The organism is Pantoea vagans (genome assembly GCF_001506165.1).
Classification (GTDB): Bacteria; Pseudomonadota; Gammaproteobacteria; order Enterobacterales; family Enterobacteriaceae; genus Pantoea; species Pantoea vagans_C.
Window position 1 is genome coordinate 3,506,084 of the sequence record NZ_CP011427.1, and the last position, 57,671, is coordinate 3,563,754.

Below are 57,671 nucleotides of genomic sequence, written 5' to 3' on the forward strand. Positions count from 1 at the left end.
GGCCAGCCAGTCTGGCGCGAAATTCGCGCGCGCCAGCGGGCTTCCGCGCCCTCCAGATGATCGCCCGAGATATGCAGCGTGAACTGCGGCGTCAGCGTCAGTGCGCCGCCACCCGCGGGCTGGACCACTTTTTGTGGCCAGGGCATTAATGGCAAATCGCTTGCGGGAGCGGCAAAAGCAGAAAAAGAGAGGGAGAGACAACAGGCAAGCAGCGTTCGTTGCAAAGGCATGTGAGGCTTCCTTGTAGATAAATGACGGGCCAAAAAAAAGCAAAGAACTCATTAAACCTGCTTCGCTTCGCAAATCAAGTTTGCATCGGTCGAAGTTTGGGCGGGTTAAAACTTTTGAAGTTTAGTTCGCTTCACCATTGTGCGGCTTTCAATCTTCGTTATGGCTTCTTTGCGGCAGGTCAAAAACGGTGCGATTAATTTCCGTCACAACCCCACATATAGCGATTACACTCCATAAAAATACCCACATATAGTTTTATGGAGAGATGATGGCGACGGTGGTGATTAAGCGTGACGGCTGCAGGGTGCCCTTTGAGGCACAGCGGATTGAGCTGGCCGTGCAGGCCGCAGCCCAGGCAGCGCAAATTGATGATGCGGCCTGGTGCAGTCAGGTGGCGATGCAGGTCAGTCAGCAACTGGCCGATCGCGCGGAGGTGGATATCCGCGATATTCAATGCGCGGTCGAAGAGACGCTGATGGCGGGACGCTGGCCGCAACTGGCGCGTGCCTATATCGAATACCGTCATGACCGCGATCTCGCCCGTGAACAGCGTGGCAAACTCCATCACGCTATTCGTGGTCTGGTGGAGCAGACCAATGCCGCACTGCTGAATGAAAACGCCAACAAAGACAGCAAGGTGATCCCGACTCAACGCGATCTGCTGGCAGGCATCGTCGCCAAACATTATGCCCAACAGCAACTGCTACCGCGTGACGTGGTGCTGGCGCACGAGCGCGGCGAGATCCACTATCACGATCTCGACTACTCGCCGTTTTTCCCGATGTTTAACTGCATGTTGATCGATCTTCAGGGCATGCTGAACAACGGCTTTAAAATGGGCAATGCCGAGATTGAGCCACCAAAATCAATCGCCACCGCCACCGCCGTCACGGCGCAGATCATCGCCCAGGTCGCCAGCCACATCTACGGCGGCACCACCATTAATCGCATCGATGAAGTGTTAGCGCCCTTTGTGAACCTCAGCCTGGAGAAGCACCGCGCCGTGGCACACGCGTGGCAGATCCCCGATGCCGAAGCCTACGCACGGGTGCGCACCGAGAAAGAGTGCTACGACGCCTTCCAGTCGCTGGAGTATGAAGTCAACACGCTGCACACCGCCAACGGACAGACGCCCTTTGTGACCTTCGGATTTGGTCTGGGTACTGACTGGGCCGCTCGGCTGATACAGCAATCGATTCTGCGCAATCGCATTGCCGGCCTCGGCAAAAATCACAAAACGGCAGTGTTCCCCAAACTGGTGTTCGCTATCCGCGAAGGCGTGAATCGCCGCCCTGGTGATTTCAATTACGATATCAAGCAATTAGCGCTGGAATGCGCCAGTAAGCGCATGTATCCCGACATCCTGAACTACGACAAAGTGGTCGAGATTACCGGCTCATTTAAAACACCGATGGGCTGTCGCAGTTTCCTCGGCGTGTATGAAGAGAACGGCGAGCAGATCCATGAAGGCCGCAACAACATTGGCGTGATCAGCCTCAACCTGCCGCGCATCGCGTTAGAAGCCAAAGGTAACGAGGCCCATTTCTGGTTGCTGCTCGACGAGCGGCTGGCGCTGGCCAAGCGCGCATTGATGACGCGCATCGCGCGGCTGGAGAAAACCAAAGCCCGTGTCGCCCCCATTCTCTATATGGAAGGTGCCTGCGGTGTGCGGCTCAATGCCGATGACGAAGTCGGTGAGATTTTCCGTCACGGCCGCGCTTCCATCTCCCTGGGTTATATTGGTCTGCATGAAACGCTCAACGCGTTGAGCGGCAACGAAGTGCATCCCTATGACGCGCCGCATTTGCGTGAAAAGGGCATCGCCATTGTCCAGCACCTGCGCGATGCGGTTGATGCGTGGAAAACCGAGACCGGCTACGGTTTCAGTTTGTACAGCACGCCGAGCGAGAACCTGTGCGATCGTTTCTGTCGTCTTGATGCGGCGGAATTCGGCGTAGTGCCGGGTGTCACCGATAAAGGGTATTACACCAACAGCTTCCATCTCGACGTCGAGAAGAAAGTGAACCCCTACGACAAGATCGACTTTGAGGCGCCCTATCCCGCTCTCGCCAATGGCGGCTTCATCTGCTACGGCGAATACCCCAATATTCAGCACAACCTCAAGGCGCTGGAGGACGTGTGGGATTACAGCTATCACCGCGTGCCCTATTACGGCACTAACACGCCGATTGATGAGTGTTACGAATGCGGTTTCAGCGGCGAGTTCAGCTGCACCAGCAAAGGCTTTACCTGTCCGTGTTGTGGCAACCACGATCCGGCACGCGTCTCCGTTACGCGCCGCGTCTGCGGCTATCTTGGCAGCCCGGATGCGCGCCCCTTCAACGCCGGTAAACAGGAAGAGGTGCAGCGCCGCGTTAAACATCTGGAAAGCGGACAATTAGGATGATGCATATCCATCGCTATTACGCTGTCGATATCGTTAACGGGCCGGGCACGCGCTGCACGCTGTTTGTTGCCGGCTGCGAGCATCAGTGCCGTGGCTGCTACAACCAGAGCACCTGGCGGCTCGATTCTGGTGTGCCATTTACGCTGGAGATGGAAGAGCAGCTAATTGCCGACCTCAAGGACACGCGAATTCCACGCCAGGGATTGTCGTTAAGCGGCGGCGATCCGCTGCATCCGCACAATGTGCCGCACATCCGTCGGCTGGTAAAACGGGTGCGCCGCGAATGCCCGGACAAAGATATCTGGCTGTGGACCGGCTATAAGATGGCGGAACTCAGTGCGGCCCAGCGCGAGGTGATCGCTGAAATTGACGTGTTGATCGACGGGCGTTTCATTGAAGCGGAGAGCGATGCGCGGCTGCTGTGGCGCGGCAGCCGCAATCAAAAGATCTGGTATCTACGCCAGCCACAAGGCGAGCAGACCGACGATAAACCCGCTGAACGCCACGCCCAGCAGCGCGATCCACAAGGCGCGCGCCGGGAAGGCACGATGCAGCATCAGTAGCGACGGCACACTCACGGCGGGCAAGGTCATTAACAGCGTCAGAGCCGGTGCGATACCCATACCCGCCAGCATCATGGTTTGCACAATCGGGATCTCTGCCGCCGTGGGGATGACAAATAAACAGCCCGCTATCGCCATCAACATCACCCAAAACAGCGTATTTCCCACCGCGCCATCCGCATGTGGGAACAGCCAGACGCGCGCCGCGCCCAGCAGCAGCACGGCGATGATATACAGCGGGATGGTGTTCCAGAACAATCGCCACATCACCCCCAGCCAGCGCGAGATAAACGGTGATTCATCACGGGTCACCAACACCTTTGGCGCAGCGATCATCTGTTCTGGAACGCTACGCTGCACCAGTGACGCAATGCCCAGCACCATTGCCAACCCCGCCACCAGCCGAATCGCGGCAAAGTGCCAGCCCAGCACAAATCCCATAAAAATCAGCGTGGCAGGATTAAGCAGCGGATTGGCAAGCCAGAACGCCATCGCCGCCCCGCTTGACACCTGAGACTGACGCAACCCTGCCGCGACCGGTGCCGCACAGCAGGTACACATCATCCCCGGTAAACCGAAACCCGTGCCAATCAACGTCGAACCAAAACGTGACTGGCCCATCAGGCGCAACAGCCAATGGCGCGGAATGAGCACCTGCACCAGCGAACCGAGGATCACGCCGAGCACCGCCGCTTTCCATACTGCGAGAAAATAGACCATGGCGTAATCCAGCGCCGCACGCCACGGCGAATCGGCTGCATTGGCCAGAATAGATTTTCCGATTGAATGGGTTTCGGCGGCGGTGAAGGCTTTGCCGTAATAGGGCTGCCATTTGACATACCACAGGCCAATCACCACCACCGCGAGAAACAGCAGTGGTTTCCACCATGCGAAACGTATCGCTGGCGCTGAGGGTGCAAGTTGGGTCATACAGATCTCGTATTCAACTGAATAACGGAAGCCGCACGATGATGTGCGGCGGATAAACCACAGTGTTATTCAGGTTATCGAAATCTGCCACGCTTAACTGACGTAAATTTGATCCGCCGCGGAAATTAGCGCGGGTTTGCCTCGCTGCGCTGCCAGACAATCTTTTTGCCAAAGCCCAGCGCGTTGTCGGTCATCTTGACTTCATCCAGCATGATTTCCCACAACGGTGCTGTGACTTTGCGCGCGATGGGAAAACGCTTCTGGTAAGCATGGCGCGCCTGCGCTTCGTTTTCCTCACTCAACGGCTGAATGCGACCACGATACTGCACGCCTTTGATCAACAAGACGGTTTTCGGCTGACCGTTAACCGTGCCCGCGACCTGGGGATTGGCCAGCATCAGCGCGCCATGCCGCGTGTCCGGTTCGGTCATCAACCAGAAGGCCATGCGCGTTGCGTCGAATACGTAAAAGCAGTTGGCGCACCACAAATCGTCCCCGCTAGTGGCGCACAACGACAGGGCATGCTGTTTTTTTAAATAACGAATCAGGTGGGAATGGTCAGACAAAATACAACTCCATGCGGCGCATAGCGATGCTGGGATAAGCGCGCTACACTGCCTGCCAGCAATTAATCAGGATAGTGAAATGCAACAGAGCTGGCAGCTCTATATGCTGCAAACCGCCGCCGGGATGCTTTATACCGGCATCACAACCGATGTTGATCGCCGTCTGCTACAGCACCAGTCAGGACGCGGTGCGCGCTCACTGCGCGGTAAGGGGCCGCTGACTCTGGTGTTTCACTGTGCCGCCGGGGATCGCTCCGCCGCCTCCCGCCTGGAATATCAGGTGAAGCAGTTGAGCCGCACGCAAAAGCTGCTGCTGGTGGCGCAGCAGCCTGCCTGCCTGAACGCGTGGTTCAATCGAACCGATTAAAAGGCTCGGAGAATGCGATCAGCCCTTCAGCGCCCACGAATGCGTCATCCGCGAGTTTATACACCTGAAACGCTGCTTCGCTGCCTAACCAACGACAATGCAAACCGTGTCTCGCTGCCGGTTCGAAGCCCAGCGGGTTGTAAAATTCTGGATCGCCCAGAACCACCACCGCGCTGTAGCTGAATTCATTAAGCGAATCCAATCCTTCATATACCAACTTTTTGGCAATGCCCTGTTTACGCACCGATTCATCCACCGCGAGCGGTGCTAATGCCACCCAGTTGCGATCTTCACCCTGAAGCGTGACCGGGCTGAAGGCCGCGTAGCCCAGCACCTGCCCCTCATCATCCGTGGCCACCACACCGAGCGTGAGTAAACCGTCTTCACGTAACTGTTGCACCAGTTCCGCTTCGGCTGCGGTAGCAAAACTGCGCTTTAACAGATTGTCGATGCCCGCCGCATCCACACCAATTTCAGTACGAATCAACATGAGATCCCCGCGCGCGCCTCAGCGGCCTTCGCGTCCTGTTTCATTCCTGCCTCAACGAAGGCAGCCAGCTGCTGTAACCCGGTGCGCAAAGGCGTGGGCATGGCATCCAGTTCAATAGCATCCATTAGATTCTTCACCTCCAGCCCCAGCTCCGTGTCACCTTCAATCACCAAACGGCGTTGAAAAAACAACATATCAGGGTCTGCTTTGCGTGCTGCTACCAGCAACAGATCGTTGGCTTCGCCACGAAACCAGACATCTGCCTCGGCGTCGCGCGAAACGGTCAGGCGGCCTTCTTGCAAGGTGGTGATCCAGCGCAGATTGACATCCGCAATCTCGATCCCCAGAAAGCGCCCTTCCAGAAAGTCTAACTCACCTTCAGACAAAGCATGACGAAATTGCCAGTTTAAGAGTTGTTGCAAAACCACTTTTTTTACAGGGAATGGGGTAAATGAAACAGGTAAGGCAAGGAATTCTGGGCCTTTTTCGACAATCAGGCCGCGTAAGCGCGTGAGCATAATCAACAATCCCTTCAGAAAATTTTACCTATATTGCCACATCCCTGCTGCTGCGACTCCACTGAGATCAAGGAAATCGCTGAACAACTGGTTAAATAATCTTCACTCCGCCTCATCAATACGGCTTTCACTGCCTTAAATCAACATTCCTGTTCGGTACCTTCTCTAGACTTTACCGCTTCTGAATTCGGGGAGGAAAACGTATGGAACTGCTGTGTCCAGCGGGGAATTTGCCTGCGCTGAAATCGGCGGTGGAGCATGGTGCCGATGCGGTGTATGTCGGCCTCAAAGATGATACCAATGCCCGCCACTTTGCTGGCCTCAATTTTACCGACAAGAAACTGGCCGAAGCCGCGCGCTTTCTGCATCAGAATCGCCGCAAACTGCATGTGGCCATCAACACTTTTGCGCATCCAGACGGCATCAATCGTTGGCAGACCGCCATTGATGTCGCGGCGCAAAACGGTGCCGATGCCTTGATCCTCGCCGATATCGCCACGCTGGAATATGCCGCGCAGCGTTATCCGCAGGTTGAGCGCCATCTCTCTGTACAAGCCTCAGCGACAAATTTGCAGGCCATCCACTTTTATCATCGCCACTTCGATCTGAGCCGTGTGGTGCTACCGCGCGTACTGTCGATGCATCAGGTGAGACAGCTGGCGCGCGAGACGCCGGTGCCGCTGGAGGTCTTTGCCTTCGGCAGCCTGTGCATCATGGCTGAAGGCCGCTGCTATCTCTCTTCGTGGCTGACGGGTGAGTCACCCAACAGTGCGGGGGCTTGCTCGCCCGCCAAATTTGTACGCTGGCAGCAAACGCCGCAGGGGATGGAATCTCGTCTCAATGAGGTACTGATCGACCGTTACGGCACCGATGAGAGCGCCGGTTATCCCACGCTGTGCAAAGGCCGTTATGAAGTGGATAACCAGCGCTACCACGTGCTGGAAGAGCCCACCAGCCTGAATACGCTGTCGCTGCTGCCTGAACTGCTGCGCGCCAATATCGCCTCGGTGAAAATTGAGGGGCGCCAACGTAGCCCCGCCTATGTGGCGCAGGTCGCCAAAGTGTGGCGCCAGGCGATTGATCGCTGCATGGCCTCGCCCGAGCAGTTTGCTGTGCAAGAGCCGTGGATGCGCGCACTGGGTGAGCTTTCTGAGGGTAGCCAGACCACGCTGGGTGCTTATCACCGCGACTGGCAGTAAGGAGAACCGATGAAATACGCACTCGGGCCGGTGCTGTGGTACTGGCCAACCGAATCACTGGACGCTTTTTATCAGAAAGCCGCAGAGAGCAGCGCCGAGATTATCTATCTCGGTGAAGCGGTATGCAGCAAACGCCGCGCCACCTCGTTTAATCAGTGGATGGAGATGGGCCGCACGCTGGCTCAGCATGGCAAACAAGTGGTGCTTAGCACGCTGGCGCTGCTGCAGTCGCCCTCTGAAGTGAAAGAGCTAAGACGCTATGTCGAAAATGGCGAGTTTTTGCTGGAGGCGAACGACATCGGCACGGTGAACATGGCGGCGGAACGTCAGCTGCCGTTTGTTGCCGGGCCCACACTTAACGTCTACAACGCACAAACGCTGCAGCTGTTACTCAAAGAGGGAATGACGCGTTGGTGTATGCCGGTAGAGATGTCACGCGACTGGCTGATTCAGCTGCTACAGCAGTGTGACGCCGCCGGCGTGCGCGATAAATTCGAAGTAGAAGTACTCGGCTACGGTCATCTGCCTTTGGCACTCTCGGCTCGCTGCTTCACTGCGCGTTCGGAAAACCGATCCAAAGATGATTGCCAGACGTGCTGCATCAACTATCCCACCGGACGTCGCGTGCTGTCGCAAGAGGGCCAGCAAGTGTTTGTGCTGAATGGGATTCAGACCATGAGCGGCTACTGCTATAACCTGGGTAATGACCTTGCCGGCATGCATAACTGGATCGACATTGTGCGCTTGTCCCCACAGGATGAAACTACGCTGGCTGAGATTGATCGCTTCCGCGCTAACGAAGCGGGAGAAGCGCCGCTGATGATGGCGCGCGGCAGTGACAGCAATGGTTACTGGCGTCGTTTAGCCGGTATGGCGCTGGAGGGTGGCCGATAAAGGCACGTTCCGGCTATATTCCTGCTGTTATTAGCAGTTTTAATATGGGTAATGATGCGTAATACTGACTGGCGCAGGTTTATCAACACCTGCGCCATCATAAGCTGGAGTGCCCATGTCTGAGAAAAAAACTGTTCGCCTGTCCGTACTGGATCTGGCACCGATTCCACAAGGTTCTGCCGCGCGAGAAGCCTTCCACAATTCACTGGCGCTGGCGCGTCAATCTGAAGCGTTAGGTTTCCACCGTTACTGGCTCGCTGAGCACCACAACATGACCGGTATCGCCAGTGCGGCGACCTCCGTGTTGATTGGCTATCTGGCCGCCAATACGGAAACCTTGCGTTTAGGCTCTGGCGGCATCATGTTGCCCAACCATGCACCGCTGGTGATCGCCGAACAGTTTGGTACGCTGGAATCGCTGTATCCTGGCCGTATCGATTTGGGACTGGGCCGTGCGCCGGGTTCTGACCAGCGCACCATGCTAGCGTTGCGCCGTCATCTCTCCAGTGCTCAGGCGGATAGCTTCCCAGAAGACGTGGCGGAACTGATTCGCTGGTTTGACGCCGAAGAGGGTGAACATCCGCCAGTGCAGCCGGTACCCGGTTTGGGTCTGAAAATTCCAGTGTGGCTGCTGGGCTCCAGTCTCTACAGCGCACAGTTGGCCGCGCAGCTGGGCTTGCCGTTTGCCTTCGCCTCCCACTTTGCACCTGACCTGTTGTTCCAGGCGCTGCATCTCTATCGCGAGAAATTTAAACCTTCTGCGCGTCTGGCAAAACCTTACGCCATGGTGTGCGTCAATGTAGTGGCAGCCGATAGCGAACGCGATGCGCGCTTCCTGTTCACTTCCATGCAGCAGCAGTTCATCAACCTGCGTCGTGGCAAACCGGGTCCGCTGCCTGCGCCGGTTGAGAATATGGATAACCTGTGGTCACCGTCCGAACAATATGGTGTACAGCAGGCGCTGAGCATGTCGATCGTCGGTGACAGTGACAAAGTACGCCAGGGGCTGGCCGCGTTAATACGTGAAACCCAGGCGGATGAAATCATGGTTAACGGACAGATTTTCGATCCGCAAGCACGTCTGCGCTCCTTTGCTTTGGCGATGGCAGCGGCGCGCTCGCTGTAATGGTTACTGCGGTGGGTTCAACCCTTCTGGCCCCACCGCCACCGTACGAATATCCCGCGCGGGTGATTGCCCGTAAAATCGACTGTACTCACGGCTGAACTGTGACGCACTCTGGTACCCCACGCGATATCCCGCCGTACCCGCATCTAACTTCTCAATCAGCATCAAACGCCGCGCTTCGTTGAGGCGTAATTGCTTCTGGTATTGCATCGGCGTCATCGCCGTCACCGCTTTAAAGTGATGATGCAGCGATGAAATGCTCATGCCGACGCTGCTCGCCAATTGGTCCATTTTTAACGGCTGATGAAAGTGTTCACGCAACCAGCGTGCCGCGCGCGCCACTTTGTTGCCCGGACGTTCGGTTAACGCCATGTTGAGAATGCGTGGCCCTTCTGGCCCCGTCAGCAAGCGATAGAAAATCTCCTGCTCAATCAAGGGGGCCAGCGCGGGAATGTCTTGCGGCTGATCCAATAACTCGACCAGGCGAATCACCGCATCCACCAACGGTGGAGCGACTTTGTGGACGGTGATGCCGCGCTCATTCAGCCTTGCCGCCTCCACCTGCTGTAGCGGAAAGTGTTCGAGGTAACGCATCAAGCGGGTTTCGTTGATGGTGATGCCGACGCCGAGATTAGGCTTCTCTGGCGTGGCCAACACCACGCAGGATTGCACCGGCATATCCAGCGTCACCAGCAGCAAGTCACCCGCGCCGTAATGCATCACGTCATCGCCCATTCGCAGGGCTTTTTGCCCCTGCGCCACCAGAGCGAAACTGGCCCAGGTGGCCACATGAGCCAGACTGGTCGGCTTGGAGCTTCGTCCAAAGGAAAGAAAATCAATTGCGCTGAAGTGGCGGCCATCTTCCGGGGTGTGGCGGGCAATCATCGCCACCAGTTGCTGCCACTGTTCCTGATGAATCATGCGTTATGCGCTCCGCGATGAGAAATCACTGTAGGGTTATTCTCGCTTGTCGTCGATGCGCCGCCTAGTCTAAAACCCTCACATTTGCAGGATCGTGCAAAAACCTTGCAGGATTGCGCTACCGCCTGATTGTATGGACAGCGCATGCTTACCCTTCCCCGAATTCTCAGGTGGAGAGACCCAATGAAAGCACTTGAAGGCAAAATTGCGCTGGTGACGGGCGCGTCGAAAGGCATTGGCGCCGCCATTGCTATGACTTTCGCGGCGGCCGGCGCCCGGGTAGTGGTGAATTATCGCCAGGACGAAGTGGGTGCGGCTGACGTGGTCACCGACATCTGTGCACTGGGCAGTGACGCCATCGCCGTACAGGCTGATATCTCCCGCGAGGCCGATGTGCAGCGTTTATTCGCGCGCAGCATCGAGCAGTTTGGCGCACCGGATATCGTGGTCAATAACGCCGGTATTTTTCATCACGGTGACTTTACCGAACTCAGCATCAGCGAGATGCAGCAACAACTCAATGTGAATGTGCTGGGCACACTGCTGGTCAGTCAACAAGCCGCCAGGCACTTCCCCGCGCGTGGCGGCACCATCATCAACCTCAGTGCGTTGAACAGCCAGCGCAGTTCCCCGGGTTCGGTATTGTGGGCCGCCACCAAAGGTGCCATTGATACCTTAACGCAGGGGCTGGCGCGCGAACTGGGACCGCGTAATATCCGCGTTAACGCGTTGGCGCCGGGTATTATTTTGACGGAAGGGTTGCTGGCGGCGAAGAAGATGAATCCAGACGTCAAAGCCAAGCTGATCGCGGCCACACCCTTAGGACGATTTGGTCTGCCGGAAGATGTTGCTCAGGTGGCGCTGTTTTTGGCCTCTGAAGAGTCAGCTTATGTGAGTGGTGAGCGAGTGCTGATTGCTGGCGGTGTGTAAAATTTAGTTTACGCAATAAAAAAGGGACGCCGAAGCGTCCCTTTTATTTTTAAGCGATTAACGCTTATGCGTCACGACGACGTGGTGCAGCAGCGCCGTCTTCACGACGTGGAGCACGACCGCCATCACGGCTGAAACGTCCGCCTTCACGACCACCTTCACGGCGCTCAGAGAAGCGACGCGGTGCGCCTTCACCACGAGGTGCGCCATTGCCACGACGCTCGCCATCACGGCCAGCAGGACGACGATCGCTACGCTCATGTACTGGCGCATCACCCATCAGCTGCATATTCATCGGCTTGTTCAGAATACGCGTGCGAGTGAAGTGCTGCAGAACTTCGCCCGGCATGCCTTTCGGCAGTTCGATAGTTGAGTGAGTACCAAACAGCTTGATGTTACCGATGTAACGGCTGCTGATGTCGCCTTCGTTAGCAATCGCACCAACAATGTGACGAACTTCAACACCATCATCACGACCCACTTCAATGCGGTACAGCTGCATTTCGCCAACGTCACGACGTTCGCGACGTGGAGCGCCATCACGGTCACCACGGCTTTCGCGTGGACCACGAGAGTCACGTGAGTCACGACGGTCATCACGATCGCGGAATTCACGACGTGGTGGACGCGGTGCTTCTGGTGGCAGAATCAGTGGACGTTCGCCCTGTGCCATTTTCAGCAGTGCTGCGGCCAGTGTTTCGATATCCAGATCTTCGCCCGGCTGCATTTTGCTCAGCAGTGCGCGGTACATATCCAGATCGCTGCTTTCCAGTTGTTGCTGTACTTTGGCGGCGAACTTAGCCAGACGACGCTCACCCAGCAGCTCTGCGTTTGGCAGCTCAACTTCTGGAATGGTCAGCTTCATGGTGCGCTCAATGTTACGCAGCAGACGACGCTCGCGGTTCTCAACGAACAGCAGTGCGCGACCCGCACGGCCAGCACGGCCGGTACGACCGATACGGTGAACGTAAGACTCTGCGTCCATCGGGATGTCGTAGTTAACCACCAGGCTGATACGTTCAACGTCCAGACCACGAGCTGCAACATCGGTGGCGATCAGGATGTCGAGACGACCATCTTTCAAACGCTCCAGCGTCTGCTCACGCAGTGCCTGATTCATGTCACCGTTCAGCGCGGCGCTGTTATAACCACTGCGCTCCAGCGCTTCGGCCACTTCCAGCGTCGCGTTTTTGGTACGCACGAAGATGATAGCCGCATCGAAATCTTCCGCTTCCAGGAAACGCACCAGCGCGTCAGTTTTACGGCCGTAGGCGGTCCAGTAAGACTGAGAGATATCAGGACGCGTAGTCATGCTTGACTGGATACGCACTTCCTGTGGATCTTTCATGAAGCGCTTAGTAATACGACGAATCGCTTCTGGCATGGTAGCTGAGAACAGCGCAGTCTGATGACCGTCTGGAATCTGCGCCATGATGGTTTCAACGTCTTCGATGAAGCCCATACGCAGCATTTCATCCGCTTCGTCCAGCACCAGGCCACGCAGGTTAGACAGGTCTAAGGTGCCACGTTTCAGGTGATCCAGCAGACGGCCAGGCGTACCCACAACAACCTGTGGACCCTGACGCAGTGCACGCAACTGCACGTCATAACGTTGGCCGCCGTACAGGGCCACGACGTTGACGCCACGCATGTGTTTAGAGAATTCGGTCATGGCTTCAGCAACCTGAACAGCCAGTTCGCGAGTTGGAGCCAGCACCAAAATTTGCGGTGCTTTAACAGATGGATCAATGTTGTTCAGCAGCGGCAGGGAGAATGCCGCCGTTTTACCACTACCGGTCTGCGCCATACCCAGCACATCACGGCCCGCCAGCAGGTGAGGAATACACTCAGCCTGGATTGGGGATGGCTTAACGTAGCCCATGCCGTTCAGTGATTCGAGGATGTCAGCGTTCAGGCCAAGGTCAGAAAAAGTGGTTTGAATATCAGTCATGTAGTACACGTGCCTCTTAGATTGCGGCGGCCAGTCTACATAACTCGTCGTGAAAATTTTCAGTCATTTTCATCAAAAAGTGTGAACCGGCTCAAATTAGAAGTTTTGACGAACAGAAAAGCCCTCACCTTGAAGATGATGACTTTACAAGAATTCAGGCAAAAAAAGTTCGTCAGCTATTGCTGGTCAGATTCTGATAAATCGTCTTGTGTCTGGCCGAGTTGCGCCAGTTCCAACAATGCGTATCGGTGCTCAACAAAGTTGTTAACGTTGTTAGCCACCGCCAGTTTGAACAACGCTTTCGCGTCGTCCTTCTCCCCCAGACTTAGGTAGTACTTACCTAAATAGAAGTTGGTTTCACTGAGATGTTCAGCGAGCGAGGTGTTATCCGTTGCGTCCGCCTTGAGACGTTCCATCAGCGTTTTTTCACTGATGTCGCCAAGGTAGAACTCGACAATATTCCATCCCCATTGGTCCCGGACCGCTTTGTCGTGGCGCTGTTGTAGCGCGACTTTCGCCTTGTCTGCATCCATATCGCTTTCAACGAGATAGAGCCAAAGGCTGCGGAAAGGATCGTTAGGATCGTCTTGATAAAACGCCAGCAGATCATCTTGCGCTAACTTGTATCGACCGCCGTAATAGAGGGCGATACCACGATTTAAATGCGCATAGTTGTAAGTTGGATCAAGCTCAAGTACAGAATCAAACGCTTCATAGGCAGCATCAAAATTGCCTGCCTGCGTTAGATATATACCAAGGTAGTTAAACACCTCGGGCATATCTGGTCTTATAGACAGCGCTTGCGAAAAATCGTTCCGCGCTAATGCCCTCAGACCCAAACTATCATACAACACTCCGCGCTCATATAATAGCTGTGCGCGTTCATCATCGGTGAGGGCACGACTGGCAAGAATTTGTTCCATGCGCGCCAGGATCACCTCTTGCTGCAGTGTGGGCTGCAAAGGTACTGCCAGAACTTCGTTCTTACGCCAATTGGAGTTGCTGCATCCTGCCAGCGTGATAGCTGTCGCAACAAAACACCAGCGCAAAAAAGGCTTCATTTCCCACTCCCGAATACAAACATTGGGATAACCATCCTGTCATCCGCCTGCTGTGCACAAGGATTCCCGCCCTCGCGATGATCCAAACACCTCTCCCCGCAATGCAGGGAGAGGCCAATCAGTAAACGCTTACTCGGCGTCAGGTGCATCAGTCGCAGCAGTGGTTTCTTCCGCTGGTTTCTGCTCTGTCGCTTCTTTGATGCTCAGGCGTACGCGTCCCTGACGGTCCACTTCCATCACTTTCACTGGAACTTCCTGACCCATCTGCAGGTAATCGGTCACTTTCTCAACGCGCTTATCAGCGATCTGAGAAATATGTACCAGACCTTCTTTACCGCCGCCGATGGCCACGAAGGCACCGAAATCAACGATACGCGTCACTTTACCTTCGTAGATACGGCCGACTTCGATTTCAGCGGTAATCTGCTCGATACGACGAATCGCTTCTTTCGCTTTGTTGCCGTCGGTTGCAGCGATCTTCACGGTGCCATCATCTTCGATTTCGATGGTGGTGCCGGTTTCTTCGGTCAGAGCACGGATAACAGAACCGCCTTTACCGATGACATCTTTGATCTTGTCTGCGCTGATCTTGATGGTGTAAATGCGCGGCGCGAACTCAGAGATTTCCTGACGCGGCGTGCTGATAGCCTGTTCCATCACGCTCAGAATGTGCAGACGCGCGCCCTTAGCCTGATTCAGCGCCACCTGCATGATTTCGCGGGTGATACCTTCAATTTTGATATCCATCTGCAGTGCAGTGATACCGTCGCGGCTACCCGCAACTTTGAAGTCCATATCGCCAAGGTGATCTTCGTCACCCAGGATATCGGACAGAACCACGAAGTTTTCGTCTTCTTTAACCAGACCCATCGCGATACCGGCTACGGCCGCTTTGATTGGTACACCTGCATCCATCAGCGCCAGAGAAGCACCGCACACAGACGCCATTGAAGAAGAACCGTTGGATTCGGTGATTTCAGACACTACGCGAACGGTGTATGGGAACTCTTCCTGCTTAGGCATCACTGCCAGCACACCGCGCTTAGCCAAACGACCGTGACCGATTTCACGACGCTTAGGTGAGCCAACCATACCGGTTTCGCCCACGGAGTACGGAGGGAAGTTATAGTGGAACAGGAAGCTGTCAGTGCGCTCGCCCATCAGCTCGTCCAGGCTCTGTGCATCACGCGCGGTACCCAGGGTAGCGGTAACCAGCGCCTGCGTTTCACCACGAGTGAACAGCGAAGAACCGTGAGTACGTGGCAGTACGCCAGTACGCACGTCCAGACCACGGATCATGTCTTTTTCACGACCATCGATACGCGGCTCACCACGGATGATGCGGCTACGCACAACACTTTTCTCAAGGTCATGAACGATGTCAGCGATTTCAGCCGCATCCAGCGACTCATCTTCCGCTTTTAATGCAGCGATGGTGGCATCTTTAACCACACCAACCTGAGTGTAACGCTCTTGTTTATCAGTGATGCGGTAAGCATCGCTGATACCGGTTTCAGCTAATGCCGCAACACGTGCAATCAACGCATCGTTGGCTGGCTCTGGCTGCCAGTCCCAACGCGGTTTGCCTGCTTCAGCAACCAGTGCGTTAATGTTTTCGATAACAACCTGCTGCTGATCGTGGCCAAACACCACTGCGCCCAGCATCTGATCTTCAGTCAGAATTTCAGCTTCAGATTCAACCATCAGAACCGCGTTCTGCGTACCTGCAACCACCAGGTCCAGACGAGAGGTTTTGATCTCATCAGCGGTTGGGTTCAGAACGTACTGGTCATTGATATAACCAACACGTGCAGCACCGATAGGGCCGTTGAATGGCAGGCCTGACAATGCCAGTGCAGCAGAGGCACCAATCATCGCAACGATATCTGGGTTGACCTGAGGGTTAACGGAAACAACGGTAGCGATAACCTGCACTTCGTTGATGAAACCTTCCGGGAACAGAGGACGTACCGGACGGTCAATCAGACGGGAGATCAGGGTTTCGCCTTCGCTTGGACGGCCTTCACGACGGAAGAAGCTACCCGGGATACGACCAGCAGCGTAAGTACGCTCCTGATAGTTAACCGTCAGCGGGAAGAAATCCTGACCTGGTTTGGTTTTTTTCTGGCCAACAACGGTAACGAATACCGCAGTGTCGTCCATGCTCGCCATTACTGCTGCAGTGGCCTGGCGCGCCATCATGCCGGTTTCCAGCGTGACGGTATGCTGACCATATTGGAATTTGCGTACGATCGGGTTCAGCAAAATTTAAGTCCTTAAATTCGAGGGGCAAGCCCATTTTGGCTCGCCGGGATTTACCGATCTTTAGTTGCATCCTCGCGACTAATGACAATCTTCAACCGCTCTGGCGGTAAAGCCTCTCATTAGCCGCGCGAAACGCTGCAAGCAAAGATCACTCTCAGCAACAATACATGAGTTTGGTACGGATTGCTGCGGATTGCTCGAAAAAAGGGGCCATAAAGGCCCCCTTTTCGCGAAACTCGCACAAATCTGATCGTCAGATGCGGTTTTCTGCATACTGCATGCACTACATCGTTGATCAGATTCTTCAGACTTAGCGACGCAGACCCAGGGTTTCGATCAGGCTGGTGTAGCGAGCAACGTCTTTACGCTTCAGGTAGTCCAGCAGCTTACGACGCTGAGATACCATGCGCAGCAGACCGCGACGGCTGTGGTGGTCTTTCTTGTGCTCAGAGAAGTGACCCTGCAGGTGGTTAATCTGAGCAGTCAGCAGAGCAACCTGAACTTCAGTTGAACCGCTGTCGTTAGCACCACGACCGAATTTAGCAACGATCTCTGCTTTAGCTTCTACGCTTAGAGACATAATAAACTCCAGATAAAAAAATGAATGTATGGGTGCCGATCTCTAATTCAGCAGCCCGCTTTTAAAGCCGCGCTATTCTACTCTTCGCCCGATAGCAACGCAAATGCGTCGTAAAGGCTAACGCCTGTGTTTCGATTAGGCGGGAAACTCAACCACCAGACGACGCGGCGCGACACGCCCATCATCCGCGATTTCAGCCATACCAATGAATTTATGGCCGTCACCTTCCGTGACTCGCACCAAACCCTGTTCAGGCGCATTCGCCACCTGGACCGGCATACCTTGTTTGAAAAAGGCAGCCACAGAAGGGAGCAAATTCACGATGGGAAACTCTTCTGCCGGGCTGTCCATCGGTAACAGCAAGGCGTCCAGAGAGGTGTAATCCGGCGTTTCAGTGGCATTAACTGCAGCGGCCATCTCTTGCAGCTGTTCCAGCGTGATCATTCTTTCAATCGGATATCGTGCCACCTGCAAACGGCGCAGCATAATCACATGCGCACCGCAGCCGAGCTTTTCACCCAAATCATCGATGATGGTGCGGATGTAAGTGCCTTTGGAGACATGAATCTCCAGCTCCAGTTCATCGCCTTCCCAGCGGATAAACTGCAGTTCGAATACACGGATGGGGCGTGCTTCACGCGGAACAGTAATGCCTTCGCGCGCATACTCGTACAGCTTACGACCCTGATACTTGAGTGCGGAGAACATGGTCGGCACCTGCATGGTGTCACCACGAAAGCTCTCCAGCGCATCGTCCAACATCGCCTGGTTAAAGGTCACCGGGCGTGTTTCGACGATATTACCATCGGCATCTGAGGTATCCGTGCGCTCACCCAATCGTGCAATCACACGATATCGTTTATCCGAATCGAGCAGAAACTGCGAGAACTTGGTCGCTTCACCGAGACAAACTGGCAACATGCCGGTTGCCAGGGGATCCAGCGCGCCGGTGTGGCCCGCTCGATTAGCATTAAACAGGCGCTTCACTTTCTGCAAAACATCATTAGAGGATGCACCCTGATGCTTATCCAGCAAAAACACACCGTGGACGTCGCGACCGCGACGACGAGGACGACTCATCAGTCCTCCTTGTCATCTTCCGCCGGGCTTTCACCACGACGCTCAACATCACTCTTGATAACGTTACTGACGAGGTTAGACATGCGCATACCTTCAATCAGTGAGTTGTCATAGAAGAAGGTTAACTCCGGCACGATACGCAGACGCATCGCTTTACCCACCAGAATACGGATATAACCTGAGGCTTCTTTCAGCGCTTTCAGGCCATTTTTTACCGCATCTTCGTCCTGATCATTCAGGAAGGTTACGAACACTTTGGCGTAAGCCAGATCGCGTGACACTTCCACGCCAGAGACGGTCACCATCATGCCAAGACGCGGATCTTTGATTTCGCGCTGCAGGATGATAGCGATTTCTTTTTGCAGTTCCTGAGATACGCGCTGTGGGCGGCCAAATTCTTTTGCCATTTTTCTTTCTCCCAAATAATTCGGGAGGCCAGAGGCCTCCCAAATTGCAACACATCAGACAATAATCAATCGATGGTGCGTTTAATTTCAATCACTTCAAAGACTTCGATCATATCGCCAACACGAACGTCGTTGTAGTTCTTCACGCCGATACCACACTCCATGCCATTACGCACTTCGTTGACATCGTCTTTAAAGCGACGCAGAGATTCCAGCTCGCCTTCGTAAATCACCACGTTGTCGCGCAGAACGCGAATCGGGTTGTGACGTTTGATGTTGCCTTCGGTGACCATACAGCCTGCGATAGCGCCGAACTTCGGTGACTTGAACACGTCACGTACTGCAGCCAGACCGATAATCTGCTGTTTGAACTCTGGCGCCAACATACCGCTCATTGCCGCTTTAACTTCGTCGATCAGATTATAGATGACGGAGTAGTAACGCAGGTCAACGTTTTCAGCATCAATCACGCGGCGAGCAGAAGCATCAGCACGCACGTTGAAGCCGAGGATGATCGCGTTGGATGCTGCAGCCAGGGTTGCGTCAGTTTCGGTGATACCACCCACGCCTGAACCAATGATGCGTACTTTCACTTCGTCGGTAGAGAGTTTCAGCAGAGAGTCGGAGATCGCTTCCACAGAACCCTGTACGTCGGATTTCAGTACGATGTTCAGCTCGGACACTTCGCCTTCGGTCATGTTGGCGAACATGTTCTCCAACTTCGACTTCTGCTGACGCGCCAGCTTCACTTCGCGGAACTTGCCCTGACGATACAGTGCAACTTCACGTGCTTTCTTCTCATCACGAACCACAGTCGCTTCATCACCTGCTGCTGGCACACCAGACAGACCAAGGATTTCCACTGGAATCGATGGACCCGCTTCCAGTACTTCGCGGCCCAGTTCGTCACGCATCGCACGGACACGGCCGTATTCGAAGCCACAGAGTACGATATCGCCTTTGTTCAGCGTACCTTCACGCACCAGTACGGTAGCAACCGGACCACGACCTTTGTCGAGGAACGATTCGATAACCACACCGCTTGCCATACCTGCACGAATCGCCGTCAGCTCCAGGACTTCAGCCTGCAGCAGAATCGCATTCAGCAGGTCATCAATACCGGTACCGGCTTTCGCAGAGACGTTAACGAACATGTTTTCGCCGCCCCACTCTTCGGGAATGATACCGTACTGAGTCAGTTCGTTTTTAACACGATCGGGATCGGCTTCTGGCTTATCGATTTTGTTCACAGCAACCACAACCGGCACCTGCGCCGCTTTTGCGTGCTGGATAGCTTCGATGGTCTGCGGCATCACGCCGTCATCCGCGGCAACAACCAGGATAACGATATCCGTTGCCTGAGCACCACGAGCACGCATAGCGGTAAACGCGGCGTGACCTGGGGTATCCAGGAAGGTGATCATACCGTTGTCAGTTTCAACGTGGTATGCACCGATATGCTGAGTAATACCGCCAGCCTCGCCAGAGGCGACTTTGGTTGAGCGGATATAGTCGAGCAGTGACGTTTTACCGTGGTCAACGTGGCCCATGATGGTCACGACCGGCGCGCGGCTCTCTTGCGCAGCATCGGTATCACGGTCGTCCATTACCGCTTCTTCCAGCTCATTCTCACGGCGCAGGATCACTTTGTGACCCATTTCTTCCGCAACCATCTGAGCCGTTTCCTGGTCGATGACCTGGTTGATGGTCGCCATGGCGCCCATCTTCATCATCGCTTTAACCACCAGAGAGCCTTTGATTGCCATTTTATTGGCCAGCTCAGCAACGGAGATAGTTTCACCGATGATGACATCGCGGTTCACTGCCTGTGCTGGCTTGTTAAAGCCCTGCTGCAGTGAGCTTGGTTTACGGTGCTTGCCACCTTTACCGCCACGTACCTGAGCACGTGCTTCTTCGCGGTCGGTTTTCGCTTCAGAATGTTTGTTGCCTTTCTTCACCGGGCGAGCCGCTTTAGCGGTACGCGTGCGCGCACGGCCAGCTTCAACTTGACGATCGTTCTCGTCTTCAGCCTGACGGGCATGGGTCGAGGTAGTGACGTGATAATCACCTTTATCCTCTTCTTCAGGTTTTTCCCATTCCGCTGCTTTTTCTTCAGCCAGGCGTTTAGCTTCTTCTGCCACGCGACGGGCATCTTGTTCTAGCTTACGACGCGCTTCTTCTTCTGATTTACGTTTCAGTTCAGCCGCTTCGGCTTCACGACGGGCTTTATCAGATTGCGCAGCCTTGGTTACTTCGTCGGTAGGTTGATTAGTCACTTTCTCATTTTCCGCTGCTTCACGCTTAGCCTTGTCAGCGGCTTCGCGCTTGGCTTTATCTTCGGCTTCACGTTGCGCTTTTTGTTCAGCTTCGCGACGGGCTTGTTCTTCCGCCTCGCGACGCGCCTGCTCTTCCGCTTCACGCTGCGCCTCGGCTTCAGCTTCTGCCTGAGCTTGCTCAGACTCTGCATCACCTTTCACGTATGTGCGCTTTTTGCGGACTTCGATTTGCACCGACTTACTTTTACCCCCGGTGACGGGAATATTCAAGGTGCTGCGCGTTTTGCGCTGCAAAGTCAGTTTACTTGAACCTGTCTGACCGTGCTCACGATTCAAATGGGACAGTAAGGTTTCTTTCTCTTGCTGGGATACCGCATCGTTTTCAGACTTGCGGATCCCTGCATCAGCAAATTGCTGTACCAGGCGATCGACCGGAGTCTGAATTTCGGCGGCCAGCGATTTTACGGTTACATCTGTCATGCTGTTCCTTCCTGTTATTACGCGTCATCGCCGAACCAGCAGATATTACGTGCAGCCATGATCAGCGCACCGGCCTTCTCATCATCCAGCCCTTCAATATCTGTCAGATCGTCAACACCTTGCTCAGCGAGATCTTCCAGCGTGCAAACGCCGATAGACGCCAGGCGATACGCCAGCGCACGATCTAAGCCCTCAAGATTCAGAAGATCCTCAGCGGGCTCCTGATTACCAAGGCTCTCTTCTTTCGCTAATGCCAGGGTGGTTAACGCATTTTTTGCTCGTTCACGCAGGGCTTCAATGGTCTCTTCGTCGAGGCCGTCGATTTCCAGCAGCTCGTTGATTGGCACATAAGCCAATTCTTCCAGCGAAGAGAAGCCCTCTTCCACCAGAACGGTGGCGAACTCTTCGTCGATGTCGAGATGTTTGGTGAACATATCGATCGCTGCGTGGGCTTCAGCCTGATGCTTAGCCTGCAGATCATCGACGGTCATCACGTTCAGTTCCCAGCCACTCAGTTGGGAAGCCAGACGCACGTTTTGGCCGTTACGGCCGATCGCTTGAGCCAGATTGCCGGCTTCAACCGCGATATCCATGGTGTGATTGTCTTCATCCACCACGATTGACGCCACATCGGCTGGTGCCATGGCGTTAATGACGAATTGCGCGGGGTTATCGTCCCACAGCACAATATCGATACGCTCGCCACCCAGTTCGCTTGAAACAGCCTGCACACGCGCACCGCGCATACCGACACAAGCACCCACGGGATCGATACGTTTATCGTTGGTCTTCACGGCAATTTTTGCACGTGAGCCCGGATCGCGTGCTGCCGCTTTGATCTCGATAACTTCTTCGCCGATTTCTGGTACTTCAATGCGGAACAGCTCGATCAGCATTTCCGGCTTAGAACGGGTCACAAACAGCTGCGCGCCACGTGCTTCTGGACGCACGGCATACAGCACACCGCGAATACGGTCGCCCGGGCGGAAGTTTTCGCGTGGCAGCATGTCTTCACGACCAATCACAGCTTCAGCATTGCTGCCGAGGTCCAGTGAAATGCTATCGCGGTTCACTTTTTTCACCACGCCGGTGATGATCTCACCTTCGTGCTGACGGAACTGATCAACCACCATCGCGCGCTCAGCTTCGCGCACTTTCTGCACGATAACCTGCTTCGCGGTTTGCGTAGTGATACGGTCGAAGGTCACAGATTCGATCTGATCTTCAACGTATTCGCCCAGATTGAACGCTTCATCTTCGAAGCGAGCGGCATCCAGCGTAATCTCACGGGTCGGCTGAGTAACTTCTTCAACAATCTGCCAGCGACGGAAAGTATCGAAATCGCCGCTGCGGCGGTCGATGCTGACGCGCACTTCGATCTCTTGCTCATACTTCTTTTTGGTCGCAGTGGCCAAAGCGCTCTCCAGCGCTTCGAAGATTTTCTCACGCGGCAGGGCTTTTTCGTTAGAAACGGCTTCTACTACAGCTAAGATCTCTTTGTTCATCCTGGTTAGCCTCAATCCGGACTTTTAAAAGTGGGGGACCAGGTTCGCTTTCTGAATGTTGCTCAGCGCGAACACTTCATCGTTACCCTCAACGGTCACCGTGATCATCTCGCCTTCAACAGACTTGATGATGCCCTGCCATTTACGGCGGTTCTGTACGGCCATACGCAGTACCACGCTCACTTCATCACCGACGAAACGAGTATAGTGTTCAGCAGTGAAAAGAGGACGCTCGAGACCTGGTGAGGAAACTTCAAGGTTGTAAGCGACAGTAATCGGATCTTCCACGTCCATTACCGCGCTGACCTGGTGGCTAACATCGGCACAATCATCAACATTGATACCGTCTTCACTATCAATATAGATGCGCAAAGTCGATGTGCGACCGCGAACGAATTCGATACCGACCAATTCGTAGCCAAGCGCTTCTACTGGAGCGGTGATCAAATCAGTCAATTTTTGCTCTAATGTGGACAAGCCCACCCCCAAGACATAAAAAAAGGGCCTATAGCCCAGTGTTGCGATTCCTGATAACAAAAAACCCCGAATATTCGGGGCTTTTTGTGACTGGACCCTGTACGCCGCATGGCGGCTTCGGCACACAATCCAAAAGAATTTTTTTCAAAAACTCACTGAGGATGCGTCCGTCGATGCATACAGTATATTTGAAAAAGAACTCTAAGGGAAAGTGGTTGCGGGGGCCGGATTTGAACCGACGACCTTCGGGTTATGAGCCCGACGAGCTACCAGGCTGCTCCACCCCGCGTCCGAAAACGTGGCGAATATTACGCCGATCTTGCGAAAAAAGCAAGTTTTACTGAGATTTGGTACCGAGGACGGGACTTGAACCCGTAAGCCCTTTCGAGCACTACCACCTCAAGGTAGCGTGTCTACCAATTTCACCACCTCGGTACTGCACTGACTGCGACGTTGTATTGCCGCTTTAAGCGTTGACGATGTTACTGTGGGATGTCATTGCCCGGCGTGGCCGGTTTAGCTGGCTGAGTCTGTTGTTGAGACTGAGCCGGCGCAGTGAGGTTTTCCCACTCGCTTCCTTTAGAAGACTTGTTGGTGTTCAGATTGCCCAGAACCAGACTGATAATGAAGAACAGGGTCGCCAGCACAGCGGTCATACGAGTCATAAAGTTACCAGACCCGGTTGAACCGAACAGTGTACCAGAGGCGCCTGCACCGAATGAGGCTCCCATATCAGCGCCTTTGCCTTGCTGCAGCATGATCAGACCCACGAGGCCAATCGCTACAATAAGGAAAACAACTAACAGAGCTTCGTACATAATCAACCTGATTCCTTGCGCGTTATCTGCACAGTTAAAGCTTCACCAATATTGACGGGGAGTATCGTCATCACCCATCAGAAGCGGGTGTGAATACTAACCAATGGTGCATACCTCTGCAAGTGCAATTTACACGAACTTTATTGATTGCGGAAAAAAGCGCCATCATGGTGATTTTACAGGCGGAAAGGCCGCAGCCTCTCCGCCTGGCGTGGCGTTATACGGCTTTCACTGCATCGGCAATTTTGTGCGCGAGTTCTGTCACCAGCTTCTCGTCCTCACCTTCCACCATCACGCGAATCAGTGGCTCAGTGCCCGATTTACGCAGCAGCACGCGCCCTCTTCCCGCCAGCGTCTTCTCTACTTCCGCTGTCACGGCTTTCACGCTATCACTCTCCAGAGGATCATGGCTGCCAGTGAAACGCACATTGACCAGCACCTGAGGCAACATTTTCATCCCGCTGCACAGGTCGTGCAGGCTCATGTGATTGCGCACAATCGCAGTGAGTACTTGCAAACTTGCAACGATGCCATCGCCAGTGCTGATTTTGTCGAGCAAAATCACATGCCCGGAGTTTTCAGCGCCCATGCGCCAGCCCTTCTCCTGCATTTTCTCCAGCACGTAGCGGTCACCGACTTTGGCACGGGTAAAGGGAATACCTAACTGCTTCAACGCCAGTTCCAGACCCATGTTGCTCATCAACGTGCCCACTACACCGCCGCGCAGCTGACCCTGACGCAGTGCCTCGCGTGCAATGATGTAGAGGATCTGGTCGCCATCAACCTTCTCACCCAAATGGTCAACCATCATGATACGGTCACCATCACCGTCATAGGCCAGACCGAGATCGGCCTTCTCATCCAGCACACGCTGTTGCAGCATACGCAGATCGGTGGCACCGCACTCTTTGTTAATGTTCATGCCATCAGGCTGCACGCCGATGGCAATCACTTTGGCACCCAGTTCACGCAACACGTTTGGTGCGATGTGGTAAGTCGCCCCATTGGCGCAGTCCACCACTATCTTCAAACTGTTGAGGCTCAGCTCACTGGGGAAAGTGCCTTTGCAGAACTCAATGTAGCGACCAGCAGCATCGACAATGCGGCTCGCACGACCCAGTTCGGCTGATTCCACGCAGGTCAGTGGCTTCTCAAGTTCCAGCTCAATGGCTTCTTCGACTTCATCCGGCAGTTTGGTGCCTTCAGCAGAGAAGAATTTAATGCCGTTGTCATCGAACGGGTTATGCGATGCCGAAATCACAATGCCGGCCTCAGCACGGAAAGTTCGCGTCAGATAAGCAATGGCGGGGGTAGGCATTGGGCCGGTAAAGGCCGCAGACAGGCCTGCCGCGGCAAGTCCCGCTTCCAACGCGGACTCCAGCATATAACCGGAAATACGCGTGTCTTTACCTATCAATACTTTCTTAGAGCCAGAACGTGCCAGCACTTTACCGGCCGCGAAGCCCAGCTTCAGTACAAAGTCAGGTGTAATAGGCGCTTCGCCTACTTTGCCACGGATACCATCTGTACCGAAATATTTACGATTACTCATGCCTTTATCCTTTTGCTCTCCGTGTCGCTTCGACGACGCGCATCGCTTCGACAGTCTCTTTCACATCATGAACGCGAATAATTTGTGCCCCCTGCATCGCAGCAATCACCGCACAGCTCAGGCTACCGGTCAGGCGCTGCGCCGGACCGACATTTAACAACTGGCCAATCATCGACTTACGCGACATCCCCACCAACAGCGGCAAACCAAAGTGGTGGAAATGGCTAAGTTCGGCCAGCAGTTGATAATTGTGGTTGAGATTCTTACCGAAACCGAAGCCAGGGTCGAGTAGCAGATTTTCTTTTTTAATGCCTGCGGCCTCACAGCGCGCAATCTGCGCAGTGAAGTAAGCGTCCACTTCACTCACGATATCGTTATATTCCGGTGCCTGCTGCATAGTCCGCGGCTCACCCTGCATGTGCATCAGGCACACCGGCAGCCCGGTCTCTGCCGCAGCAGCCAATGCACCCGGCTCAGAGAGTGAACGAATGTCATTAATGATGTGAGCACCCACTCGCGCAGATTCACGGATAACTTCTGGTTTAGAGGTATCAACAGAAATCCAGACCTCGAAGCGCTGGGCAATCGCTTCCACCACCGGAATCACGCGTGCCAGTTCTTCCTCAACACTCACCTCATCCGCACCTGGTCGCGTTGATTCGCCGCCCACATCGATAATGGTGGCACCAGCATTCACCATCTCATTGGTATGCGTCAGCGCATCCACCAGTGTGTTATGCGTTCCACCATCAGAAAAAGAGTCCGGCGTGACATTCAAAATACCCATCACATGGGGAAACGACAGATCGAGATGGGAATCACGGGCGTACAACTTCATGGCGGAAATCTCCTTGGGAATCACTAAATGTAAAAAACCCCGGACCGGCCGGGGTTTTTGCTGAGGTTAAACGCCTCTTATTTGTCGAGCTGCTCTGACATGGTATTGCCTGGATTCGGCGTACGCGGTTCATCAACCGGACGTGGCGCCTTTGGCGTGCCATTGTTGTCTGAAGAGCTGCTGTTGCCGGAGTCATCCCAACCCGCAGGTGGACGAACTTCACGGCGCGCCATCAGGTCATCGATCTGCGGTGCGTCAATGGTTTCATACTTCATCAGCGCATCTTTCATCGCATGAAGGATATCCATATTCTCACCCAACAGAACGCGAGCGCGCTGGTAGTTGCTGTCGATCAGGTGTTTAACTTCCTGGTCGATGATACGCGCTGTTTCATCAGACATGTGTTTAGCCTTCGCCACTGAACGGCCCAGGAACACTTCGCCTTCTTCTTCAGCGTACAGCAACGGACCCAATTTCTCGTTGAAGCCCCACTGCGTGACCATGTTGCGTGCCAGGTTGGTCGCCACTTTGATGTCGTTAGACGCACCGGTAGAGACGTGCTCTGCACCATAGATGATCTCTTCAGCAAGACGACCACCGTACAGCGTAGAGATCTGGCTTTCCAGTTTCTGACGGCTGGCGCTGATTGCGTCACCTTCAGGCAGGAAGAAGGTCACACCCAAAGCACGGCCGCGAGGAATAATGGTCACTTTGTGCACCGGATCGTGTTCCGGTACCAGACGACCAATGATCGCATGGCCAGCTTCATGGTAAGCGGTTGATTCTTTTTGCGCTTCCGTCATCACCATGGAGCGACGTTCCGCACCCATCATGATTTTGTCTTTCGCTTTTTCAAACTCAACCATCGAGACCACACGCTTGTTGCCACGTGCAGCAAACAGCGCTGCTTCGTTGACGAGGTTAGCGAGGTCAGCACCCGAGAAGCCCGGCGTACCACGTGCGATGATGGCTGCATCAATATCGGTTGCCAGTGGCACACGACGCATATGCACTTTCAAAATCTGTTCACGACCGCGAACGTCTGGCAGACCGACTACAACCTGACGGTCAAAACGACCTGGACGCAGCAGCGCAGGGTCAAGTACGTCTGGACGGTTAGTTGCCGCGATCACGATGATGCCTTCATTACCTTCGAAGCCATCCATTTCGACCAGCATTTGGTTCAGCGTCTGCTCACGTTCATCGTGACCACCGCCCAAACCGGCACCACGCTGACGGCCTACCGCATCGATTTCATCGATGAAGATAATGCACGGCGCCGCTTTCTTCGCTTGTTCGAACATGTCACGCACACGAGATGCACCGACACCGACAAACATTTCTACGAAGTCAGAACCAGAAATGGTAAAGAAAGGTACTTTCGCTTCGCCAGCGATCGCTTTCGCCAGCAACGTTTTACCGGTACCCGGTGGGCCCACCATCAAGACGCCTTTCGGAATCTTACCACCCAGTTTCTGGAAGCGGCTTGGCTCACGCAGATATTCAACCAGTTCACCGACTTCTTCTTTTGCTTCATCACAACCTGCGACATCAGCAAAAGTGGTCTTAATCTGGTCTTCGGTCAGCATGCGGGCTTTACTCTTGCCAAAGGACATCGCGCCTTTGCCACCGCCGCCCTGCATCTGCCGCATAAAGAAGATCCAAACACCAATCAACAGCAGCATTGGGAACCAAGAGATGAAGATGGAAGCCAGCAGGCTTGGCTCTTCTGGTGGTTCGCCAATCACTTTGACGTTTTTGGTCAAGAGGTTATCAAGCAACTTAGGATCGTTGACAGGAATGTAAGTCGTATATTTATTACTGTCTTTTTTGACAACGTTAATCTCACGCCCGTTAATACGTGCCTCGCGGACCTGATCCTGGTTCACTTCCGACAGGAAGGTTGAATAATCAACCCTACGGCCATTCGACTCGCTGGGCCCAAAGCTCTGGAAGACAGACATCAGCACGACCGCGATGACTAACCAGAGAATCAGGTTTTTCGCCATGTCACTCAAGGGATTAACCTCATATTACAACGGTGTTAACAGACAGCGTAGGGTACTATATATCCTTCAGACCTGGAATCGCGGCGCTGATGATTTTACTGCTTTCCACTGAAACTCAGAATTACACATCAGAGTAAACGCAGTTCGCCTTGCTTTGATTCCAGCACCGAGGGCTATAGTTTGCGCCCTGTCGCCACAATATACACTTCACGTGAACGTAAACGAGAAGCGTCTGGCTTACGAATTTTCACTTTCGTAAATAGGGAGCGAATTTCCCGCAGGTATTCCTCGAAGCCATCTCCCTGAAACACTTTCACTACAAAACTGCCGCCAGGTGCCAGGATATCTCGACACATTTCCAGCGCCAACTCTACCAAATACATTGATCGTGGAATATCAACCGCAGGTGTACCGCTCATGTTCGGTGCCATGTCAGACATGACAACTTGCACCTTTTGGTCACCGACACGTTCCAGCAAAGCTTTTAACACCGCTTCTTCACGAAAATCACCCTGCAAAAAATCGACACCGACGATAGGGTCCATCGGCAGCAAATCGCAGGCAATGATACGACCATTCGATCCAATCTGTTGTACCGCATATTGCGACCAACCGCCGGGTGCAGCACCTAGATCTACCACTGTCATGCCGGGTTTGAAAAGCTTGTCACCCTGCTGAATTTCATCAAGTTTAAACCAGGCGCGCGAACGCAACCCCTTTTTCTGTGCCTGCAGCACATATTTATCGCTAAAGTGTTCCTGTAGCCAGCGACTGGAACTGGCCGAACGCTTTTTACCCGTCATAATTTTTCCAGTTAAATCTTCATCGTAGCGATAAATCAGTCCGCAATGGGTTGCGTTGATTTGGCGATATACACGAGATGGCGGTAGAATGAACCGTTTTCAATCCCTGAGTAAGTAAAAAATACGATGAATCTGAGTACCAAACAAAAACAGCACCTGAAAGGCCTGGCCCATCCCCTTAAGCCCGTTGTCATGCTGGGCGGTAATGGCCTGACCGAAGGCGTGCTCGCCGAAATCGAACTGGCGCTCGAGCATCACGAATTGATCAAGGTAAAAATTGCCTCGGAAGATCGTGAGACCAAGCAGCTGATCGTTGACGCAATCGTACGTGAAACTAAAGCGTGTAACGTACAGGTCATCGGCAATACGCTGGTGCTGTATCGCCCTGCAAAAGAGCGCAAAATTACTCTGCCACGTTAATGAAGCCGTAAGGCTGCCATAACGGGCAGAGAAAGTGCCATGCTCCTGCATGGGATAAAAGGCCGCGATGCGGCCTTTTTCCTTTCTTTACAATATGCGGCTACACATTTCAAAGCGTAGCAATATCTTAAAGGTATTCCACCTTTAAGACTTCATATTCCACATCGCCACCCGGTGTCTTCACGATCGCGACGTCATCCGCTTCTTTTCCCACCAAACCCCGCGCCATTGGCGAGTTCACTGAGATGAGATTCTGCTTAAAGTCAGCCTCGTCATCACCCACGATGCGGTAGGTAAATTCTTCGTCGGTATCGACATTCAACACCGTGACCGTCGCACCGAAAATCACACGGCCGGTTTTTGGCATGGCAGTCACATCAATGACCTGTGCATTAGAGAGTTTGGCTTCAATCTCCTGAATGCGCCCTTCACAAAAGCCCTGCTCTTCGCGTGCTGCGTGGTATTCGGCATTCTCTTTCAAATCGCCGTGCTCACGGGCTTCGGCGATGGAGGCGATAATGCGCGGACGCTTAACGGACTTCAGTTCGTTCAGCTCTTCGCGCAGCTTCTCAGCGCCTTTCAACGTCATCGGAATCTGATTCATTTTGGCTCCTCGTCATCTGTCCTGGTTAACGGCGTCATCCTGACCGGTGACAGCAGAAAACAGCTTCTGCGGCGCGTTACCTCTTTTCACAAGCAAAAGAAGCCTGACCCGGAAAGCTTTCCGGGTCAGGTTCGGTTTTGCATTTTGATACGTATTTTACCCCAGAGTTCCCTGTGGGTCATCGTTTACTTTGCACCGCCTCGGGACGTAGTATTGACGCCTTCACCCGCTAGTTACCGCGAGATTATGCGATTTTCACGACTTGTTACCGGATTAACCTGTGCGTTTATGCTGCAGGCACAAGCAGCCCCCGTTGAAGAATACATGCAGTATTTGCCAGACGGCGCAAACCTGGCGCTGATGGTACAAAAAGTGGGCGCATCAACCCCGATAATCGACTATCACGGCAAACAGATGGCACTGCCAGCCAGTACCATGAAGGTGATTACCGCGCTGGCCGCATTGCTGGAACTGGGACCGGACTTCCGTTTCCAGACCACCATGGAAACCAAAGGCGCGGTCAGTGATGGCACGCTTAATGGCGATTTAGTCGCGCGTTTTGGCGGCGATCCGACGCTCAGTCGACAGGATCTGCGCAACATGGTCGCTGCGCTGAAAAAACAGGGCATTAACCATATTAAAGGCAATCTGGTCATCGATACGTCGGTGTTTGCCAGCCACGATATGGCACCTGGTTGGCCGTGGAATGACCTGACGCAGTGCTTCAGTGCCCCGCCAGGCGCCGCGATTGTCGATAAAAACTGCTTCTCGGTCTCGCTCTACAGCGCCAATACGCCGGGCGAAAATGCCTTTGTACGTATCGCTTCTTATTACCCGGCACACATGTTTAGCCAGGTGCGCACCATCGGCCGTAACAGCGGTGATGGGCAGTACTGTGAGCTGGATGTCGTGCCTGGCGAGCTTAATCGCTATACCCTGACAGGTTGTATGCGTCAGCGTGCCGAGCCACTGCCGTTGGCCTTCGCCGTGCAGGATGGAGCCGCATGGGCAGGAGAAATCCTCAAAGCTGAGCTGCGTGCCGCGGATATCGATTACAGCGGCCATTTAGTTCGACAGCCGTTGGTCACCGCACCCGGTACCGTGCTGGCGTCAACGCAATCTGCACCGCTGCACAATCTGTTGCACACCATGCTGAAGAAATCAGACAACATGATTGCCGATACCGTGTTCCGCACTATCGGGCATCACTATTTCAACGTTCCTGGCACCTTCCGCGCCGGTTCTGATGCGGTGCGCCGTATCCTGCGCGAAAAAGCCGGCGTCGATCTGGGCAACAGTATTCAGGTCGATGGTTCGGGTTTATCGCGTCACGATTTGATCGCGCCCGACACCATGATGCAGGTATTGCAGTACATCGCGAAAAACGATTCGACGCTGAATTACATTTCGATGCTGCCACTGGCAGGCTACGACGGCACCCTGCAATATCGCGGTGGTTTGCATGAAGCGGGACTGGATGGCAAAGTCTCAGCCAAAACCGGTTCGCTACAGGGCGTCTATAATCTGGCTGGATTTATTACCACCTCCAGCGGTGCACGCGTGGCCTTTGTGCAGTATCTTTCTGGCTATGCCGTGCCGCCGGAAGATCAGAAAACGCGGCGCATTCCTCTGGTACGCTTTGAAAGCCGCCTCTACTCGGATATTAACAAAAACAACTAATGAAACTGCTGATTGTTGAAGATGACGCGCTGTTGCAATCGGGCCTGGCTCAGGCCCTTAGCGCACAAGGATACGCCGTTGACTGCGCCAGTACGGCGGCAGAAAGCAACGCGTTTCTCCGCAGTGGCCAGTACAGCCTGATCGTGTTGGATCTGGGTTTGCCGGATCGCGATGGTGCCACACTGCTGCGGCAATGGCGGCGCGAAGGCATCAATGTACCGGTGCTGATCCTCACCGCCCGCGACGCGCTTGAAGATCGGGTTGATGGCCTGGATGCCGGTGCCGATGATTACCTGGTGAAACCTTTTGCCCTGGTGGAGTTGCAGGCGCGCGTACGTGCGCTGATTCGTCGCTTCCAGGGGCACAGTGACAACCTGCTGCAACAGGGGGATCTCACTCTGAACCTCAGTTCACAACAGGTGCTGCTGGAAGAACGTCCTCTGGAGATCACGCCAAAAGAGTTCGCGCTGCTGACCCGTTTATTGATGCGCGTGGGTCAAAACGTGCATCGTGAAACACTGCAACAGGATCTTTACAGCTGGAATGACGATCCCGGATCCAACACTCTGGAAGTTCACATTCACAATTTACGTCGCAAACTCGGGAAAGATCGTATTAAAACCGTACGCGGCGTGGGTTACCGTCTGGAAGTGCGCGAATGAATAGCATGCGTCAGCGGTTACTGATTATGCTGGCGCTGATTCTCCTCACCTGCCAGGTGATGAGCGCCATCTGGTTGTGGCATGAGAGCCGTGAACAAATCAGCTTCCTGGTGAATGAAACCCTGTCAGCGCAGGCGCGTAACGACCGCGTCGAGAACGAAATCCGCGAAGCCATCGCCTCGCTGCTGTTGCCCTCGCTGGTGATGATTGCGCTGACGCTGCTGCTCTCGTTCTGGGCCATCAACTGGATTATTCGCCCGCTGCGTTTGCTGCAGGACAGTCTCGCCCATCGCTCTGCCGATAATCTCACTCCGCTGCCCATCTATTCCGAGATGGATGAGATCGTTGCGGTGACCTCATCGATCAATCAGCTGTTCTCACGGCTGGATCACACGCTCCAGCAGGAGCGGCTGTTTACCGCCGATGCCGCACATGAACTGCGCACGCCCCTGGCGGGTTTACGCCTCCATCTGGAGTTGTTGCATCAGCAGAAGGTGCCACAAAGTGACATGCTGATTGAGCGCATCGACCAACTGATGCACACCGTTGAACAGTTGCTGATGCTGTCACGCGCCGGACAGGCGCTGGCCGGTGGCCACTATCAACAGTTGCAGTGGCAAAAGGACATTATGCAGCCGCTGCAACCCGAAATGGCCGAGCTGTATGAGCAGCGCCAGCAAAATCTGCTCTGGCCGCAAGGCAAAGATATTCCGCAGCAGGGAGAAGCCGTGTTGCTGCGCCTGATGTTGCGTAACCTGCTGGAAAACGCTTCGCGCTACAGCCCGGAGGGCAGCGAGGTTAAGGTGAAAATGCAGCAAGACAAGCAGCAGGTGATTATCGAAGTCTGGGATCAGGGGCCGGGTATTGATGCCGATGCGGCGGAAGAGTTGACGCAGGCATTTCGTCGTCGCGACCAGCGCTATGGCGGCAGCGGCCTGGGCCTGAATATTGTGTTGCGCATCGTGCAGATGCACCGTGGCAGACTGGAACTGGTGAATCGTCAAGACAGCAGCGGGCTGATTGCCCGCTGCTATTTACCGCATCAACTGCTTTAGAAGTGGGTATTCAGGCCGACGTAATAGGTTCGGCCTGATTCGTTGTAGGTATTGGCACCCGCACCGTACAGGTAAGCGCCTGTGGTGGCGTTACCGGTGGTTTGCGCATTACCTTCGCGGAAGTGACGCTTATCAAACAGGTTGTCGATACCCAAGGTTACGCTGGCGTACTTGTTGATATCGTAAGTGCCGCTCAAGCCGATAATCGAGTAAGGCGCGACTTTATCGGTTGCACTGCCCGTCACCGGTTGGCCTTTGTAGTCATACTTCTTCGGCGTCTGCGTACCGTACCAGGTCAGGGTGGTTTGCAGCGACAGATCCTGCGTGGCTTGCCAGCTCAGCGTCGAGTTCAGGGTGTATTCCGGGATCACCGACAGACGATCGCCGGTTTCCTTGTTTTTACTCTGCAGCATGTAGGTGAAGTTGTTATTCCACATCACGCTATCAGAGAACGGCACGTTAACGGTACCTTCCAGCCCTTCGACCACCGCTTTCGGCACGTTTTCCCACTTGTAGATATCTGTGGTGCCGTTCGAGGCTTTACCCACTGGCGCGTAACCCGCTTCAATCTTGTTGCGGTAATCGTTACGGAACCAGGTCAGACCGGCCTGATAACCCTCGTGTTTCCACTCCAGCCCAATCTCTTTGTTGAAACTGTTTTCGGCTTTCAGGTCTGGGTTACCCTGCAAATAACAGGCACCGGTACTGGCTGCACAACCCTGACCGTTGCTGTATAGCAGGTAGTTCGGGTTGGTCTGGTACAAGCTTGGCGCTTTGTACGCCAGGCCAGCACCCATCTTCAGCGTGAAGTCATCACCTAAACCTTGCGACAGGTTCAGAGACGGGCTCCAGTTATTGCCGACGATCGAGTGATGATCGAAGCGCAGGCTTGGCGTCAGCATGGTGCTGTCAGTCAGCTCCATGTTGTCTTCTGCAAACAGCGAGAAGATTTCCGCCTGCGAATATGGGCTACGGCCGGTATTCGACACGCCCGGCACGGAGCCATAGCTCGCTGCCTGAGTGGTGGAAGAAGGATCTTTCATGCTTTGCTGGTTCCATTCGGTACCCAGCGTGGCAGTCTGATTAATCAACCACTCGAATGGAATGCTGACTTCACTGTGCAGCAAGATGTCGTCTAACTGAATGGTATTGAAACCATCGTTAGAGAAGATGCCCTCGGTGCCGCCCGCCAGACCTTCGTTAATGCGGGTGTTACGGGTTTTCTCGTAACGCGCATAGGTATTGGTGCTGACACCGTTATCCCACGCACCCGTCCATTTCAGCGAGATATTCTGACGATACAGGCGGTTGGTTTCATCGCCGTACAGGCTCTTCACCAGCGCGCTGGTGTTAGTGTTTTGGGTATCGCCCGCGTACAGGTTGCCCTGACGGCTATAACCCGCTTGCAGCTCCAGGGTTTGCATCGGAGCAAACGTCCAGCTCAGCAAGGCGTTGATATCTTTGTTCACCGACCCTTCACGGCCCGATGGATAGCTACCCGCATACGAACCGGTACGATCGGCAGCGTGGCCTTCGTTGATATCGTAGGCATCGGCCTGAGTTTTGGCTAAGCCACCGTACAGACGGAAGTTAACATCGTCACCCAGCGGCCCTTCAAGGCTGAAGTTAGTGCGCTTGGTTGACCCTTCCGATTTATGTTCCGGCGCATTGAGGTAGGTATTCCAGGAGCCGTGCCACTGCTGGTCGTTATTTTTTTTGGTGATGATATTCACCACGCCACCCGCAGCGCCGTTACCGTAGCGCACCGCAGCCGGACCGCGAATCACGTCAATGTGGTCGATCATCTCCGGTGGCACCCAGTTGGTGTCACCGCGCGTATCACGCTCGCCACGCCAGCCTAAACGCACCGAGTTGCGGCTGGTGATCGGCATGCCATCCACCATAATCAGGGTGTTTTCCGGGCCCATGCCGCGAATATCAATCTGACGATTGTTACCGCGCTGGCCGCTGGTGGAGTTACCGGTGAGGTTCACGCCTGGCATGGTACGAATGATTTCTGAAACATCACGCGCCGGGGGATGCTTTTTAATTTCATCGGCGGTGATGGTCGACACGCCGGGTGCCTGCAGGTTTTGCTGCTGGGCCGTCACCATTAAGGTGCCGCCGTTCATGGATTCGGCGTCGGCGGTAGATTGGCTGCTGGTCGTCTTGCTGGAAGTGTCTGCTGCCCAGGCGCTGCCGGAGAGCAGTGAGGCGCTGAGCCCCAGTTCAATCAAAATAGCTAATGATAGTTTTGAGTAACGCGTCATTTTTTTCATTCCTGGATGGCCAGTAGCAACATCGTTGGATGCTTGGCTGGCGAGCCGGTGAGAATATCCCTGTCCTAATCGCGCCGAGTTCCAGTCCTGGCAGTGCTATCCGTGGCATAACCTTCCAGGAAGGAAAGAGCCAGGCGGAACGCGCGTGCTCTTTTTGAGCGGAAACACCCTATTGCAAATGCAAATAGTTATCAATAGTATTAATTATTAATCTTATGTAAATCTTCCCCTACACAGTAACTGGCAGCCCCTATGACCTGGCGAAATGATGTAACCGGTAGCGAAGCCTGGTGGCAGGAGCAACAATCTCAAGGTATTCCACGTATCGAGCCACAACCGGATGGCACCTGTCTGGTGACCTTCTTCTGGCGCGACCCGCAAGGCAGTGAAAAAGCATCGGGGACCCAGCGCGTGTGGATCAACATCACCGGCGTGACCGATCATCACCAAAAGCGACCACCGCAATCACTGGTACGCGTGACAGACACGGATGTGTGGTACTGGCAAACCACCCTTCCAGCAAACTGGCGCGGCAGCTACTGCCTGATGCCCGATGAGCATGCCACGGATTTCTCCGGCGAAGCCGACATGTACAACCTGCGCAACTGGTGGCGTGAAAAATTCCACACGGCAAAGGCCGATCCGCTGAATAAACTGCGTGGCTGGGCGGGTGGACGCGGAATGGGCGTTTCTCCGCTGCACTTGCCGCAGGCACCTAATCAGCAAATCTGGCAAGCGGTGGACGATGGCAGCGCGCCTGAGATATCTCTGCAGCAATATCAGTGGGATAGCGCTCTGTTAGGCAACAGCCGTAAGGTCTGGATTTACACCACCGGCGCGTCAGATCCCGCACAGCGCCCGCTGGCGATCCTGCTGGATGGGCAATTCTGGGCTAACCAAATGCCGATTGCTGGCCCGCTGCAACAGCTCACGGACAGCGGCAAACTACCCGCCGCGGTCTATCTGTTTATCGACATCATTGACCGCGAACACCGCAGCCGGGAATTGCCCTGCAACCCGCAATTCTGGCAGGCCATGCAGCAGGAGTTACTGCCACAGGTCGCGGCATGGGCGCCGTATCGCCAGCAGGCAGACAGCACGCTGGTGGCCGGACAAAGCTTCGGTGGGCTGGCATCGGTTTTCGCCGCCCTGCATTTCCCGGAGACTTTCGGCAACGCGCTGAGCCTCTCCGGGTCGTTCTGGTGGCCGGAACGTGGCAATCCGCACGGCTGGCTGTTACAGGCATTAGATGGCGGCTTAGCGCCTCAATACCCGCTGCGTTTCTGGCTGGAAGCCGGCAAACGAGAAGGCCTGATTCTGCAAGCCAATCAACAATTAGAACAACAACTTACTGCTGCCGGTTACCAGGTGAATTACCAACCGGTTGAGGGTGGTCACGACGCGCTATGTTGGCGCGGTGGGCTGCTCGACGGTCTGCAAGCTCTGTGGCGCAATCCGACTTAAATTTCCTCACTCAGGACGCAAACCGGAGCAACGATGTCTGAATCTCTGATGAACAAAACCATGACTGACCAACACACTCTGCCGCTGGTGGCGGCACAGCCCGGCATCTGGATTGCCGATCAGCTGACCCAACACCACAACGCCTATGCCGTGGCGCACTTTGTTGAATTACAGGGTGCGATTAACAGCGCCTTGTTAGCACAAGCCATCGTGGCAGGCATGCAGGAAGCCGATACGCTCAACATGGCGTTTGGTGAAGTCGAGGGGGAAGCACTGCAATGGGCACAGCCGCAAACGTTCAGCGCACCGCAGATTGTGGATTTGCGCGATGAAGCCGATGCTGCCGCCAAAGCCCGCGCATTAATGCGTGAAGATATGAACGGTGATTTACGCGTGTTGAGCGGGGCTAAACTGTGGCATCACTGCCTTTATCGCATTGGCGATCAGCACTGGTTCTGGTATCAGCGCTACCATCATTTGGTGGTGGATGGTTTCAGCTTTACCGCCATCACGCGCCGCATTGCCAACCTCTACAGCGCCGCCGTTCAGCAACAGGATGCCGAACCCACCCCGTTTATTCCGTTTAGCGAAGTGGTGGAAGAGTATCAGCGCTATCAGGAATCCTCATCCTTCACGCGTGACCGCGATTTCTGGCGGGAAAAAGGGGCCGCACTGCCCTCACCCGCTTCCCTGTCGCCGTTACCACTGGCCGGGCAAAGCGCCACCACCGATATCCTGCGTCATAGCGTCACGCTCGATCGCGCCACGTTTCAGACCTTGATCAACCAGCATCCGCAATCCAGCGCCGCTGATTTAGCCTTTGCCCTGGTTGCGCTGTGGCTCGCGCGACTCAGTGGTCAGAACGACTTCGCCGCCGGCTTCATCTTTATGCGACGCATTGGTTCTGCCGCACTGTGCGCTACGGGCCCGGTGATCAATGTGCTGCCGATGGCGGTGCACTACGATCCCACTCAACCGATCTCTGCGCTGGCAGCGCAGCTGGCGGGTGAAGTGAAGAAAATGCGCCGCCACCAGCGCTATGATGCCGAACAGGTACAGCGTGACCTCGGCCGATTGGGCGATGGCGATCCGCTGTACGGCCCAGTGATCAACCTCAAGATGTTTGATTACCAACTCGATTTTGCCGGCGTTGAGGGGATAACGCATCAGTTGGCCTCTGGCCCGGTACGCGATCTGGAGATCGCTATCTATATCAGTGAACAGGGTGAACTGACGCTGGAGCTGCTGGCCAATGCGCAACGTTACAGCGAATCCACGCTGCACCGTCATACCAGCCGCTTTGACCTGCTGCTGAAGCAGCTTGCCGAGCAACCGCAGCGCCCGTTGGGTGAACTTGATCTGCTGACCGTCGAAGAACATGCGCAAATTGCTGGCATCAACCAGACGGCACATCCTGTCCCCGCAGAAACCCTGGCTTCGTTGCTGGCACAACAGGTTGAGCGCACGCCGGATGCACCGGCGTTGGCGGATGCCGTGCATCAACTTAGCTACCGCGAAATGCAGCAGCAACTGTTCGCGCTGGCAGACGATCTGCGTGCCGCCGGTGTACAGCGCGGCGATATCGTGGCGGTGGCACTGCCGCGTTCGGTGCAGCTTTCATTGGCGCTTCAGGCAATTGTTTCGCTGGGTGCGGCCTATCTGCCACTTGATACCGGCTATCCTGACGAACGTTTACAGCTGATGCTGGAAGACGCCGCACCGAAAACCTTGATCACCTCAGCGGAACTCAGCGCACGTTTCCAGGCCATCGCCACGGTTAACCAGCTGCATTTTGATGCGCTCTACGCCCACACGGATGCTCCGCAACCTGCCAGTGCGCCGACACCGCAGGATGGGGCTTACATCATCTACACCTCCGGTTCAACGGGCCGTCCAAAAGGCGTACTGGTGGGGCATGAGGCCATCGTCAATCGCCTGTTGTGGATGCAGGATTGCTACCCGCTGCAAGCCGACGACGTAGTGCTACAGAAAACGCCGAGTAGCTTTGATGTCTCCGTATGGGAGTTCTTCTGGCCGCTGCTGGTCGGCGCGCAGTTGGTGATGGCTCCGCCGGAGGCGCACCGCGATCCTGAAGCGCTGCAGCAACTGTTTGCCCGCTACAAAGTCACCACCACGCATTTCGTACCCTCGATGCTGGCGGCCTTTGTCGCGGCCCTGGATACACCGGCCGCCATCGCCTGCTGCACCAGCTTGCGTAATGTTTTCTGCAGTGGTGAAGCCCTGCCGACCGATCTGTCACGCGAGTGGGAAAAGCTGACGCATGTACCGCTGCACAACCTGTATGGCCCAACCGAAGCAGCGGTGGATGTCAGCTGGTATCCGGCCTTTGGTGAGGCGCTGGCGGCAGTAGAAGGTGCCAGCGTGCCAATTGGTTTCCCGGTGTGGAATACCGGATTGCGTATTCTCGACGCACGCATGCAGCCAGTGCCACCGGGTGTAGCCGGTGATCTTTACCTCACTGGCGTGCAGTTAGCGCATGGCTATCTCGGCCGTCCAGACCTGACAGCCAGCCGCTTTATCGCCGATCCTTTTGCCACAGGTGAGCGTATGTACCTCACTGGCGATGTTGCTCGCTGGCTGGATAACGGCGCGGTGGAATACCTCGGCCGCAGCGATGATCAGCTGAAGATTCGCGGTCAGCGCATCGAACTTAATGAAATCGACTATGTGTTGAGTGCTCAGCCCGGCATTGAGCAGGCGGTGACGCATGCCGTGGTGTTGGGCGGCAGCGCGGCGCAAGGCGGTGATGCGCGTCAGTTGGTGGGGTATGTGATTGCGGCGCAGCCTGTTGATGGTGAAGCACTGCGCGAAGCGTTGGCGCAACGTCTGCCCGCCCATATGGTGCCGGTGGCGATTGTGCAGCTGGATGCCTTCCCGCTCAGCAGCAACGGAAAACTGGATCGCAAAGCGCTGCCGCTACCGCAAAATGCGGCAGAGAACGTGGGACGTGAACCGCATGCCGGATTAGAAACCCAGCTGGCGCAAGCCTTCTGCCAGCTGCTGGCACGCGATAGCGTCAGCGCGCAGGATGATTTCTTTGCCCTGGGCGGACACTCATTGCTGGCCATGCGCCTGGCCGCACAGCTGCGCCGTGAACTGCAACAGCCGGTATCGGTGGGGCAGATTATGGTGGCCTCAACCGTAGAGAAACTGGCGCGTTTGCTCAGCGATGCGCATTCGCATCAGCAGGCGGGTTTTGAAGCCGTGCTGCCACTGCGTCAGAGCAACGGACCAACGCTGTTCTGTTTCCATCCGGCATCCGGCTTTGCCTGGCAGTTTAGTATTCTGCAACGCTATCTTGATCAGCGCTGGTCGCTGGTGGGGATTCAGTCACCGGATACCGAAAGCCCGTTGAACCAGAGCGCGCATCTCGACGACGTATGTGAATCCCACCTGCGCACGCTGCGTGAGGTGCAACCGCACGGGCCTTACTACTTCCTGGGCTATTCTCTGGGCGGAACCCTGGCACAGGGCATCGCTGCACGTCTTGAAGCAGCGGGTGAAGAGGTGGCCTTCCTCGGCCTGCTCGACACCTGGCCGCCGGAAACGCAGAACTGGGATGAGAAACGCGGCGAGAACGTGCTGGATCCGGCCGTGCTGGACGAGGTGAATCGCGAGCGTGAGCAGTTTATTGCGGCGCAGCGCCATCAGGCTGGGGAAGAGATGCGTGCGATGTTCGATACCATCGAAGCCAACTACGCCAGTTCAGTTCGCCTGCTGGCGACTGCGCGCAGTGCTCGTTTCAACGGTCGTGCCACGCTGTTCCTGGCTGAAAAAACGCAGCAGCCAGGCCAGGATGCACGTCGCGCCTGGGCACCGTATGTGGGTGAACTCGACGTATGGCCAATCGATTGTGCGCATGTGGAGATTATTTCACCGCAGATGTTTGAGCAGATCGGGCCATTGTTACAGCGGATTTTGGCGTAATTGGCACCAGGTGCGCATCAATGCGCACCCTACATCGTAAGGGCGGCATTAATGCCGCCCTGATTACCTGCCCCGCCCCAGCGGCACAATCATCGGCGTATGCGCCACCGGATCGTCCACAATCACGCAGCGCAAACCATACACCTGCTCAATCAATGCGGGTGTGACAATCTCCGCTGGCTTACCTTCGGCGATAATCTTGCCGTGACGCATGGCGATCAAATGCGTGGCATAACGACAGGCGTGATTCAGGTCGTGTAACACCACCACCAGCGTACGACCATGCTGCTGATTCAACTCCTGCATCAACTCCAGCAGCTCGATCTGATGGGTAATATCCAGCCAGGTGGTCGGCTCGTCCAGCAACAGCAGTGGCGTCTGCTGTGCCAGCACCATGGCAATCCACACGCGCTGGCGCTGACCACCGGATAGCGTATCCACCGGCTGCTGCGCCAGATCGGCGACGCCGGTGGCGCGCATCGCCTGCTGTACCGCCTCTTCATCCTCGGTCCGCCAGCGACCAAACAGCGGTTGGTGCGGATAGCGTCCGCGCGCCACCAATTCCGTGACACTGATACCCGCAGGCGCATTGGAACTCTGCGGCAGCAGCCCTAACCGTCGTGCCACCTCTTTGGTGGGGTAGCGCGCAATCGCCTCACCATCTAAAAACACTTCGCCTTTTAGCGGAGCATTGAGACGGCTTAAGGTGCGTAATAACGTCGATTTACCACAGGCATTGGGGCCGATAATCACCGTCAGCTCCCCTTCCGGGATCGCCACCGACAAATTTTCCGCCACCACTTTTTTGTCATAACCGAGCGTCAGGCCTTCGCCATACAGACGTGAAGGAATATCGATCATTGGCGTCGCGCCTCCCGCACCAGTAACGCAATCAGATAGAGTCCACCCAGGCTGACGGTGATCACGCCAACCGGTAATTGATAAGGCAGGAACAGATGCTGTGCGGCAAAATCTGCGGCAATCAGCAGCAATGCCCCACACAGTGATGCCAGCAGCAAAGCACCTTTCTCACCGCCGCCCAGTCGGCGTGCAATCTGCGGGGCCAGTAACGCCACAAAGGAGATCGGCCCCACCAGCGCCGTTGACGCTGCCGTCAACACCACGCCAATCAGCATCAACCACATGCGGCTGCGCTCGACGGGCACGCCGAGGGCGCTGGCTGTGTCATCGCCCATCTCCAGCAGGCGCATCCGCCGCGTCAGCAACGCCATCAACAACAGAGACAACAACAGCACCGCAATCACCGGCGGGGTTTTTGCCCAGGTGATGCCGTTCAGCGATCCTGCGCTCCATAAACCGGCACTCAGCGCCGATTCCAGTGAGGCACTGATAATAAGCCAGGCATTGAGCGCCATCAGTAACGCGCGCACGCTAATGCCAACAATAATCAGGCGGAAGGTTTCAACACCGTTGCGCCAGGCAAACAGGTACACCAGCGCCGCGGTTCCGACCCCGCCCACCAGCGCGGCACCGGTCATGGCCGCGATGCCCTGATTGAACAGCACCAATGCCACCAATACGCCGCTGTAGGCACCGGTGTTAAAGCCCAGAATATCCGGGCTGCCGAGGGGATTGCGCAGTAGAGACTGGAAAATGGCGCCGCTCACCCCGAGGGCTGCGCCAATCAGCAGCGCCATCAGCACGCGCGGCAGTCGCCACTCCAGCACGATCAGCTTAACGTTACTGGCCCCTTCCCCCAGCAGCACCTGCCAGAACTGTTCTGCGCCAATCGGCAATGCGCCGCGCGTCATTGCCAGATAAGCCAGCAGCAAGCAGGTCAAGGTCAGCCATGTGGTGTGCAGCAGAACACGGCGCGTCATAGGCCACCTCGACCGAGTTGACGACGTACCAGCACAATCAGCACGGGAGCGCCCAGCATCGCGGTGACAATTGAGACACGCAGTTCACCTGCAACCAGCAGGCGGCCCAGAATATCCGCCGCCAGCAGCAGAATCGGGGTGATGATCGCGGTGGCCGGCAGCATCCAGCGGTGATCGTTACCCACCAGCCAGCGTGCAAAATGCGGTGTCATCAGACCGATAAAAGCAATCGGGCCCACCGCTGCCGTTGCCGCTCCACACAGGAGGGCGATAGCCAGCAACCCCAGCAGCTGCGTACGCGCCACGCGCGTTCCGAGCGCCGTTGCCATATCGCCGCCCATGCTCAAACTGTTCAGCGCCTGCGACAGGCAAAACGCTATCACGCTTCCGATGAGCACCGCCGGAAACAAGGTGCGCAGCACCTCAAAGTTGCGAATATCCAGTGAGCCGCTGTGCCAGAAACGCAGATGGTCATAAATATCAGGATTGAGGAGCGACAGGCCCGATGTCAGGCCATCCAGCACCGCGCCCAGCGCCACGCCGGCTAACGTCAGGCGCACTGGGTTGACGCGGCCACCGCCAATCGCACCGGTCATCGCCACCAGCAGCGAGGCCAGTAACGCGCCGGCAAACGCAAATCCGAGCCAGTCGAGCGGCGAATCGGCGCCAAACAGCGCAATGCCAATCACCACGGCAAATCCGGCACCGGCATTCACCCCAAGAATGCCGGGATCGGCCAATGGATTACGCGTCAGGCTTTGCATCAAGGCCCCCGCCAACCCAAGCGCCACCCCTGCGAGTAGCCCAGCCAGCGTTCGCGGCAAGCGCGCGTCGCGCACAATCACACACTCTGCGCTGTTACAGCTGGAGGTCAGCGAATGATAGACATCGGCAAGCGGTATTGATTTGGCCCCCAGCATTAAGCTGAGCGCGATGAGGAGCATGAGCAGAATCCCTGAGCCTGCTAATGCACGGAACTGGCGCATCGTTCTAAACCTTCACTGTTCAACGTCGTCGCATGCGCAACGCAATTTGATAATGGTTATCGTTATTACTCGCGTTCGCCTATGTTACCATGACTCGCCTCGCGGACGATGAGGAAAATTGGTGCAAAAAGGCGAACATATGAACAAATCCTCCCACTTTATCGATCTCTCCCTGCTGAAAACCCATGCGGCATTTCGCGCGGTGTTTATCGCTCGATTTATCTCGATTGTTGCATTGGGGATGCTGGCCGTCGCAGTGCCGGTGCAAATTCAGCACATGACGCAATCACCGTTGCTGGTGGGATTAGCGGTGACGCTGGCCGCCTCGGGCATGTTTATCGGTCTGTTAACTGGTGGCGTGCTCGCCGATCGTTACGAACGTAAAAAGCTGATACTGATTGCCCGTTCAACCTGCGGTTTAGGTTTCATCGCCCTGGCGATAAATGCCGCGCTACCGCAGCCGTCGCTGATGGCGGTTTATCTGCTGGGATTCTGGGATGGCTTCTTCGGCGCCATTGGCGTCACCGCCCTGCTGGCAGCGACGCCCGCGCTGGTGGGTCGCGAAAACATTATGCAGGCTGGGGCGATCACCATGTTGACGGTCCGCTTTGGTTCGATTCTCTCGCCTGCGATTGCTGGACTGGTGATCGCGCACGGTGGCGTGGTGTGGAACTACGGCTTGGCCGCGTTCGGCACACTGTTAACCGTGCTGACGCTGCTAAAGCTGCCGCAGTTAGCGCCACCGCCACAGCCGCGTGAACATCCGTTGAAGTCACTCGCTGCAGGCATACAGTTCCTGTTTGCCAGCCCGATAGTCGGCATGGTGGCATTGATTGGTGCGCTGGTGACCCTCTCCAGCGCAATACGCGTGCTGTACCCGGCGCTGGCCCCACACTGGTCAGTAAGCGCTAACCAATTTGGTATGCTCTATGCTGCCGTGCCCCTCGGAGCCGCGATTGGCGCGTTGACCAGTGGCAAACTCAAGCATGCCGCCCGACCGGGACAGCTGGTACTGGGGAGTGCAGTGGCGGCGTTTATCGCCCTGGGATTATTCAGCCTGATGCCCAACTTACTGCTGGCGCTGCTGTGCCTGGTAGCCTTTGGTTATTTCAGCGCCATCAACAGTCTTGTGCAGTACGCGATGATCCAGGTGCTGACGCCAGACCACTTACTGGGGCGTATTAACGGACTGTGGACGGCGCAAAACGTCACCGGTGATGCAATTGGCGCGGCAATGATTGGTGCGATGGGATCATGGTTACTGCCGCCCCAGGCTGCCGCAGTGTTTGGTTTTACGGCAGCGCTGCTGGGCATCATGATGTGGTGGGTGATGTGGCGGTTGCGCCGTTACCACGCGCCAGCCCCGGAGCTGGCGCAACCCTCATCATGATTTAACGAACAGTTTTTCCAGACGCGCCAGCAGATTGCTGGCGCTGTAGTAATCCAGACGGAACGAATCGACACCCAGCGGGAAGACCTGTTTCTGCGTCACCGCTGAATTTTGCGCCAGGAACGGATTACTCAGCACTGACTGCGTGGTTTTCTCGTCAGCGGCGAACAGCAGGAACGTCTTGCCCGTCAGACCGCTGCCCACGTTTTCGCCCGACAACTGAATGATGTCTTTACGCTGGCCCATGCTGTGGCCCTGTTGAACGGAGGCAGGCGGTTCGGCGAGGGTGAAACCCAGCTGCTCTAACAACTTGCCCTGCGCCGATTCTGCGGTCCATACGTTGACGGCACGACCATCGCCGTTCCACACCATCGCAGAGACCGGTTGCGGCGGCAACGTGATGGCTTTCTTTAAGGCCGCTTCACGGTCGTCAAACGCCTTAACACGCTGTGCGGCCTGAGCTTCATGGCCGGTCGCCTGGCCAAGCAGCGTCACCACATCCTGCCAACTTTTGTCGTCGTAATTGACCACCAGGGTTGGCGCGATAGCGGAAAGCTGGCTGGCAAGTTTGATCGCCGAGTCGTTGCCGGTCGCGCTGACCAGAATCAGATCCGGCGCTTCAGCCGCCACGGCTTCGGCACTGGGTTCACCAATATAGAGACGTTTAAGATGGCGCTGTTTCGCCACATCGCCCCACTGGCGGAAAAAGCCCTGATCGTCAGCAAGACGGCTGTTGGGAGCGGTCGCGCCGGAGGCAATAACCGGTGCATCAATCGCCAGCAATGAACCCGTCAAAGTGACGCTGGTGGACACAATGCGCTGCGGTGCTTTGCTGATGGTCACGGGACCATTCGCTCCCTGAAGGGTACGCGGCCAGCCCTGCTCGGCCTGTGCCAATCCGCTAAACGCCTGGAAAACAAAAATCAGGGCCGAGAGGCCCCATAAACCGCATTTATTCATAAGTTTTGGTCCACTTTTTAGCATATTGCCCTGGGTGACGTTAGCGTCCGATTACGCCGAAACACGCTGGAAATCCCGCGAATGGATTGACTCTTTTGCCCAATCGACGTAGGTTACAGGCCCATAATAAAAATGATAATCATTCTTAATAATCTTATCATTTATAGGTGAAAATTATGGTGGAATCATCCATGTTTGAAAATGCCTTATTGAAGGATTTTTCCGCGTTATGCCGTGGGTTCCTTTTTACCTCGCCCTGGCGCAGCCTCGCAACGCAGGGGTGTTATACCACCATCACTGCATCCGTTGCTGATGCGGCGCTGTTGCAGGGGGATTTTCAACAACAGTTGCGGCAGCATTTCGCGGCGGCTAAAAAACAGGGGATTAACAATCCGATTTTGGTCGGCGCGATCCCGTTTGATGTCAGCCAACCCGCTGCGCTGTTTATCCCTGAGTCTTACCAGACGTTTAACCGCGCCGATCTGCAAAATGCCTTACCCTCAGCCGTGAGTGAACTGCCACAGGTGCGTCGCCGTATGGCAGTACCCGACCACGATGTCTTCACCCAAATGGTGGCGGATGCCGTGTCGGCAACTCAGCGTGGTGACCTTGATAAAGTGGTGCTGTCGCGTTTGATGGATATCGTCACCGAACAACCGGTCGATACTGCCGCACTGATGCAGCGCGTGATTGCCCAGAACCCCAACAGCTATCACTTCCATCTACCGCTGCCGCAAGGCGGAGCACTGGTGGGCGCCAGCCCAGAACTGATGCTGCGTAAACAGGGGCGTGATTTTAGCTCATGTCCACTGGCGGGTTCTGCTCGCCGTCATCATGACGATAGCCAGCAAGATCGTGCGGCGGGCAATACGCTGATGGACTCTGGCAAAGATCGTCACGAACACAAGCTGGTCACAGATGCGATGCGTGACACACTGCAGCCGCGTAGCCGACTGCTATCGGTGCCGACCGTGCCCTCCCTGATCACCACCGCGACCTTGTGGCACCTCGCAACGCAAATCGACGGCGAAGTGCAGGATGAGCATGAAAACGCCCTGTCGCTAGCCTGCTTGTTGCACCCAACACCAGCATTGAGCGGCTTCCCACACCAACGTGCCCAACAGCTGATTCAGCAGTTGGAACCTTTCGATCGCCAACTGTTTGGCGGCATCGTCGGCTGGTGTGACAGTGAAGGCAATGGCGAGTGGGTGGTGACAATTCGCTGCGGCACGGTGCACGGTGCGCGGGTACGCCTGTTTGCCGGAGCCGGCATCGTGGCCGACTCCCAACCTGAATCAGAATGGCGCGAAACCGGCGTGAAGCTGGACACCATGTTGCGCGCATTTGGACTGCAATAAAGGAAAGATGATGAGCATTCCCTATACCCGTTGGCCAGACGACTTAGCCGCACGCTACCGCGAAAAAGGCTATTGGCTCGATGTCCCCATGACCGACATTTTGGCGCGTCACAAAGACAACGATGCGATTGCGGTCATCGACGGTGACCGTCAGATCAGCTATCGCCAACTGGATGCGTTGAGCGACAACCTCGCGGCGGCCTTGCAGCGCCGTGGTTTGCAACAGGGCGACACCGCATTAGTCCAGCTGGGCAACGTTGCGGAGTTCTATATCACGGTCTTCGCCTTGTTTAAGCTCGGCGTGGCGTCTGTGTTCGCGCTGTATAGCCATCAGCGCACTGAACTGACTGCCTACGCATCACAGATTCAACCCAAGCTGCTGATTGCCGATCGCAGCCATGCACTGTTTGCCGACGATAATTTTATCGGCGCGCTCTGTGCTGCGCAGCCTTCACTGCAGCAGGTGATCCTGCGTAACGATAATCAGCCAGAAAATACCCTTGAAGCGTTGATGGCCGAAGCGGCGGGCGATTATCAGGCCACGCCAACCGCAGCCGATGAAGTGGCATTTTTCCAGCTCTCGGGCGGCAGCACTGGCACGCCGAAGTTGATTCCGCGCACGCATAACGATTACTACTACAGTATTCGTGCCAGCGACGATATCTGCGAAGTCACGGCTGATACGCGCTATTTGATTGCCCTGCCTGCACCACACAACTTTGCGATGAGTTCGCCGGGTTCACTCGGCGTGTTCTATGCGGGGGGTCAGGTGATCCTCGCCGCCGATCCCAGCGCCACACTCTGCTTCCCGCTGATTGAGCAGCACCAGGTGACCGATACCGGTTTAGTGCCGCCTGCCGTCAGCCTGTGGTTGCAAGCCATTCAGGAATGGGGAAGCAACAAGCAGCTGGCATCACTGCAACGTATTCAGGTGGGTGGGGCTAAATTAGGTGAGACTCTGGCGCGTCGCATTCAGACCGAAATTGGCTGCCGGTTACAGCAGGTGTTTGGCATGGCAGAGGGCCTGGTGAACTACACCCGCTTTGGCGATGACGAACAAACCATTCTGACCACGCAGGGCCGCCCTATTTCTGAAGACGATGAAGTCTGGGTAGCCGATGAACAGGGTAATCCACTGCCCACGGGCAGTATCGGCCGTCTGATGACGCGAGGCCCTTATACCTTCCGCGGCTACTACAACAGCCCGGAGCATAACGCCGCCAGCTTTGATGCCAACGGGTTTTACTGCTCCGGCGATCTCATCGAGATCAATGCTCAAGGCTACATCACCGTGCAGGGCCGCGAGAAAGATCAGATCAACCGTGGTGGCGAAAAGATCGCGGCAGAAGAGATCGAGAACCTGCTGCAACGTCATCCTGATGTGATTCACGCTGCGCTGGTATCGATGAATGATGAACTGATGGGCGAAAAGAGCTGCGCCTTTATTGTCGCCAGCCAGCCGATCAAAGCGGTGGCACTACGCCGCCATTTGCGTGAACTTGGCGTGGCCGAGTTTAAGTTACCCGATCGTATTACTTGCGTAGATGCCCTGCCGCTGACCCCCGTCGGCAAGGTGGATAAAAAACGTTTACGCCAACAGCTTGCTGACCAACAAGCGCAAGCCTGACCTGTTCCGGAGATTGTAATGGCTATTCCAAAACTGAACTCTTACGCGCTGCCAGCGGCAGCTGAACTGCCAACCAACAAGGTGAAATGGACCGTTGAGCCGCAGCGTGCTGCTTTACTCATTCATGATATGCAGGCTTACTTCCTGAACTTTTGGGGTGAGAACAGCCCGCTGATCGATCAAGTAGTCGAGAATATCGCTCGCCTGCGCGCCTACTGCAAAGCGCAGGGCATTCCTGTGTTTTACACCGCACAGCCGAATGAACAGAGCGATGCCGATCGCGCGCTGCTCAACGACATGTGGGGACCGGGCCTGAATAAACACCCGGAGCAGCAAAAGATCGTGGATGCACTGGCACCGGATCAGGACGATCAGGTTCTGACAAAATGGCGCTACAGCGCCTTTGTGCGCTCACCGCTGGAGTCGATCCTGCAAGAGATGGGCCGCGATCAGCTGATCATTACCGGCGTCTATGCCCATATCGGCTGCCTGACGACCGCAACAGATGCCTTCATGCGTAACATCCAGCCGTTTATGGTGGCGGATGCGCTGGCCGACTTCAGCCGCGAAGAGCATATGATGGCGCTGACTTACACCGCAGGACGCAGCGGTAAAGTGGTGATGACCGCCGATCTGATGCCGCTTCCGTTGAGCAAAGATGACCTGCGCGCACTGATTCTGCCGCTGCTGGAGGATGACGATGTGCCGGAAGATGACGAGAACCTTATCGACTACGGTCTTGATTCCGTGCGTGTGATGGCGCTGGCGGCGCGCTGGCGCCAGGTCCATAACGATATCGATTTCGTCAGTCTGGCAAAAAATCCGAGCATCGATGGTTGGTGGGCGCTGCTGTCACGGGTGCCAAACAAATGAGTGCTTCCTTCGATTTCAGCGGAAAGATCGTCTGGGTAACCGGCGCGGGTAAAGGGATTGGCTACCACACTGCGCTGGCATTCCATCAGGCTGGTGCAAAGGTAATCGGCTTCGATCTGCGTTTCGATCAAGCGGAGTATCCGTTTACCACTCAAGTGATGGATGTCGCGAATGCAGCGGAAGTTAAAGCTGTGTGCCAGCGCCTGCTGGCCGATCAACCCCATCTTGACGTGTTAGTGAACGGTGCGGGGATTCTGCGCATCGGTAGCACCGAAGAGTTGGCGTTTGAAGACTGGCAAGCTTGCCTGGCCGTCAATGCCGGTGGTGCCTTCAACATGTTCCAGCAGACGCTGCCGGTATTCCGTCAGCAACGCGCGGGCGCCATCGTGACCATTGCCTCTAACGCGGCGCATGCGCCTCGCCTTGGCATGTCGGCGTATGGTGCTTCTAAAGCGGCGCTGCGCAGCCTGTGCCTCACTGTCGGCCTGGAAATGGCACCGCTGGGCGTCCGTTGCAACATTGTTTCTCCAGGCTCCACTGATACCGATATGCAGCGCAGCTTGTGGCATACGCCGGAAGCCGAGCAAGAGATGATCAATGGCTTCCAGGATCAGTACAAGCTAGGGATCCCACTGCGTAAGATCGCCAAACCCCAAGAGATCGTGAACAACATCCTGTTCCTGGCCTCGGATCTTGCCAGCCATGTGGTGCTGCAGGATATTGTGGTCGACGGTGGTGCAACGCTGGGATCCTGACATGGCAATCTGGAAAAAAACGATCGATCTGTCCACGCTAAATACCCTGGGCGATAACTCGCTGGTGGCGCACGTCGGTATTGTGTTCACGGTGATCGGCGACGATTACCTCGAAGCCACCATGCCGGTGGATGCCCGCACACAGCAGCCATTTGGCCTGCTACACGGCGGCGCTTCGGTGGTGCTGGCAGAGTCGATGGGATCGATTGCGGGTTATCTGAGCGTGGAAGAAGGTAAAAGCGTGGTGGGGATCGAGGTCAGTGCCAGTCATCATCGCGCGGTGAGCAGCGGTGAAGTGCGTGGCATTTGCCGCCCTCTGCATTTGGGCGCACGCAATCAGAGCTGGGAGATAGAGATCCGGAATGGTCGCGACCAGCTGTGCTGTACGTCACGCCTGACGGTGGCGGTGTTGGGGTAGTGCTGTGTGGTCGGATGCCCTCACCCTAACCCTCTCCCACAGGGAGAGGGGATAGATCGAGCGTAGTATCCGATGATTGCACACACAGCCCCCACCATAAAAAAAGCGGCCATCTGGCCGCTTTTTTACTGTGCGATTAACGCTGGTAAATGATTTCGACGCCTTCGTCGTCCTCTTCGTCCCAGTCGTCATCCCAGTCTTCGTCTTCTTCCACTTCCTGAGCGTTTTCCATGGCTTCGCGGTGATAGTCATCCCACATGAAGGCCACTTTCTCCGGCTCTTTCGCTTCTTCTTCGGCTTCTTTCGGGTTCTCAATGATGAAGGTCATCACGTCCCAGCAAAGATCTTTCACGCCATCATGGCTGGCCGCAGAAATCAGATAGTATTTATCTTCCCAGCCTAATGCTTCCACAACCGCTTTAGCGCGGGTTTCCGCTTCTTCAGGGCTCAGCAGGTCACATTTGTTAAACACCAGCCAGCGAGGCTTCTGGAACAGCTTAGCGCTGTATTTCTCCAGCTCACCCAGAATGATGCGGGCGTTTTCCACCGGATCGGACTCGTCAATTGGCGCAAGGTCGATCAGGTGCAGCAATACGCGGCAGCGCTCAAGGTGCTTCAGGAAGCGAATGCCGAGACCTGCACCATCCGCTGCGCCTTCAATCAGACCAGGGATATCCGCAACAACAAAGCTCTTTTCGCTGTCCATACGCACAACGCCAAGGCTTGGAACCAGCGTGGTAAACGGATAATCCGCCACTTTGGGTTTAGCAGCCGAAACAGAACGAATAAAGGTCGATTTACCCGCATTTGGCAAACCCAGCATACCCACGTCAGCCAACAGCATCAGCTCCAGCTGCAGGTCACGCTTCTCACCCGGGGTACCCATGGTCTTCTGACGCGGGCTACGGTTCACCGAAGATTTGAAACGGGTGTTACCCAAGCCGTGCCAGCCGCCTTTAGCAACCATCAGCTTCTGCTCATGGCGCGTCATATCACCCAGCGTTTCGCCGGTGCCCTGGTCAATGACACGTGTGCCGACCGGGACTTTAACGATGATATCTTTACCGCGTTTACCGGTACAGTCACGGCTCTGGCCATTCTGGCCACGTTCGGCACGGAAAGATTTCTCGAAGCGATAATCGATCAGGGTGTTGAGGTTTTCATCGGCGAGCAGATAAACGTCACCGCCGTCACCGCCGTCGCCGCCATCCGGGCCGCCACGTGGAATGTATTTTTCGCGGCGGAAGCTGACGCAACCATTACCGCCGTCACCTGCCACCGCAAGGATCGTCGCTTCATCAACAAACTTCATTTTCTTTCTCCGTCACGCTGTCGTTCGCAGCAGTTAAAGCGCTACAAACGGGTCCGCCAGGGTCTTCTGCGCTGACCGGCGGCGGATAATACAAGATAGGCAAAACCATGTGTACAGTAATTGTACAGCAAACTGCGCGGTAAGGTCAGAGTGAATCCCGCAACCTGCGGCAGAATGTAAAAAGCCCCGCAAAGCTGCGGGGCCTTCCATTCGTGTGTTCAGACGTTAACCGTCTGCGGCACAACAACCTTATTCAGCAACGATGCTGATGTACTTACGGTTGTTTGGACCTTTAACTTCGAATTGTACTTTGCCGTCTGCGGTAGCAAACAGGGTGTGGTCACGACCACAACCTACATTGGTACCAGCGTGGAATTTGGTGCCACGCTGACGAACGATGATGCTACCTGCCAGAACAGATTCACCACCGAAACGCTTAACACCCAGACGTTTTGCATTGGAGTCGCGACCGTTACGAGTCGAGCCACCAGCCTTTTTATGTGCCATTTGTCAGATCTCCTCTTACGCGCCGATCACAGTGATTTTCACATCAGTGAACCACTGACGGTGACCAGCTTGCTTACGGTAGTGTTTACGACGACGAAACTTAACGATCTTAATTTTCTCGCCACGACCGTGAGAAACAACTTCTGCCTTGATCACACCGCCTGATACCAGTGGCGCGCCGATTTTCACGTCTTCGCCATTTGCAATCATCAGAACCTGGTCGAACTCAATAGTTTCGCCGGTTGCGATGTCCAGCTTTTCCAAGCGAACGGTCTGACCTTCGCTTACTCGGTGTTGTTTACCACCACTTTGGAAAACCGCGTACATATAAAACTCCGCTTCTGCGCATGCCTTTCTATTCATCAGGCGGCGCGATAAATATTCACAATAGGGCGCGAATTCTACGCAAATCTCCAGGAGAAGACAAGAGCACTTTGCACTCTCTTGCAGAAAAAAAGCGCAGAACGAATGCAAATGTTTCTAAGCCCGATTTTTCAAGTACAATCAGTAACAGATTACCTGAACTCACGCTGTGTAAAAGCGCTTACCATGCAAAAAACGAGTCAAAGCTGAACAGACGAATGAACTTAGAACAGATTAATGAATTAACCGCCCAGGACATGGCGGCCGTCAACCAGACCATCCTCGACCAGCTGAATTCGGAAGTCTCACTGATCAATCAGTTGGGCTATTACATCATCAGCGGGGGTGGCAAACGCATCCGTCCGATGATCGCTGTGCTGTCTGCACGCGCGCTGAATTATCAAGGATCGCTGCATATCACCAACGCGGCGCTGATCGAATTTATCCACACCGCCACGTTGCTACATGACGATGTGGTGGATGAATCCGATATGCGCCGTGGCAAAGCCACCGCTAACGCCGCGTTCGGTAACGCTGCCAGCGTGCTGGTCGGCGATTTTATTTACACCCGCGCTTTCCAGATGATGACCAGCATGGGATCGTTAAAGATCCTCGCGCTGATGTCTGAAGCGGTTAACGTGATCGCGGAAGGCGAAGTGTTGCAGTTAATGAACTGCAACGATCCTGATATCACCGAAGAGAGCTATATGCGTGTGATATACAGTAAAACCGCGCGCCTGTTTGAAGCGGCATCACAAGCCTCAGCGATTCTGGCAGAAGCCACGCCACAGCAAGAAAAAGCGCTTCAGGATTATGGACGCTATCTGGGCACCGCTTTCCAGTTAATCGACGATTTACTCGATTACAGTGCCGACGGTGAAACCTTGGGTAAAAACACAGGTGATGACCTGAGCGAAGGCAAACCCACGCTGCCGCTGTTACATGCAATGCATAACGGCACGCCTGAGCAGGCACAGATGATCCGTAAGGCGATTGAAGAAGGCAATGGCCGTCACTTGCTGGAGCCCGTACTGGTTGCCATGCAGCAGACCGGTTCGCTGGAATGGACGCGCAGACGTGCAGAAGAGGAAGCGGACAAAGCTATCGCTGCCCTGCAAGCGCTGCCAGAAACACCTTGGCGCAGCGCGCTTGAGGCATTAGCGCACATGTCGGTACAGCGCGATTTCTGATGATCCAGGCGGGGTGTCATCGCCCCGTTTATCTTCTCCCCCTTCCCTGTTATTTCCTCCCTATCCCTTACATTTATTGCAGTGCATTTGCGAAACAATGCGCAGTTTCATGTTATTCCATGACAATTACTGGAAACTTACGGAAATTATTTGCTATAAACACTCTGTTTTTTCCAAATATCTCTGAAATGGAAGCGTAAATGCGGCAGAGATAAGTCATAACATGGACAAGGAGCAGAAGGTTATGAAAGCAAGGAAACAGGACTGGCACCCGGCAGATATCATTGCGGCACTGCGTAAGAAAGGCACTTCAATGGCCGAACTGTCGCGCAATTCAGGGCTTAACTCTTCGACCCTGTCGAACGCGTTATCACGGCCCTGGCCCAAGGGAGAATGGCTGATCGCCAATGAGATCGGCGTTCATCCTGCAGAGATCTGGCCCAGCCGCTACTATGATCCCGTGACGTCACGCCTGTTGGATCGCAAGAAGCGCATACGATCCAACAAGGATCTTCTCGATATTTAAGATCCCTCTAACGAAAAAAAACCAGTCACGTGACCGTGACTGGTTTCTACTCAAGCTTTTGGCTTACATCATTCGCCGCTGACGCGCTCGATATTTGCACCCATGGCTTTCAGCTTATCTTCGATATGCTCATAACCACGGTCGATGTGATAAATACGATCAACCAGCGTAGAACCCTCGGCGATACAACCTGCCAGCACCAGACTTGCTGAAGCGCGCAAATCGGTCGCCATAACCTGTGCGCCCGACAGGGTTTCAACCCCATGGCAAATCGCGGTATTGCTCTCGATTTCTGCGTGTCCGCCCATGCGAATCAGCTCAGGGATGTGCATGAAACGGTTTTCGAAGATGGTTTCGGTGATCACACCGGTCCCTTCCGCCACCATATTCAGCAAGGTGAACTGGGCCTGCATATCCGTTGGGAAGCCCGGATGTGGCGCAGTGCGGATGTTAACTGCTTTCGGGCGCTTGCCGTGCATGTCGAGGCTGATCCAGTCTTCACCGGTTTCGATTTCCGCACCGGCATCACGCAGTTTAGCCAGCACCGCATCCAGGGTGTCAGGTTGTGCTTTATGGCACACCACCTTGCCACGTGAAATCGCCGCTGCCACCAGGAAAGTACCGGTTTCGATACGGTCTGGCAGTACGCGGTACACACCGCCACCCAAGCGCTCAACGCCCTCGATGGTGATTTTATCGGTGCCCGCACCACTGATTTTTGCGCCCAGCGTGTTGAGGAAGTTTGCCGTATCGACAATCTCTGGCTCGCGCGCGGCATTCTCAATGATGGTGATGCCCGTTGCCAACGTGGCTGCACTCATAATGGTCACAGTCGCGCCTACGCTGACTTTATCCATCACAATGTGCGCGCCCTTCAGACGGCCATTAACGGAAGCTTTGACGTAACCTTCTTCCAGTTTAATTTCCGCACCCAGTTGCTCAAGGCCAGTAATATGCAGATCAACTGGACGTGCGCCAATCGCACAGCCGCCAGGCAGTGAAACCTGCCCCTGACCAAAACGCGCAACCAGTGGACCCAGCGCCCAAATCGACGCGCGCATGGTTTTCACCAGGTCATAAGGCGCGCTGAAGACATTAACTTCGCGAGCATCAACATGAACCGAACCATTACGTTCCACGCGTGCGCCCAGCAGGCTCAGCAGCTTCATGGTGGTATCGATATCACGCAGCTTCGGCACGTTCTGAATCTCTACCGGCTCTTCTGCCAGCAGCGCAGCAAACAGAATCGGCAGCGCAGCATTCTTCGCCCCGGAAATGGTCACTTCACCACTTAAACGGGTGGGGCCTTGCACACGAAATTTGTCCATTAACGGCTCTCAATTATCTATCAACAAAACAGCCCGTGCGACGCTTAGAAACCGTTGAGTTTACGGTCACGCGCCCACTCAGCTGGGGTATAAGTTTTAATGGAAACCGCATGAATACGGTTATCCGCAATGTATTCCATCAGCGGCGCATACACAGCCTGCTGTTTCTTCACACGGCTCAATTCACCGAACATCTCACCGACCGCGATCACCTGAAAATGGCTGCCATCGTTGCTGAGTACGTGTACTTCATCTAATGCTAATGCCTGCATCAGCACGGCCTGAACTTCACTATTTTCCATCGCTCATTGCTTCACTTAATAATAATAAGGCGGATATCTTAGAGGAAAGCGCCAGACTCTTAAATACGCAAAAGCCCCCGAAAATACCAGGGGCTTTAACGTTTTAAGTCAATATCAGGCGATTTTTTCCGCAGAAACAATAATCTGCTGCAGGTTATACAGCGTGATTAAAGACTGGAGTTTGTCGTTGATACCGGCGAAAACCGGTGCACTGCCTTGCGCTCGCGCAATTTCACGCAAATGAACCAACAGCGCTAAACCTGCTGAATCGACACGTTGCAACCCGGCAACATCAATGGTGGCGATATCGACCATCGCGGTGTCACGCTCCTGCCATAGTGCCAGTAACGTGTCACGATCCAGCTTGCCGCTTAAGGCCAGCGTGCTGGCAGAACGCTGCCAGCGTAACGGTTCGCTCATTATTGCTGTTTATCCAGAGTAATGGGTTGAGCAGCATAGGTTTTCAACTGCGCGGTCAAACCGTCGATGCCTTTGGTGCGCAGTAAATCACTCCACTCATTTTGCTTGGTGGTGATCATACTGATGCCTTCAGCCACCATGTCATAAGCCTGCCAGTTA

54 protein-coding genes, 2 tRNA genes and 1 pseudogene (2 of these 57 running past the window's edge) are annotated in these 57,671 nt (G+C 55.1%); 21 read left to right on the top strand and 36 right to left on the bottom strand.

All coding sequences use genetic code 11. The features are described 5' to 3' along the window. Positions 1-230 carry the 5' end (the start) of a beta-N-acetylhexosaminidase gene (locus tag LK04_RS16305; RefSeq protein WP_039327598.1) on the bottom strand. 2,155 nt of this gene lie to the left of the window's left edge, so only the first 230 of its 2,385 coding nucleotides appear in the window; its start codon is at positions 228-230; its stop codon lies off the left edge, out of view. Positions 231-499: 269 nt separating this feature from the next. Between LK04_RS16305 and nrdD the strand changes: the two genes are divergently transcribed. Further along, entirely contained in the window at positions 500-2,638 is a 2,139-nt protein-coding gene (gene nrdD / locus LK04_RS16310; protein ID WP_039327596.1) for an anaerobic ribonucleoside-triphosphate reductase, read from the top strand. Beyond that, a pseudogene (gene nrdG, locus LK04_RS16315) lies at positions 2,635-3,099 on the top strand (anaerobic ribonucleoside-triphosphate reductase-activating protein); the annotation flags it as partial. The gene nrdD and the pseudogene nrdG, both read left to right, overlap by 4 nt. On the opposite strand, the gene LK04_RS16320 reads toward nrdG, so the two are convergent. Continuing rightward, positions 3,094-4,131 (bottom strand): permease, encoded by a 1,038-nt coding sequence (locus LK04_RS16320; protein ID WP_039327592.1) that lies wholly within the window; start codon positions 4,129-4,131, stop codon positions 3,094-3,096. The pseudogene nrdG and the gene LK04_RS16320 sit on opposite strands and share 6 nt — an antisense overlap. Before the next feature lie 125 nt (positions 4,132-4,256). Beyond that, the gene (locus LK04_RS16325; RefSeq protein WP_039327590.1) at positions 4,257-4,697 is read right to left on the bottom strand and encodes a YhbP family protein; all 441 of its coding nucleotides are present in this window, start codon (positions 4,695-4,697) and stop codon (positions 4,257-4,259) included. A gap of 79 nt (positions 4,698-4,776) precedes the next feature. Here LK04_RS16325 and LK04_RS16330 point away from each other — a divergent pair, with 79 nt between their 5' ends. Continuing rightward, positions 4,777-5,064: a GIY-YIG nuclease family protein gene (locus LK04_RS16330; protein ID WP_039327588.1), complete on the top strand. Its 288-nt coding sequence runs from the start codon at positions 4,777-4,779 to the stop codon at positions 5,062-5,064. Here the strand turns inward: LK04_RS16330 and LK04_RS16335 are convergent. Beyond that, positions 5,048-5,554 carry a GNAT family N-acetyltransferase gene (locus LK04_RS16335; RefSeq protein ID WP_039327586.1) on the bottom strand — a complete coding sequence of 169 codons (507 nt, stop codon included), beginning with the start codon at positions 5,552-5,554 and terminating at the stop codon, positions 5,048-5,050. The two genes, LK04_RS16330 and LK04_RS16335, sit on opposite strands and share 17 nt — an antisense overlap. Continuing rightward, the gene (ubiT, locus tag LK04_RS16340) at positions 5,548-6,072 is read right to left on the bottom strand and encodes a ubiquinone anaerobic biosynthesis accessory factor UbiT (protein ID WP_039327584.1); all 525 of its coding nucleotides are present in this window, start codon (positions 6,070-6,072) and stop codon (positions 5,548-5,550) included. Before ubiT ends, LK04_RS16335 begins: the two co-directional genes overlap by 7 nt. Positions 6,073-6,275: 203 nt before the next feature. Here ubiT and ubiU point away from each other — a divergent pair, with 203 nt between their 5' ends. From ubiU to LK04_RS16355, 3 genes are all read left to right on the top strand, one after another. After that, complete coding sequence (gene ubiU, locus LK04_RS16345; protein WP_039327582.1) at positions 6,276-7,271, top strand: ubiquinone anaerobic biosynthesis protein UbiU; 996 nt, start codon at positions 6,276-6,278, stop codon at positions 7,269-7,271. Between the two features lie 9 nt (positions 7,272-7,280). Then, positions 7,281-8,165, top strand: coding sequence for a U32 family peptidase (locus tag LK04_RS16350; RefSeq protein ID WP_039327581.1), 885 nt, complete (start codon positions 7,281-7,283; stop codon positions 8,163-8,165). Positions 8,166-8,280: 115 nt separating this feature from the next. Then, a complete protein-coding gene (locus tag LK04_RS16355) occupies positions 8,281-9,291 on the top strand; it encodes a luciferase-like monooxygenase (protein ID WP_039327579.1) in 1,011 nt (336 codons plus the stop codon). A gap of 3 nt (positions 9,292-9,294) precedes the next feature. On the opposite strand, the gene LK04_RS16360 is transcribed toward LK04_RS16355, so the two are convergent. Next, positions 9,295-10,212: an AraC family transcriptional regulator gene (locus tag LK04_RS16360; protein ID WP_039327577.1), complete on the bottom strand. Its 918-nt coding sequence runs from the start codon at positions 10,210-10,212 to the stop codon at positions 9,295-9,297. A gap of 183 nt (positions 10,213-10,395) precedes the next feature. On the opposite strand from LK04_RS16360, the gene LK04_RS16365 reads away from it, so the two are divergent. Beyond that, positions 10,396-11,142, top strand: a complete 747-nt coding sequence (locus LK04_RS16365; RefSeq protein WP_039327575.1) for an SDR family NAD(P)-dependent oxidoreductase — start codon at positions 10,396-10,398, stop codon at positions 11,140-11,142. A 64-nt stretch (positions 11,143-11,206) separates the two neighbouring features. Here LK04_RS16365 and LK04_RS16370 read toward each other — a convergent pair whose 3' ends face one another. From LK04_RS16370 to rlmE, 17 genes are all read right to left on the bottom strand, one after another. Further along, positions 11,207-13,093, bottom strand: coding sequence for a DEAD/DEAH family ATP-dependent RNA helicase (locus LK04_RS16370; RefSeq protein ID WP_039327573.1), 1,887 nt, complete (start codon positions 13,091-13,093; stop codon positions 11,207-11,209). A 16-nt stretch (positions 13,094-13,109) separates the two neighbouring features. Next, complete coding sequence (gene yrbN / locus LK04_RS20960) at positions 13,110-13,166, bottom strand: protein YrbN (protein WP_100229640.1); 57 nt, start codon at positions 13,164-13,166, stop codon at positions 13,110-13,112. A gap of 103 nt (positions 13,167-13,269) precedes the next feature. Then, positions 13,270-14,154, bottom strand: a complete 885-nt coding sequence (gene nlpI, locus LK04_RS16375; protein ID WP_039327571.1) for a lipoprotein NlpI — start codon at positions 14,152-14,154, stop codon at positions 13,270-13,272. A gap of 129 nt (positions 14,155-14,283) precedes the next feature. Beyond that, a complete protein-coding gene (pnp, locus tag LK04_RS16380) occupies positions 14,284-16,419 on the bottom strand; it encodes a polyribonucleotide nucleotidyltransferase (RefSeq protein WP_039327569.1) in 2,136 nt (711 codons plus the stop codon). Between the two features lie 310 nt (positions 16,420-16,729). After that, the gene (gene rpsO, locus LK04_RS16385) at positions 16,730-16,999 is read right to left on the bottom strand and encodes a 30S ribosomal protein S15 (RefSeq protein WP_034826514.1); all 270 of its coding nucleotides are present in this window, start codon (positions 16,997-16,999) and stop codon (positions 16,730-16,732) included. 135 nt (positions 17,000-17,134) lie between these two features. Further along, positions 17,135-18,079, bottom strand: a complete 945-nt coding sequence (gene truB / locus LK04_RS16390; RefSeq protein WP_039327567.1) for a tRNA pseudouridine(55) synthase TruB — start codon at positions 18,077-18,079, stop codon at positions 17,135-17,137. Beyond that, a complete protein-coding gene (rbfA, locus tag LK04_RS16395) occupies positions 18,079-18,486 on the bottom strand; it encodes a 30S ribosome-binding factor RbfA (protein ID WP_034826517.1) in 408 nt (135 codons plus the stop codon). Before rbfA ends, truB begins: the two co-directional genes overlap by 1 nt. A gap of 65 nt (positions 18,487-18,551) precedes the next feature. Continuing rightward, positions 18,552-21,242, bottom strand: a complete 2,691-nt coding sequence (gene infB / locus LK04_RS16400; RefSeq protein ID WP_039327565.1) for a translation initiation factor IF-2 — start codon at positions 21,240-21,242, stop codon at positions 18,552-18,554. A 17-nt stretch (positions 21,243-21,259) separates the two neighbouring features. Further along, on the bottom strand, positions 21,260-22,747 hold the full coding sequence (nusA, locus tag LK04_RS16405) for a transcription termination factor NusA (protein WP_039327563.1): 1,488 nt from the start codon (positions 22,745-22,747) through the stop codon (positions 21,260-21,262). 24 nt (positions 22,748-22,771) lie between these two features. Continuing rightward, positions 22,772-23,224 (bottom strand): ribosome maturation factor RimP, encoded by a 453-nt coding sequence (gene rimP, locus LK04_RS16410; RefSeq protein ID WP_039327562.1) that lies wholly within the window; start codon positions 23,222-23,224, stop codon positions 22,772-22,774. A gap of 212 nt (positions 23,225-23,436) precedes the next feature. Beyond that, positions 23,437-23,513: transfer RNA gene (locus LK04_RS16415), tRNA-Met, on the bottom strand. Positions 23,514-23,572: 59 nt separating this feature from the next. Beyond that, a tRNA-Leu gene (locus tag LK04_RS16420) sits at positions 23,573-23,659 on the bottom strand. 47 nt (positions 23,660-23,706) lie between these two features. Continuing rightward, on the bottom strand, positions 23,707-24,042 hold the full coding sequence (gene secG / locus LK04_RS16425) for a preprotein translocase subunit SecG (RefSeq protein ID WP_039327559.1): 336 nt from the start codon (positions 24,040-24,042) through the stop codon (positions 23,707-23,709). Between the two features lie 217 nt (positions 24,043-24,259). Continuing rightward, positions 24,260-25,594: a phosphoglucosamine mutase gene (glmM, locus tag LK04_RS16430; protein WP_039327558.1), complete on the bottom strand. Its 1,335-nt coding sequence runs from the start codon at positions 25,592-25,594 to the stop codon at positions 24,260-24,262. Positions 25,595-25,598: 4 nt separating this feature from the next. After that, the gene (gene folP / locus LK04_RS16435; RefSeq protein ID WP_039327556.1) at positions 25,599-26,432 is read right to left on the bottom strand and encodes a dihydropteroate synthase; all 834 of its coding nucleotides are present in this window, start codon (positions 26,430-26,432) and stop codon (positions 25,599-25,601) included. 77 nt (positions 26,433-26,509) lie between these two features. Next, positions 26,510-28,441 carry an ATP-dependent zinc metalloprotease FtsH gene (ftsH, locus tag LK04_RS16440; RefSeq protein WP_039327554.1) on the bottom strand — a complete coding sequence of 644 codons (1,932 nt, stop codon included), beginning with the start codon at positions 28,439-28,441 and terminating at the stop codon, positions 26,510-26,512. A 173-nt stretch (positions 28,442-28,614) separates the two neighbouring features. Beyond that, complete coding sequence (gene rlmE, locus LK04_RS16445) at positions 28,615-29,244, bottom strand: 23S rRNA (uridine(2552)-2'-O)-methyltransferase RlmE (protein ID WP_039327553.1); 630 nt, start codon at positions 29,242-29,244, stop codon at positions 28,615-28,617. A gap of 126 nt (positions 29,245-29,370) precedes the next feature. Here rlmE and yhbY point away from each other — a divergent pair, with 126 nt between their 5' ends. Continuing rightward, on the top strand, positions 29,371-29,664 hold the full coding sequence (yhbY, locus tag LK04_RS16450) for a ribosome assembly RNA-binding protein YhbY (RefSeq protein WP_034826542.1): 294 nt from the start codon (positions 29,371-29,373) through the stop codon (positions 29,662-29,664). Between the two features lie 127 nt (positions 29,665-29,791). Here yhbY and greA read toward each other — a convergent pair whose 3' ends face one another. Then, positions 29,792-30,268, bottom strand: a complete 477-nt coding sequence (gene greA / locus LK04_RS16455) for a transcription elongation factor GreA (protein WP_039327550.1) — start codon at positions 30,266-30,268, stop codon at positions 29,792-29,794. Between the two features lie 246 nt (positions 30,269-30,514). Between greA and dacB the strand changes: the two genes are divergently transcribed. From dacB to pmrB, 3 genes are read left to right on the top strand one after another with little or no spacing between them, the layout of a single operon-like run. After that, positions 30,515-31,948, top strand: a complete 1,434-nt coding sequence (gene dacB / locus LK04_RS16460) for a serine-type D-Ala-D-Ala carboxypeptidase (protein WP_039327547.1) — start codon at positions 30,515-30,517, stop codon at positions 31,946-31,948. After that, on the top strand, positions 31,948-32,610 hold the full coding sequence (pmrA, locus tag LK04_RS16465) for a two-component system response regulator PmrA (protein WP_039327545.1): 663 nt from the start codon (positions 31,948-31,950) through the stop codon (positions 32,608-32,610). Before dacB ends, pmrA begins: the two co-directional genes overlap by 1 nt. After that, positions 32,607-33,665: a two-component system sensor histidine kinase PmrB gene (pmrB, locus tag LK04_RS16470; RefSeq protein ID WP_039327543.1), complete on the top strand. Its 1,059-nt coding sequence runs from the start codon at positions 32,607-32,609 to the stop codon at positions 33,663-33,665. The genes pmrA and pmrB overlap by 4 nt, the downstream gene beginning before the upstream one ends. Here the strand turns inward: pmrB and LK04_RS16475 are convergent. Continuing rightward, positions 33,662-35,935 (bottom strand): TonB-dependent siderophore receptor, encoded by a 2,274-nt coding sequence (locus LK04_RS16475; RefSeq protein WP_039327541.1) that lies wholly within the window; start codon positions 35,933-35,935, stop codon positions 33,662-33,664. The genes pmrB and LK04_RS16475 overlap by 4 nt on opposite strands. Before the next feature lie 261 nt (positions 35,936-36,196). Here LK04_RS16475 and fes point away from each other — a divergent pair, with 261 nt between their 5' ends. Next, the gene (gene fes, locus LK04_RS16480; protein ID WP_039327540.1) at positions 36,197-37,408 is read left to right on the top strand and encodes an enterochelin esterase; all 1,212 of its coding nucleotides are present in this window, start codon (positions 36,197-36,199) and stop codon (positions 37,406-37,408) included. Between the two features lie 33 nt (positions 37,409-37,441). After that, the gene (locus LK04_RS16485) at positions 37,442-41,356 is read left to right on the top strand and encodes an enterobactin synthase subunit F (protein ID WP_039327538.1); all 3,915 of its coding nucleotides are present in this window, start codon (positions 37,442-37,444) and stop codon (positions 41,354-41,356) included. Between the two features lie 63 nt (positions 41,357-41,419). On the opposite strand, the gene LK04_RS16490 is transcribed toward LK04_RS16485, so the two are convergent. From LK04_RS16490 to fepD, 3 genes are read right to left on the bottom strand one after another with little or no spacing between them, the layout of a single operon-like run. Beyond that, complete coding sequence (locus LK04_RS16490; protein WP_039327536.1) at positions 41,420-42,217, bottom strand: ATP-binding cassette domain-containing protein; 798 nt, start codon at positions 42,215-42,217, stop codon at positions 41,420-41,422. Beyond that, positions 42,214-43,197 (bottom strand): iron-enterobactin ABC transporter permease, encoded by a 984-nt coding sequence (fepG, locus tag LK04_RS16495; RefSeq protein WP_039327534.1) that lies wholly within the window; start codon positions 43,195-43,197, stop codon positions 42,214-42,216. The genes LK04_RS16490 and fepG overlap by 4 nt, the downstream gene beginning before the upstream one ends. Beyond that, entirely contained in the window at positions 43,194-44,183 is a 990-nt protein-coding gene (fepD, locus tag LK04_RS16500; RefSeq protein ID WP_039327533.1) for a Fe(3+)-siderophore ABC transporter permease, read from the bottom strand. Before fepD ends, fepG begins: the two co-directional genes overlap by 4 nt. Before the next feature lie 139 nt (positions 44,184-44,322). Between fepD and entS the strand changes: the two genes are divergently transcribed. Continuing rightward, positions 44,323-45,573: an enterobactin transporter EntS gene (gene entS, locus LK04_RS16505; RefSeq protein ID WP_039327667.1), complete on the top strand. Its 1,251-nt coding sequence runs from the start codon at positions 44,323-44,325 to the stop codon at positions 45,571-45,573. Here the strand turns inward: entS and fepB are convergent. Further along, a complete protein-coding gene (fepB, locus tag LK04_RS16510) occupies positions 45,568-46,533 on the bottom strand; it encodes a Fe2+-enterobactin ABC transporter substrate-binding protein (RefSeq protein ID WP_039327531.1) in 966 nt (321 codons plus the stop codon). The two genes, entS and fepB, sit on opposite strands and share 6 nt — an antisense overlap. 176 nt (positions 46,534-46,709) lie before the next feature. Here fepB and LK04_RS16515 point away from each other — a divergent pair, with 176 nt between their 5' ends. The 5 genes from LK04_RS16515 to LK04_RS16535 are packed head-to-tail and all read left to right on the top strand — an operon-like array spanning position 46,710 to position 51,564. Further along, positions 46,710-47,891 (top strand): isochorismate synthase, encoded by a 1,182-nt coding sequence (locus tag LK04_RS16515; RefSeq protein WP_039327529.1) that lies wholly within the window; start codon positions 46,710-46,712, stop codon positions 47,889-47,891. A gap of 10 nt (positions 47,892-47,901) precedes the next feature. After that, a complete protein-coding gene (locus tag LK04_RS16520) occupies positions 47,902-49,518 on the top strand; it encodes a (2,3-dihydroxybenzoyl)adenylate synthase (RefSeq protein WP_039327527.1) in 1,617 nt (538 codons plus the stop codon). Between the two features lie 18 nt (positions 49,519-49,536). Continuing rightward, complete coding sequence (locus tag LK04_RS16525; RefSeq protein WP_039327525.1) at positions 49,537-50,391, top strand: isochorismatase family protein; 855 nt, start codon at positions 49,537-49,539, stop codon at positions 50,389-50,391. Next, the gene (dhbA, locus tag LK04_RS16530; protein WP_039327523.1) at positions 50,388-51,146 is read left to right on the top strand and encodes a 2,3-dihydro-2,3-dihydroxybenzoate dehydrogenase; all 759 of its coding nucleotides are present in this window, start codon (positions 50,388-50,390) and stop codon (positions 51,144-51,146) included. Before LK04_RS16525 ends, dhbA begins: the two co-directional genes overlap by 4 nt. 1 nt (position 51,147) lies before the next feature. Further along, the gene (locus LK04_RS16535) at positions 51,148-51,564 is read left to right on the top strand and encodes a hotdog fold thioesterase (RefSeq protein WP_039327521.1); all 417 of its coding nucleotides are present in this window, start codon (positions 51,148-51,150) and stop codon (positions 51,562-51,564) included. Between the two features lie 136 nt (positions 51,565-51,700). Here LK04_RS16535 and cgtA read toward each other — a convergent pair whose 3' ends face one another. The 3 genes from cgtA to rplU all read right to left on the bottom strand — a co-directional run bounded on the left by cgtA (position 51,701) and on the right by rplU (position 53,710). Next, positions 51,701-52,876: an Obg family GTPase CgtA gene (gene cgtA / locus LK04_RS16540; RefSeq protein ID WP_039327519.1), complete on the bottom strand. Its 1,176-nt coding sequence runs from the start codon at positions 52,874-52,876 to the stop codon at positions 51,701-51,703. A 249-nt stretch (positions 52,877-53,125) separates the two neighbouring features. Continuing rightward, a complete protein-coding gene (rpmA, locus tag LK04_RS16545) occupies positions 53,126-53,383 on the bottom strand; it encodes a 50S ribosomal protein L27 (RefSeq protein ID WP_003851093.1) in 258 nt (85 codons plus the stop codon). Between the two features lie 15 nt (positions 53,384-53,398). Continuing rightward, the gene (rplU, locus tag LK04_RS16550; protein WP_039327507.1) at positions 53,399-53,710 is read right to left on the bottom strand and encodes a 50S ribosomal protein L21; all 312 of its coding nucleotides are present in this window, start codon (positions 53,708-53,710) and stop codon (positions 53,399-53,401) included. Positions 53,711-53,964: 254 nt separating this feature from the next. On the opposite strand from rplU, the gene ispB reads away from it, so the two are divergent. Together ispB and LK04_RS16560 are read left to right on the top strand one after the other, a co-directional pair. Continuing rightward, positions 53,965-54,936, top strand: coding sequence for an octaprenyl diphosphate synthase (gene ispB, locus LK04_RS16555; protein WP_039327506.1), 972 nt, complete (start codon positions 53,965-53,967; stop codon positions 54,934-54,936). 244 nt (positions 54,937-55,180) lie between these two features. Next, a complete protein-coding gene (locus tag LK04_RS16560) occupies positions 55,181-55,462 on the top strand; it encodes a helix-turn-helix domain-containing protein (protein WP_039327504.1) in 282 nt (93 codons plus the stop codon). Between the two features lie 68 nt (positions 55,463-55,530). On the opposite strand, the gene murA is transcribed toward LK04_RS16560, so the two are convergent. From murA to mlaC, 4 genes are all read right to left on the bottom strand, one after another. Beyond that, complete coding sequence (gene murA / locus LK04_RS16565; RefSeq protein WP_039327502.1) at positions 55,531-56,790, bottom strand: UDP-N-acetylglucosamine 1-carboxyvinyltransferase; 1,260 nt, start codon at positions 56,788-56,790, stop codon at positions 55,531-55,533. A 44-nt stretch (positions 56,791-56,834) separates the two neighbouring features. After that, entirely contained in the window at positions 56,835-57,092 is a 258-nt protein-coding gene (gene ibaG / locus LK04_RS16570; protein WP_017349599.1) for a BolA family iron metabolism protein IbaG, read from the bottom strand. Between the two features lie 114 nt (positions 57,093-57,206). Next, positions 57,207-57,512 (bottom strand): lipid asymmetry maintenance protein MlaB, encoded by a 306-nt coding sequence (gene mlaB, locus LK04_RS16575; RefSeq protein ID WP_039327494.1) that lies wholly within the window; start codon positions 57,510-57,512, stop codon positions 57,207-57,209. Beyond that, positions 57,512-57,671: the final stretch of a phospholipid-binding protein MlaC gene (mlaC, locus tag LK04_RS16580; protein WP_039327491.1), read on the bottom strand. Its footprint extends 473 nt past the window's final position; 160 of the gene's 633 nt are visible here — the last part of the coding sequence; its start codon lies beyond the right edge, outside the window; the stop codon is at positions 57,512-57,514. The genes mlaB and mlaC overlap by 1 nt, the downstream gene beginning before the upstream one ends.

Coding starts and splice junctions, on each gene's coding strand:
- secG (WP_039327559.1), bottom strand. CDS start 24,042: ATGTACGAAGCTCTGTTAGTTGTTTTCCTTATTGTAGCGATTGGCCTC.
- nrdD (WP_039327596.1), top strand. CDS start 500: ATGGCGACGGTGGTGATTAAGCGTGACGGCTGCAGGGTGCCCTTTGAG.
- LK04_RS16560 (WP_039327504.1), top strand. CDS start 55,181: ATGAAAGCAAGGAAACAGGACTGGCACCCGGCAGATATCATTGCGGCA.
- yhbY (WP_034826542.1), top strand. CDS start 29,371: ATGAATCTGAGTACCAAACAAAAACAGCACCTGAAAGGCCTGGCCCAT.
- rpmA (WP_003851093.1), bottom strand. CDS start 53,383: ATGGCACATAAAAAGGCTGGTGGCTCGACTCGTAACGGTCGCGACTCC.
- fepD (WP_039327533.1), bottom strand. CDS start 44,183: ATGCGCCAGTTCCGTGCATTAGCAGGCTCAGGGATTCTGCTCATGCTC.
- pmrB (WP_039327543.1), top strand. CDS start 32,607: ATGAATAGCATGCGTCAGCGGTTACTGATTATGCTGGCGCTGATTCTC.
- LK04_RS16520 (WP_039327527.1), top strand. CDS start 47,902: ATGAGCATTCCCTATACCCGTTGGCCAGACGACTTAGCCGCACGCTAC.
- LK04_RS16535 (WP_039327521.1), top strand. CDS start 51,148: ATGGCAATCTGGAAAAAAACGATCGATCTGTCCACGCTAAATACCCTG.
- LK04_RS16485 (WP_039327538.1), top strand. CDS start 37,442: ATGTCTGAATCTCTGATGAACAAAACCATGACTGACCAACACACTCTG.
- dhbA (WP_039327523.1), top strand. CDS start 50,388: ATGAGTGCTTCCTTCGATTTCAGCGGAAAGATCGTCTGGGTAACCGGC.
- ispB (WP_039327506.1), top strand. CDS start 53,965: ATGAACTTAGAACAGATTAATGAATTAACCGCCCAGGACATGGCGGCC.
- fes (WP_039327540.1), top strand. CDS start 36,197: ATGACCTGGCGAAATGATGTAACCGGTAGCGAAGCCTGGTGGCAGGAG.
- LK04_RS16320 (WP_039327592.1), bottom strand. CDS start 4,131: ATGACCCAACTTGCACCCTCAGCGCCAGCGATACGTTTCGCATGGTGG.
- LK04_RS16330 (WP_039327588.1), top strand. CDS start 4,777: ATGCAACAGAGCTGGCAGCTCTATATGCTGCAAACCGCCGCCGGGATG.
- ftsH (WP_039327554.1), bottom strand. CDS start 28,441: ATGGCGAAAAACCTGATTCTCTGGTTAGTCATCGCGGTCGTGCTGATG.
- nlpI (WP_039327571.1), bottom strand. CDS start 14,154: ATGAAGCCTTTTTTGCGCTGGTGTTTTGTTGCGACAGCTATCACGCTG.
- fepG (WP_039327534.1), bottom strand. CDS start 43,197: ATGACGCGCCGTGTTCTGCTGCACACCACATGGCTGACCTTGACCTGC.
- ubiU (WP_039327582.1), top strand. CDS start 6,276: ATGGAACTGCTGTGTCCAGCGGGGAATTTGCCTGCGCTGAAATCGGCG.
- pmrA (WP_039327545.1), top strand. CDS start 31,948: ATGAAACTGCTGATTGTTGAAGATGACGCGCTGTTGCAATCGGGCCTG.
- folP (WP_039327556.1), bottom strand. CDS start 26,432: ATGAAGTTGTACGCCCGTGATTCCCATCTCGATCTGTCGTTTCCCCAT.
- LK04_RS16515 (WP_039327529.1), top strand. CDS start 46,710: ATGGTGGAATCATCCATGTTTGAAAATGCCTTATTGAAGGATTTTTCC.
- LK04_RS16355 (WP_039327579.1), top strand. CDS start 8,281: ATGTCTGAGAAAAAAACTGTTCGCCTGTCCGTACTGGATCTGGCACCG.
- LK04_RS16360 (WP_039327577.1), bottom strand. CDS start 10,212: ATGATTCATCAGGAACAGTGGCAGCAACTGGTGGCGATGATTGCCCGC.
- truB (WP_039327567.1), bottom strand. CDS start 18,079: ATGAGTCGTCCTCGTCGTCGCGGTCGCGACGTCCACGGTGTGTTTTTG.
- rbfA (WP_034826517.1), bottom strand. CDS start 18,486: ATGGCAAAAGAATTTGGCCGCCCACAGCGCGTATCTCAGGAACTGCAA.
- LK04_RS16350 (WP_039327581.1), top strand. CDS start 7,281: ATGAAATACGCACTCGGGCCGGTGCTGTGGTACTGGCCAACCGAATCA.
- ubiT (WP_039327584.1), bottom strand. CDS start 6,072: ATGCTCACGCGCTTACGCGGCCTGATTGTCGAAAAAGGCCCAGAATTC.
- rplU (WP_039327507.1), bottom strand. CDS start 53,710: ATGTACGCGGTTTTCCAAAGTGGTGGTAAACAACACCGAGTAAGCGAA.
- ibaG (WP_017349599.1), bottom strand. CDS start 57,092: ATGGAAAATAGTGAAGTTCAGGCCGTGCTGATGCAGGCATTAGCATTA.
- LK04_RS16365 (WP_039327575.1), top strand. CDS start 10,396: ATGAAAGCACTTGAAGGCAAAATTGCGCTGGTGACGGGCGCGTCGAAA.
- LK04_RS16475 (WP_039327541.1), bottom strand. CDS start 35,935: ATGACGCGTTACTCAAAACTATCATTAGCTATTTTGATTGAACTGGGG.
- fepB (WP_039327531.1), bottom strand. CDS start 46,533: ATGAATAAATGCGGTTTATGGGGCCTCTCGGCCCTGATTTTTGTTTTC.
- entS (WP_039327667.1), top strand. CDS start 44,323: ATGAACAAATCCTCCCACTTTATCGATCTCTCCCTGCTGAAAACCCAT.
- LK04_RS16490 (WP_039327536.1), bottom strand. CDS start 42,217: ATGATCGATATTCCTTCACGTCTGTATGGCGAAGGCCTGACGCTCGGT.
- nusA (WP_039327563.1), bottom strand. CDS start 22,747: ATGAACAAAGAGATCTTAGCTGTAGTAGAAGCCGTTTCTAACGAAAAA.
- rpsO (WP_034826514.1), bottom strand. CDS start 16,999: ATGTCTCTAAGCGTAGAAGCTAAAGCAGAGATCGTTGCTAAATTCGGT.
- mlaB (WP_039327494.1), bottom strand. CDS start 57,512: ATGAGCGAACCGTTACGCTGGCAGCGTTCTGCCAGCACGCTGGCCTTA.
- LK04_RS16335 (WP_039327586.1), bottom strand. CDS start 5,554: ATGTTGATTCGTACTGAAATTGGTGTGGATGCGGCGGGCATCGACAAT.
- LK04_RS16525 (WP_039327525.1), top strand. CDS start 49,537: ATGGCTATTCCAAAACTGAACTCTTACGCGCTGCCAGCGGCAGCTGAA.
- glmM (WP_039327558.1), bottom strand. CDS start 25,594: ATGAGTAATCGTAAATATTTCGGTACAGATGGTATCCGTGGCAAAGTA.
- murA (WP_039327502.1), bottom strand. CDS start 56,790: ATGGACAAATTTCGTGTGCAAGGCCCCACCCGTTTAAGTGGTGAAGTG.
- cgtA (WP_039327519.1), bottom strand. CDS start 52,876: ATGAAGTTTGTTGATGAAGCGACGATCCTTGCGGTGGCAGGTGACGGC.
- infB (WP_039327565.1), bottom strand. CDS start 21,242: ATGACAGATGTAACCGTAAAATCGCTGGCCGCCGAAATTCAGACTCCG.
- greA (WP_039327550.1), bottom strand. CDS start 30,268: ATGAATCAGATTCCGATGACGTTGAAAGGCGCTGAGAAGCTGCGCGAA.
- rlmE (WP_039327553.1), bottom strand. CDS start 29,244: ATGACGGGTAAAAAGCGTTCGGCCAGTTCCAGTCGCTGGCTACAGGAA.
- dacB (WP_039327547.1), top strand. CDS start 30,515: ATGCGATTTTCACGACTTGTTACCGGATTAACCTGTGCGTTTATGCTG.
- LK04_RS16370 (WP_039327573.1), bottom strand. CDS start 13,093: ATGACTGATATTCAAACCACTTTTTCTGACCTTGGCCTGAACGCTGAC.